This window comes from Shewanella sp. TC10 (genome assembly GCF_009663145.1).
Classification (GTDB): Bacteria; Pseudomonadota; Gammaproteobacteria; order Enterobacterales; family Shewanellaceae; genus Shewanella.
The window spans coordinates 1-47239 of record NZ_VKHR01000043.1; the positions used below are offsets into that span (position 1 = coordinate 1).

A 47239-nucleotide genomic window follows, 5' to 3' on the forward strand; every position below is an offset into this window, starting at 1 on the left:
CTTTAGTTCTTCATTAGTTTTGCCTTGCCACCCTGTATAGGGTGGCAAGGCAAAACTAATGAAGAACTAAAGTAAAACTAAACTCAGAATGTAAACCAGTGTCATGGCTGTTAAACCTTGAACTAGAGTTGCCATTGTTTGAGCTCGATAAGCTTGTTTAACACTCATGCGACTGAATTGGGTAACGACCCAGAAGAAGCTGTCATTAGCATGAGATACAGTCATGGCACCTGCACCAATAGCCATAACAGTTAATACGCGTCCCATATCACTTGCAAGACCAATATCGCCCAGTAGTGGGGCGACTAAAGCTGAAGTTGCCACAAGAGCGACTGTTGATGAGCCTTGAGCTGATTTAAGCGCTGCAGCAACGATAAACGGCATAAAGATACCCACACCTAGTGCAGATAAACTACTGCCAAGGAAAGTACCAATTTCTGTTGCTTTTAAAACCGCGCCGAATGCGCCGCCGGCACCTGTGATTAACAAAATAGGCGCTGCTACAACCAAGCCTTGGCTAATGCGGTCACTAAACTCTTTAATTTTGTCTGAGCTTTTTAATAAAGGAATGGCTAATAACAAACCAATCATAAGTGCATTAACGGGTTGACCTAAGAACATTAAGATATCAAACACAGATTCCTTACCTAATGGCGCAGAAGGGAAGTTTGCAATAGAGCCTAAACAAATTAGCAATATTGGAACAAAAATTGGCGCGAATGCTTTTGTCGGGCTAGGTAACTCACCATAGCTTTTCTTTAAGGTTTCGTAATCTTCTAATTGATTATTGAGCTCTTCTGCACCTTCACCGTCTGGTTGCTCGTTGGCAAATCGGTTTGCCCACAAGGTACCAGCAAAAGCTGCTGTTGCGGCAACGAACACACCAATGGCAATGACCAAGCCTAGCTGGTTTTCTAAACCTAAATTACCCGCAGCTGCAATAGGTCCTGGAGTGGGAGGCACAAATGTGTGGGTTGCGTATAAACCTGTCGCTAATGCAACACTCATTGAGACGCTAGAAACCTTCATACGGTTTGCCATAGACTGTTTTAGCGAGTTTAAAATCACGAAACCAGAATCACAAAAAACTGGGATAGAGACGATATAACCAATAATTGACATTGTTAACGTTGGGAAGCGCTTTCCAAGCACTTTTATCACTACGTCAGCCATGGTAATTGCTGCACCACTTTTTTCTAAAATAGTACCGATAATGGTACCTAGAACAATAACTAAACCTATGTATCCTAAAATGCCACCAAAACCACTAGTGATGGTTTTAGCTATGTCAGCACTTGGTAATCCATAGGCGAAAGCGGCTAAAAAAGAAGCCAAAATAAGGGTTAAAAAGGGATGTAATTTAAACTTTGAAGTCGCAATAACGATAAATGCAATTACGCCAATTAATATCAAGATCATGCTCATGATAACGTCTCTGGTCAGGGTATAAAGATATGTTGTTTTTGTAGGCGTATTATTGAAAACTTGTCTAACATATGCTTTGTGCAATGATACAAATTTTATAGGCTAAAGTGATTTATATGTGTGCGACTGCACAAAAAATTGTGTTTGCGTTATGACTTAGGTTAATTCGATTGTTCTAACTATGAAATGAGCTTTGTTGCATCAAGTTTGATGCATAATTTGACCTAGGTATAAATTGAGCAAATGGTGAAATTCTTGCAAATTAGTGCCAGTGATTTGTTGAATTTTGTCTAAACGATAACGGAGTGTATTGCGATGGATAAACAGCACTTCTGCACATTGCTTATGATCGCCAATATGTTGAATATAAGTCGATAAAGTCTTTTGTAGCACGCCATTTTTATCCGCTTCAACCAACTTTAAATAAGGTGCTGAAAGGGCATCACCTCGCCAATGCTGTTTAAGGCCTGTGAAAATAACCTGTAAGGCATAGTCTTCGTATAGGTACTTACTGCGCTCAGGATTTAAACTTTTACCAATTGCTAAGGTTTCTTTTGCGGTGCGATAAGATTTGGCTATTCCATCAATTCCTAAAAAGAAGTGACCTAAGGAAATGTTGAGGCTTAATTCCATATTGGCAGGAATGCGCTTTAAGAGTTTATCTATGCGGTGGCTTTCAAGTTCAGGATCCCACTGTTTACCATCAAGGTAAGCAGGTTTTAAGATGACCAATTGATTAAGCGAGGTCATAGCAATGAGGTTATTACGATCAGGATATTGTAATAAATGCACTATTTGTTTTAATGCTTGGTTATTATGGACTTGTTGCTGATTAACAGATTCTATTTCAATAATAGCGACCACACGCTCTACTGTGACATCAATTCCTAGCTGGTGCCCCCAATGGGTCAGTTGATCGACATCTTTGTCCTCTGCTCTAATAAGCTGCAGGATAAACTCTTCTTTTTGTCTATTTTGCCACTGTAATTGGTCTTGTAAGTTGGCTTGCTCGACAATCATTTCAGCGGTCATTTTTAGTAATTCACCATATTGTGCAAGTTCACTTGGTTTGCCAGTGATACCAATTACGCCAACAATTTGCCCTTGGTAGTGCAAAGGCAAATTAAGGCCTGATTTTACGCCATGTAGGCTTGGAGCGATATCTTGATTGATTTCAACATTGCGGTTTTGACTAATTGCCAGTAAAGCACCTTCATGAATTGAGCCTATTCGCTCGTTAGAGCCAGAACCTAAAATGACCCCTTGGGCATTCATCACATTGATGTTGTGCCCAATGATTTTCATGGTTCTGTCTACAATCCTATTAGCGATTGCACTGTCAATTACATACATATGTCACTCAGAATAGGCTGCGATTTAGCCCGCTACTTGATTTATTAATTGATAAAGCCAGTAAAACAATAGACCGTAACTGGTTAATAAAGTCAATACTGTTGCGAACTTAGCAAATGGCGGCACTTGCGTTTGTTTAAGCCCTATGTGGCATAAGGCAATTGAGAATAAACTTATCGGGGCGATGATGACACTGAGAGGTAAAATGATTATGGCACCTGTTAGTAAAATCAGCGCTGAAAGTCGAGAAGGGGATTTTTTATTGGTTAGTGGCATTGGAATGAGTGCCATACCAATAGATAACACCACTGCGCCGAAGTAAAGAACAAACTGAGCAAAGGATTCGTATTGACTAATAAAGCCGATTAGCGCGGCAATAGGCATTAGCAATGACACTGTGACATGTTTTTGGCTAAATGAGGCTTGCACGTATTGGCCTGAAAAATAGCAGCAGGCTTGCACAATAGTGTTAATAAATGAAAATGCTATTAAAGCAATGAGAATAAGTATGCTGTCATTAGCCATTGAGGTTGTTGAGGCATAGGCAGGCATAGCTAAAAACGAGCTAGCTAGAGCAGTTAGTATAAGGGGTGTTTTTGGCATGATATTTTGAGTCTAATAATACACTTTGCATCAAATTTTAATCGACATCGTTTAGAATAGCTTTTGTTAATTTAGCAATAACGAGTGTTTTGTCTATAAATGCGAATACGGGCACATAAAGTGACAAGTTTGATCAATGCTAGATATAAAACAGATACAAAAAAGCCTGCATAAATGCAGGCTTTTAATCTATCAGCTCAAGCTTATAACTTGTAGTTAACGCTTAACATAATCATATGTGCAGTGTAGTCATGGCTATTACTACCAAAGCTCATTACATTCCAGATATCATCTGGTGCGATATCATTTGCTGCATCATTATCTAAGTACTTTTCAATTTTATAATCTAAACGGAAAGCCATTTTTTCAGTGGCTTGGTATTGACCATATAAATTGACGTTATGTACTTTGGCAAAGTAATCACCGTAGTCACCAGTGATACCTTGGCGAACTTGAGTGTTACTGTCAGACTCTGAGTAAGTGTAATCTAAGCCTAAACGTAAGCGGCTATCCATTAAGTTGTTGTAACTTAAGTTAGCACCTACAACATCGACGGTATCTTCGATATCTGCTTGCCAAGTAGGACCTGAGAAAGTACTGCTACCTGACTGTTGTGATTCAATAACCTGGTGGTTATAAAATGCATTCAACATCACATCTTTGTTGAACATGTAGTTGAAGTTGATATCGTAACTAGTGTCTTTCGACTCAGTTAAACCAATTTCAGTGTTCTTGTAGTCATCTAATGCATAACGCACACCTAAATCAATTGTTAATGCTTCGATTGGTGTATGACTTACACGCGCTTCTACCATGCTGCGATCACGATCTGCTAAGTAGTATTTACGTAATAGGTCGTTATTCTCAGACGAGGTCCACTCAGATGCTTGGTAATCAGAACCGTCACGGTTACCGTAACTGCCTTTTACCCACATGTCCCATTTTTCAAAACTGCTGACACGGTAGCGAGCCCAAACTGTACTTTCTTCTGTGACTTCACGTTCAGAGTAACTACGCTCATCACGCTTGTAATCAACTCCACCATCAAGTTTCATACCGCGAGTAATACGGTAATCAGCTGCGATTTTTGCACGATGTGTAGTTTGGTCGTATGGCGTGTTATATGCCACTTGTCCGTTTACATCGTTGATGCTGATTTGAGTCCACTCTTCAATGTTAGTGTTGTTTTCACGGTCAGAGTAATCGTAGCTACCAGACACGCGCACACTGCGATTGATACGAGATGCAGCTTTTAGTGTCATACCAGTTAGGTCAACTTTTGCATCTACAGACTCTGTTGGTACGCTGTAACCGTAACCTGAAGTGACTAGGTCTTGATCTTGGCTCATTTGACCAAACATCAAGCGACCACTTACAGCTGTGCCATTTTCAGTATATTGACCTAGTAGCGAAACAATATGTGATTCATTATCAGGGTCCAGTGCCATATAACCGCGTGTTTGAGCTCCAAACGTTGGGTTAAACGCATTGTCATAGCCTAATTGGGCATTATCATTTTTAAAGATAGAACCGTCATAGTTTAAGCTGGTGAACCAGTTTGAACCACTAAACTTAATACCAGCATTGATAGTATCAGTTGTGTAATCAACAGGCTCTGCAATCATCATTGACTGATTAAAGAAGCTACCTGACGCAGTTTTAGTGCCGGTTTTTTCTTCACGCTGATAATTCACGTATGTTGTGAACATAGACTCAGTTTGATATTCGAAACCAAGGCCAGCACGTTCACGTTTAAGTGAAAGCTCAAAAGGGTTCAGACTACTATAAAGCTCAGTCATACCGTCAGTTGAACCAGCTGTTTGCCAATTATCAGGTAAGGTTAACTCTGAACCGCCAATACCTTGATATGGAGATACGACACTGTTTGAGTCATATGTTGCGATTGAACGGTAGTTTAGGTTCAAATTGTATTGACCTAATTTACCGACGTTCACATCTAAACGGCCGTTGTCTAAACCTAGGTCCGTCGCTTCAACTTTAGCGCGGTAACCAGACTCGCCGATATAGTTAACATCAGCGTCTAGCTTAGGTGCAAATTCGTTATCGCTACCAAATGCGTTAGCTGAGTGAATGTCATCTTCGCTGTTGTAACCAACACCAACACCAACACTTCCCGTTACGCCTGTTTCAACTGCACAACCTTTACAAACCCATTTGTCGAATTTGACTTTATCAGTATTGGCATTGCCTACACCGTAACCATCTGCTGCCATTGCAAATCCTGCATTGGCAACTAACGCTAAGGTGATAATATTCAGTTTAAATTTCATAGTCGTACATCCTTAACGCTGAAGTAATTTGCCAGAAGGGTGGTTAGAACCATGTACTTGGCTATGACAATTCAAACAACTGCGGCCACCAGTAAAGGCATTATCACCAACATTAGAACCCATACCTGTATTCCCTAAGTAAGCATTGCTTGCATGGCCATCGCTGGCATGACATTGCTGACAAAGTTGTGGAGCACGAGTTTTAAGCATTCCTTCATTCACTGAACCGTGTGGGTTATGACACGTTACACAGTTTTCAGTTACAGGAGCATGTTCCCAAAGTTTAGGACCACGTTTTTCAGCGTGACATGAATAACAAGTCTCGTTCACACTTGGTTTAACCAGGTCTGAATCAGCCATGCTTCCATGAGGATTATGACAATCACTACAAGTCATTTGGTTCCATTGCATTGGATGACTAGAGCGCTTATTCATATCTGTTTTTTGTTGTGTATGACAGCTAGTACACACTTCCATTTCAGTCTTTTTAGATAGAATAGGGTCGTTAGCTGTATGTACGCTGTGACATGAAGCACAAGCAACATCAGCATTATCGTGATGGCTAGTATTCCAAGACATACGGTCGTCATCTAAGTGACAGCCCATACAAACACTGTTTTGTTTTTCAGGTGCTAAGGTTGAATCAGGACCAAATGCGATAACAGGTTCATTACCACCGCGGTTATGTTTACCCATTGGGCCATGACATGCTTCACATTGAAGTCCAGCCATAGGGCTTTTTGATGATTCGATTGCGCCGTGAACACCTTTAAAGATATCCATGACTTTTTCAGAGCGTCTGTGACACATTAAACAAGAGTCGGCACCTTTTGGTGAGTAACTGCCTTCTTCAAATTTCTTATCAAGAACAGCTTCAACTTCGTCAGGTGTCATTTTAGCATCCCACTTCGACGCGTAAGCCGAGTGAGACATCCCAAGAGATAGCAATACAACTGCCACAAATGTTGGGATGATAGAATTTAGTTTCATTTTGATTTTCATAGTTAGGCTTCCCAATCTAGCTCATGATGTATATGTGATTTTGGTAAAGTAAGGGAGAAGCAAGCTCCTCCCTTATTTGAAATTACATGTTCACCTGAGTGTGATCGAAAATGGTAGGCTTATGACAACCCATACAGAACTCTAGTTGAGCTGATGCATTGGCATCATCGTAAGAACCATTAACTACAGCGCCTTGACCTTCAGCGTGAGCTTTGATTTCATCAAATCCATGACATGATGCACAAGTTGCTGTGATTGGTGTGGTGTATTCACCAGCTGAAGTCGCTAATGCACCTTTCTGTTTAAATGCGTCAAGGTTGAAGTCATTATGACACTGAGTACAGTCACTGATGATACCTTGCTCACCATGAACACTATGAAGTTTCATTTCAAGTGCACCTTGGTTTCCACCTGAAGCGTAAGTACCGTCTGGAGTATGACAAGTCACACAACCGTCAACACCAACAACCACTTCACCATCTGCATTTTCACGACCTAATTGCTCAGTCATGACAAAGCCAGCATGGTAGCCTTTGTGTATTTCAAAGGTTTCGCCGTGACAGTTTTCACAAGTATTAAATGCAACTGAATCAGTGTGACGCATGCTAGGCGCTTCACCAGAAAGAGTGCCAAATACTAAATCAGCTTTCATGCTAGTAGTAGCAATGTCTTCAGCACAATCAACAGCATTTGTACCGTCATTACACATTTCTAAACCAATGAAGCTAAATGCCGTATCAGTATCTTGTATACCTGCTGGTGAGTACTCACCAAATGGTAATGAAGGAATAGTGTATTCAATGTTTCCAGCAACGATTGTAACGTCAGCAGCTAGTTCACCACCGCTAACCAAATCGTAAGCAACTTTTGCTAAGCCGCTACCTGGGCTTGCGTTGTAACCCATGATAGGGAAGTTAGGGCCAACGTTAGTAATCGTTTCTATACGTTGGATTTTGCTAACTAATGTAGATGCATCAACAGCAGTACCGGCAGCATCAGTGATAGAAACTGATAAGGTTGCTGATGTATCAGAATTAACAGTTAGAGTAGAAGACATACCGTACATATCGATAAAGGCTTTCTTCTCTACGAAACCACCAGTGTGAATTTCTTCTGTCCAGCTTGCGTTATGACAAGCAATACAGTTTGAGTTATCAGATTGCTGAGAGTGACCTTCGCCAGCTTCAAAATCGATGCCTGTGTGACAACTAGTACATGTTTCCATAGTTGGAATACGTGTCCAGTTACCCCATTCTGTTAACTCTTCAGATTCAACGTGACAAGTTTGGCAGTTGTCTTGAACGATTGCGTGTGCGGTTTCAGCTGTGTAATCGTCACGACCCCAAACTTTATTAGAGTTATGAACGTTATGAACTAAGTGAGCAAAAGCAACTTCAGGTTTACCACGACCATCTGCCCATTCTTGGGTATGACATGTGATACAAGTTTCAACAGTCGTTGCTTTGTGATAAATCTTTTCACCTTCAGCGTGACAGCTTGCACATACTTCATGAGAAACGATGTTTTTAGTGTATAAAGCTTCGTAGCCTTCACCATCAAAGTCTGCAACGATTTCGCTAACAGGAACGGTAGTTACGCCGTCTAATAAAGTCGACGCTTCTGCTACAACGTTAAAACGTTGAGTTAGCTCTGTGTCGAAGGTTTCAGTATCGAAGGTTTCGAAAGTAAACTCGTAGCTACCATTCTTATTATCAACAAATGTTGAAGTCGAACCAAGCTTCTGCCAGTTTGCACTGTTACCAGCGCCAGTAGCGCCTGCAGGGATAAGTTGAGCTGCATTTTCAATTGAAAAGTCTTTTAAGCCGACTACTGCTTCATCATCTTCATTAGTCGCATAAACTTTAACTGTAGGCATGTTATCTGCGTAAGTAACAGAAAGCACTTCTAAGTTTAACTGTTCAATGGCCTCAGCAGGGGTACCACCAGGAAGTCCTGGGTTACCGTCTTTGCCGTCATCACCGTCACTGCCACAGCCTGTTAAGGCTACGCTGACCGCACTTGCTACAAGCATCAGTGCTATTTTAGAATTTTTCTTGTTCATCATTTGTCCCTGCATAATAAGACATCGCTTAAATTTGACGTGGCTTTTAATCTTGCCTAGATACATAGTCTATTGAGTCAATTTAGCTTTTTTGGGTTTTTAAATTCATCAATTACAAGGTTAATCCACAACTAGAGAAAAATCTTTATATCTAGCCTGATACTGTGAAGCAGATCGGTCTATTTCTAAAGAGGTATATTTTTTCCAAGCCAAACCTTGTTTTTATTGGCTTAAAGCAAAAAAGAGTCGCACGGTGGCGACTCTTTATTTTGCTAACTAGCCTTTATTGTCCACCCCAATCAGAGTGAGCTTCAAGAAGCTGATTATCGTTGTGACAAGTAGAACAAGTCTCTATCACATTTAACGCTTCATAATCCGCTTCAGGTATACCTAAACTATCAATGGTTCCTACAACTCCGCCATTGGATTCAATGTGCTGAATAGTTGATTCAGTTAATCCGTAAGGAGGTACGTGACAACTAACACACGCTGCGGTTTGAGGGGATACAACTAACAAGCCTAGGTCATCACTACCAAACGCTACCGGAGTAGACTCTGCGGTGATCCCTTGGATTGAGTAGCCATCATCACCATGACATGCTTGACACTCTGTCTTCTTAAAGAATAAAGAACCACTTGAATCATAAACATAATGCTTAGAGTGAACTTTAGTCGCTAAGTTAGATGACTCTCCACCAGAAGTGGCGCGAGTTCCGTTATGACAAGAAGCACAACCATCGATATCATTTGTGTAGCGATGAGTAATTTGAGTCGTATGACATTGTTGACAGTCAGCCATTTCTGCGTGTTGCATACGTGGAGATTCAGCTACTGACGTGCCATCTAGGTTAAAGTAGAAGGTATCAGACGTGACATAAGGTGCTTCTTGATTACCTGCATCTAACTCATCGACGTCACAGTACTCAATTACCCCTTTACCCGAACAAACATGTAATTGGCTGCTTAAAGCAATAGTAGAACCTGCATCAATCAATGTCGCAATTTCAAAGTCATCAGCACTAATAGTCGCAGTAATTGAACCATCTGCTTCTTCTGTGAATGTGTCATAACCTACTTTTTGATAGTTAACCAAGAAGTCATCAGTTAGTACGCCATTGATAACGATTGCACTATTAAACCCACCGTATTGATAAGGGCGTGGATCAATTTGATTAATTGCTACTAGTTCATCGCCATTTTTAACAGTGAAATTAACTGTGATTTCTGACTCATCTTCAGCAACAGTCATAGATGAAAATTCAACTTTTAACTCAGTCGCTAAGAAGTTACTGTTTAAATCATAATGGGCTTCATTAGCACCGCGAGCACGCTCACCATCTTTATGACAATCTAAACAGTTGTTACCTTGTTGATGAGAGGCTGGGACACCAGCAGCTTCAGCTGCAGGGCTTGGGCTATGACAGCTCCAACATGCAGTGGTATCAACATCAGCTTTCCAGCTGTCAGTTAAGTTGAACTCTTCATTTGGGTTATGACAAGTCAAACAATTAGATGTCATTTGCGGGTAAACGCCATCGTCAGAGAAGTTCGCCGTTGTATGGATGCTGTGAACCATACCTTTAATCGAACCATCATATTCGTAAGCTTCACCAATCGGGTTACCGTCTGCATCAGTATCTTGCTTACTGTAGCTGTTGTAATCGGTGTGACAGAAAGAACAGGCTTCTTCAGTATTGTGTTTGCTACCATGCATTGATAGCTCACCAGCTTGTCCTGCTCGGTGACATGTTTGACAATCTGAGTTTGCAAGAATTTGAAGTGGCTTTTCTACTTCAACATCAGTAGCGGGAACCCAGTAAAAGAAACTATTGTTAACCATAGTTTCTGAACTGTTATTTGTTGCTTTGATTGACATGTAAACGCCGTTAGTTGCGTCTGCCATGTAATCGTACTTGTCTAAAGTGTCGATAGCCTGATCAATTGTGATTGTGTAACTGCCGTCTTGATTATCTACGAAACAATCTTCACACTCACTTTTACTGCCATCGAAATAGTTAGAACCAGTAAAGTAACCGTCACCTTTATCTTTGTTGAAATAACTTAACCAAATTTGTCTATCGACACTTGGGTTAACAATTTCATCTTCGCCAGGTTCATCAGCAGAACCAACACGTCCAAAAGAAATAGCGGCTATATCTGTTTGTGTTAAGCCAACAACGGCTACACCATTAGCATCACCTAGTTTAAAGTTAACAGTTAAAAATTGGTTTTCATCAACGCTAGCAGTAGTAATAGTACTCGTTAACGCTGATACTGTACCTATTGGTTTACCGACGATGCCATCTTCACCATCTTCACCATCTGTTCCGTCACTGCCACAACCAGTAAGCGCTACTGCCAAAAGGCCTGCACTAAATACCGCTTTAGCAGTAGTATTGAAATTGAATTTTTTCATCATTGTTCCCTGCAAGAAATTTTTTCACTTCATTCTTCATCATAAAATCAAGTGTATGGATCATATCCAAGCTTATTTATAAGCCCTTTCATTTTATTGAGTTAGCTCTAAAATCACTGTGATTTAGATCTTACTATTCCGAAAGAGGTATTACTTAATTCTACATTTTGAAAGTTAAAATGTTGAAATTGTAAAATTTAAAAACCGCTTAAATCACTTTTGTTGCGCCTGTGTGATTATTGCGATCTACGCTTAAGCATTTGGAATATTCAATTTGAGTAAGCTTAATTAATGAAATCATTAACTAACGTACCATCCAATACATTACTTACTGCTAAAATTGCCATTACTAATAATAAGTGTTTTATGTGACTTGTGTGCTTAAAAATTGATTTTTTTGTGCTATTTGGGAGAGGTGTTAGCGGTTTTTTGTTAAAAGTGTGACAAATGTCTCAGTGGTGGTTGGTTGAGAGTCTGTTCTAATCAGCAACTTTGTTTCAAGTTTTTACAAATGGAATATTTCTGATAAAAACTAGCATTGAAACGCATTAATCCGCAGCTGCTTGAACAAATAACGAGTGAATTGAATGATCTTCACTCAAACAGACATAAAGATGGTAAAAGTGGGCTGATTTAACTTGATCATGCTAATGGCTTAGGGGATAATCCTGCCGTTCACATAAAACATGTTTTATGTGAAATCTATGGTGACCTTAGGGTCCCCCCGCAATGATAACTTGTGAACTCGGCCAGGCCTGGAAGGGAGCAACCGCAGCAAGTGACTCGTGTGCCGGGGTGTGGCTCTAGGGGAACCTCCAAATTCCTCTTGTTTTCTTTCTATATCAATTAGCTTTTTATAATAATTCTATACCAATATTATTTGCTGTTAATTATTGGCCTGCAGTCACGCAGTTTCAGCTAATTATTTTCTATAATCGGCAACGCTTCAAGTTTTGCTTTTGCTTCAGCTTCCTCCTCGGCAATTCGTCTTTTCAAATTTGCCTTTAAAAACGCACGTGATTTCTCTAATGCAACTTGAATTTCATTTTTCATGGTTTGCAGTTCGTTATAATCTTCGAAAAAGTAGGTATCAACTAAATGCCTAATATAACGAACGGGTAATTGGTTTAAGGTTACACAGCATAAATCAGCCAAATACTCTTCAGGTAGCTCTTCCATTAAGCCTTCATCCCTTAGTATTTCCATTAGTAAAACTTCATAGTAATTACGGATATCAACTTGCATATTTTACTCCAAGAGAATGACTTTATATTAGTTTGCTACCAGATTGAGTTGGCTGCAATAAAAAGTTGGCTATGAAAATGGGTTAATTCAGCTTCATTTCTGCTGTAACCACCCCTTATGACTGCTGCAATAGGGATATTAGCTTGTTTAGCTGCATTAAATATAACTTATCACGCACTAAAATATCTGCTGTTACAACATCAGTATTTACCAAAATAAATAGTCTGACCGGGTTTCAAGGTCTGAATTGAGCCTAAGTTGAAGTTTTCTTAAGTTGTTGCAATTAACCTAGGTTATAGTGAGAAAAATGACGATAGGATAATTCGGTAAGCCTTTCAATATGTTCTATACTAATGAAGCCATTAATTTGCAAGGATGCCGTTTATGTTCAAATCTATTTCAATCCGGAAAAAACTATTTGTACTTCCGTTGTTGCTTGCTGTAGCAATGATGGGTGAAGTTATCCTTGTTATAAGTTCATTAAAGCAAAATCATGATGATGCTCAAATCGTTAACATAGCTGGTCGTCAACGCATGTTGACCAAGAAATTTTCTGCTGAAGAGCTTTATCGAAGTAAGCTTCAAGACCAGCAGTTTCCTGTTTTACTTAATGCAGATAAAACCGTAAAACTATATGAAACTTCACTTAATGCTCTCATAAACGGTGGTCAAACCTATGCAGATTTGGGGTTAACAAAATCAATCACTTTACCTAAACCGCAATATCAACCGTTTACAGAACAGCTTTATCAAGTTGAGCAATTATGGAAGCAACAACTAACTGCCGCCCATAATTTAGAAGCAGAGCCTACAGGGGCGAATGCTAACGCATTCTTAGAAATCAACCATAAAACCATGGCTGCGATGAACAAAGCCGTGCTTATTTATGCTGACTACTCTGAGCTAAAACTAAATACCCTAGTTAATAACAGTATTGGTCTTGCTGTAATTATGGTGGTTTTGGCATCATTAATTGCTCTGTTAGTGATAAAAGGTATCACTCAACCGATTAATCTTCTGGTTAGTAGTAGCCGGAAAATTAGTCGTGGTGATTTAAGAGCTGCATCGGAATTAACTGAAATTATAAGCAAAAATGAAATAGGAATGTTAGCGCATCATATCGAACTCATGCGCGAATCATTGCAAGAAGCACTTCATGAAATTCAACAGGCTTCCAGTAGTATTGGCTTATCATCTACCCAGGTTTCTGAGCTCTCAGGTCAAATCAGCCAAGCCAACCGTAATGAACAACAACATTTTAGCGATATGTATGAGAACTCACAGACTCTTGAAGTGTCGACAAAGCGTTTAAGTGAGATTGCTGCCGAAACACTTTCCATGGTAACTCAATGTAACAAGCTATCGACTAATGCTTCAAAGTTAGTCGGTGAAAATATCAGCATGATGACAACTACTTCAGAAGAAACGATAAAAGCCAGTAGTTTTATACAAGACCTCAGCCATTCTGCAGAAAAAGTATATGGTATTGTGGATGCTATTCGCGCTATTTCTGAGCAAACCAATCTGCTTGCGCTAAATGCCGCTATAGAAGCTGCTAGAGCAGGAGAACAAGGTCGGGGTTTTGCTGTTGTTGCTGATGAGGTGCGCAGTCTTGCGGCAAGAACGGGTAGCTCAACCGATGAAATTGCTAAGCTCATTACTCAGCTTACAGAAGGCGTGCAGCAAGTCGTTAATAGCATGGGGGAGGTTACTAAAAAAGTAGAACAAAGTCGTGAGACTTCGAAACAAACTGAGAAAGGTATTCTTGAAGTTACTGAAAAAATTCAACTTGTGGCTCAAGCTCAGCAAAGTATTGATGAGCAAGTCGATAACCAGAACCTGCAATTAGATATATTGAAGGGGACACAGGAGGAGTTACAAACGATTATTGAAGAAAGCCACAATAAATCAGAAACATCGTCTCTTGTCGCGGAGCAATTATCGATAGTCTCAAATAATGTAACTGATTTATTGCAGCGTTTTTCTCTAGAAGCCTCACTTAAGTCCAAAACTAAACCAGCTTCTGAAAAACGAAATTTTCCTCGTCTGTTGACTGGCCTTCATTTTTCTTTAAGCCAAGGCAATCAGCAAGCTCAGGGGTTAACAAAAGACATTAGTATGGGCGGAGTAAAGCTTGTTGTGCCTGGCAGAGTCCATTTGAACAAGGAACTACCTATAGTACTCAACTTTTCTTACCTCCATAAAGGAAATAATAATAAGTTCGATATAGCAGGTCATATAATTGATGAAACAAAGGACCAAACAGGTAAAACACAATTACATCTGAGGTTTGAACAACCTAACACCGAGCAAAAGAAAGCCTTAAACGAGATCTTCGAAGAACACGGCTTGCAAAGTAACTACAATGGTAAAGGCAAAAAAGTTGCCTATATCGAGCCTCACACTAACGCTGTTCAGTATGATTAATAAGAATGTCAGGTATTTGGCAAACTAAATGGTTCGAATGTTTATGCCAAAATTTCAATGTTAAATACTTCTTAGGTTTATTTGGTGGTTTATAAATTGATTATTTTGATTGAGTAGATTAATTGCTGGCGAGATCAATGCAGTATTTGAAAATAATGAAAAGAGAAAACAAGTTTATTGAAAAGGTCGGTTAACTAAAATTTCAATATTCACTAGTAGCAATATTGAGTTATTAGTTCGCATGAGCTGAAATAATATTTTCTTTAATGGTGTTGATCCGATGAATGAATGTCATCATGTTCGGGCACGTTGTTGGCAACACTAGCTTGGGGTAGCTAGTGCACCAACAAAAGCAATTGTTGAATAACAGAAATGTTATAACTGTTTGATTGCCCAGCTCATGAATTCTTTTCTTGTTTCTTCATCTGCTTGTAACCACCAGTATTGAAGCATTTGTTCTGGATGAGTGGAAGATTGTTCGCCAGCAGGTACATCTGCAGTTGCTGGCATTTTAGCTTTTGGTGATGCAGGAGCAGTTGCTGCTACTGTGGCACTGGTTGCTACTGCAGCAACAGGCATGGCTTTTGTGTTGCTGTCAGTTGCAGAGGCTGAAAGGGCATCAATATCTTCACCCTTATTACCGCTGAATAAATTACTGATAAAGCTACTTTCTTGGTAATTTGTTTGCGTAACAGTGTAGTTTACAGAACCGTTATCTTTACGAGAGATAACCACTTGTGGATCTTTAGCAAACGTTTTAGGTTTTTTGACAAATTCGCCATCGATAGGCTTTAGAAGATATTCATGATCACCATCTACGGTGATATCAATAATAAACGGTGAAGACTTAATGAAGCTCTGACTGTCACTGAAATCATCATCTATCATGTCATGATAACGAATCGCAATTTTATGGTTTCCATTTTCTAGATCTAAATTTGTTTTATGGGTGAACATATTGGTATCGATTTCTTTACCATCAAGCGCAAGATATTCAAACGACATTGGGATAGTAAGGTTAGCCGCCATAGCTGAGCTTGATGTGACTAATGCTAATAATGCAGCACTTAGCGGAAGAGAAAATTTCATTGTTGCTCCTTAACGATTGTTATTTCGATACGGTCGTTCAAACATTTGAATGCGCTCTTCAATATAGCTAATTGCTTGACGACATTTCCCTAATCTTCGATGTAGAGAAAGGATTTCATTTTGTATCGTGATTTTGTCAGTACTGTGACAGTTTGCAAGCTTAGTTTCCATTTCTGCAATTTTTTGTTCAAAAGTTGTAGCCCAATTCAAATGTTTATTTAATTCCTGATAAATTTGATGGCTATTCTTCATGACATTGCTTGCTATCCATGCAAAACCACTGTCGGAGTGCTGCTGTTGCTGCTTTTTAGCATATCGAGCTCGACTATTTGCTCGTTTTTGCTCAGCTGTATTCACATTTAAATTGGTGGTAACCAGTGCACGCCTTAATGCTGTAAACCGATCTTGAATACGCTGGCAGCTTAATTCGATAATTTTGACATCAAGTTTGAGCGAAAGTTGCTTTTCTAATTGCTGGATATCTTTTTTTAGTTGCTGAATGCAAGGGCTAAGTTGCGCCCCTTGTTGAATAAATAGTTGCGAGTTAAACCGTTCAATGTCCTGCAACATTTTCTTTTGCTGTGCAGGCAAGTGTTGATCATGATGAAGAGCATCTTGTTCAAGGGCACTGAGTTGCTGCTTTAATTGATAGATAAGCTGATTGGTATTTCTCATAACCAAGCCGTCCATGCAAGGTGCGCAGCTATAGATAATACAGTAATAATAAATAGTGGCTTAACAAAAGGGATCCCAAATCTAATCGCTGATTTAGCGCCGATGTATGATCCTGCCATCATGCAAAAGCCTATCCACAGTCCTAATATCCAATCAACTTCACCCAATAATGCAAAAATGACCAATGCAGTGACGTTACTCACCGATGTCATGACTCGCGCTAAAGCACAACTATTAAGTAAAGGGAGCTTATGTAATCTAATACTCGATACAGTCCAGAAAGCTCCAATTCCTGGACCTGCAAAACCATCGTAACCACCAAGTAATACTCCTTGCGCCACTTGTTTTTGCTTACAAGGGGATGTCATTGGTGGCTCTTTTAAGTTCTCACCCATAGCTTTTGGGCTAAATAAGGTATAAATCGCAATACTGATGATGACTAAGGGGAGTATTTTTTCAAGCCAAGCTGCATCAATTAAGTAAACAAAGATGCTACCTAATATTGCGCCTATGAATGTTGCTATAAAGGCTGTGCGCCAAAACTTCAATCTTATGAGTTGCTGCTTATAGTATGTGTAACCAGCAGTGATAGAGCCAAAACAAGCCGCCAGCTTATTAGTGCCTAATGCTAAATGAGGTGGGATCCCCATGGTTAATAGAGCGGGAATAGACAATAGCCCACCACCACCGACAACGGCATCAATAAACCCTGCGACAAGACCGATGACGGCTAATATGATCCAATGACTTGGATCTAACAAGAATTCCAAATAAATACCTATTCAATAACTTTACGAAATGGCGGTAGGGCATCGAGTAGTGATTTGCCATAACGCTTAGTAATAAGACGTCGGTCTAAAATGGTAACTCGACCATAGTCATCTTCTTTACGAAGTAATCTACCACAACTCTGGATTAATTTGCGTGAAGCGTCAGGAATAGTTAGCTGCAGGAATGGATTACCACCTTTACTCTTGATGTATTCAGCATGTGCTTGTTCAACGGGAGAGGTTGGTACTGCAAAAGGGAGCTTAGTGACAATCAAATTAGTTAAATAGTCACCAGGTAAATCTAAACCTTCAGAAAAACTACCTGTACCAAAAATAATACTGGGTTTCCCTTCATCGCAACGTTTTTTATGTTGCTGCAATATTTGTTGCCTTGGCATAGTGCCTTGAACAAAAAGTTGCTCTTTTGGGATTTTACTAATGACTTGGTCTGTTACTTTCTCCATTTGCCAATAAGAGGCAAACAAAACCAAAGTCGCCATTTCATCTTCAACCAGTGCGATGATTTGTTCTGCTAACTCATCTGTGAAGTTGTCCTCTGTCGGTTCGTTATTCATTTGAGGTATGAATAAGGTGGCATTATTCTCGTAATCAAATGGGGATAATAATGCGAGAAAGCGACTACCGTCGTGAAGAGATAAACCGACCTGATGAGCAAAATGATTGAAATTATTTAAGGCTCTAAGTGTGGCGCTGCATAAAACGACGCCAGCGGCTTTTTGCCATAACATATGCTCAAGCATAAAACCGACTTCAATAGGCGATGCGCAAAACAAGTAATCTTGTTGTTTACCAGTAATAAGCTCTGCCCATCTAGCCATTGGTGCGCCTTTTTTGGAGTCTTCTTTTGCGAGCATCTTCCATAGTTTGCTTAAATTTTCGAGTCTTTGCAGGATAAATCCAGCCTCAGACAGGGCTGATTCAGACTGATGCTTTGGCAGTTCACCATCTTTAATGGCTTCACTGAGCACTGATTGAATTTTGTTAAACTGTTTAACTGCTAGATTTGAAGTTGTGGCTAAATTTTCTGCCATGATTAAGAGTGACTCAGGTAATTTACCATTTTCGAAACGTAACCTTGTTTCTGGGTTAGCAAATAGTTTGGGCTGAGTATCGCAAAAATGCGCCACTTGATTAAGTTGGGTCACTAAGTCGCCAATATGGTCCAGCATGGCTTGTACTGGCGCAATGATGTGGGTGGTTTTAAGCTGGTTTTGTAGTTTTGAGCATGTTTTAGATGCTTTTTCTAACCAATCACTTGCGCCTCTAAGCGTCGCCTGTGCACTAGAGAAATCTCTTGCGACAGTGGGTAAGTGATGGGCCTCATCAATGACATAAAACATGTCCTCTGGCTCAGGTAAAATGACACCGCCACCGAGCTCTAAATCGGCAAATAATAAACTATGGTTAACGATTAATACGTCCCATGTCTCGACATCTTCACGTGCTTTATGAAATGGGCAATTGTGGTGACTCGACATTTGGCGATGACAGCTGTGTTTATCGCAGCAGATCTGTTGCCATAGAAAGTCTGGTAATGGTTGTTTTAAGGTATCAATCTCGCCATTCCATTTACCTTCTTGAAAGTCTTGATGCAGCGCTTTTAATAAATCAATCTGGCTTTGATCTGGCTTAGTTTGCCACATGGCCATTTGTGAAGTGTCTTCTGGACCTATCATGGCAGCAAGTTTTGCAAGGCAAACATATCTTTGTCTGCCCTTAACTAGTCCAAATTTAAAGTCGACACCAGATTGTTGCAAAAAGAAGGGCAGATCTTTGTGAAGTAATTGCTCTTGAAGTGCCACAGTTGCCGTTGCAATACAGACCTTTTTTTTGCTAGCGAGAGCCAGAGGAATTGTACCTAGAATATAAGATAAAGACTTACCGATACCGGTTCCAGCTTCGCATACCATGATACGACGTTGCTTATCGTAATCACCTGCTAACGTTTTAGATATTTCTGCCACCATATAGTTTTGTTCTCTGCGGGAACGAAAATTTGGCATCGCAGTCGCAATATCTTTATAGATAGTGCGGATCTGAGTTTTAATATGATCCGTTAACATGTATGACCCATTAGCAATCTTTACTTACTAATTCTTTATTTGCTGGTATATGCTGTACATAATAACAGTGATTTTGATTGTTCGGTATAAATAATCGAATGTTAAAACAACTCTTGTCATTTAAAGGTCATGAATTTGCTGCGTAAGAAAATGTTTAAAAAATCATATCTAGCCTGTTTATCAATAACGGCAGCTTCAAACGCTTATCGGGTGTTACTTTATGGGCTGTGTGATTAATGACTTCAAAATCTTTACAGGACACGGATCTGCAAGCGGATAAAAACTTGCTATCAATTAAAGGCAGAGTATTAACACGCCATGCAAGGTACCTAAATGGTAAATTGTTAGTGCAATATTTTGTGAAAACAGTATCTGGGCCTTGTTTAGTTGAAGTCGAACATGCTGAAGTCATATGTTTTTGTAGACAAGAAGATGCTGCATTTATATTAAGCCATTTTACTTCTGGCATTCGTATTGAAGCCGTTAAGCTTAAGAATTTCAATCACCAGCAAGTGTCATGCATATACCTTAAGTCAACAAAGGTACAAAAGCAGTTATTGAGAATTGCCAATGATGCAGGAATTGAGATTTATGAAGCGGATATAAGAGTAGAGCAGCGCTATTTAATAGAACGCTTTATTGCATTAGATGCTGAATTTATTGCAAATGCTGCATTAATTAACGGTATAAATAAACGGCAAAATGAGTATCAACACGCTGCCTCACTGAACACTGCTGATACGCTTCCTAAATATTCTGCAATAAAAGCACGTAAAGCAGATGTGGAAGTTGCGCTTTCAATGATCTCATTGGATTTTGAGTGTAGCCCTACAGGAGAGCTGTATTCCGTCGGCTTATATGGAGCTAAGTCAGCACTTGATGATAATAGTGAGCTATATCAAAAAGTGATTATGGTTGGTCAGCCACAAGTAGATGAAGCCCTTAGCCAAGAAGATCAAGCTGAAGGTGCGAGTAAATATATTCATTGGGTAGAAAATGAAATTCAATTAATTTATGAGCTCATCACTTGGTTCAATGATTATGATCCAGACGTCATTATAGGCTGGGCAGTTGTTACTTTCGATTTGGCGTTATTATATCGACGCTGTCTGTTACATAATATTCCTTTACTTATTGGCCGTGCTGGAACTGAACTGTCATGGAAAGTTGAAGATAAATTTAGGCCCGAAACATTATCACTTCCCGGTCGGGTTGTTCTCGATGGTATCGATTGGATTAAAGCGGCTTTTTATCAATTTGAACGTTACTCACTCGAACACGTATCTCAGCATTTATTGGATGAAGGTAAAGCGATAGATCATGTTGAAAATCGAGGCCAAGAGATTTGTCATTTATTTACCCACGATAAACCCGCATTAGCTATTTATAATCTGACCGATTGCAGACTTGTTTGGGATATATTCAAGAAAACCCAACTGCTTTCTTTTGCATTAGAAAGAGCAAAGTTAACTGGATTAGAATTTGGTCGCGTTGGCGCATCTGTTGCAGCATTCAATAATTTATATCTTCCCCATTTGCATCGAAGTGGTTACGTGGCGCCTGCAAGGGCTGCAAGCAACGGATTAGAGTCTCCTGGTGGATATGTGATGGATTCAATTCCGGGCTTTTATAAAGATGTGCTGGTACTCGATTTTAAAAGTTTATACCCATCAATCATTCGGACATTTTTAATTGACCCCAAAGGCCTTGTTGAAGCAAAGCACCAAACTGAAGATGCAACAGTGCCAGGCTTTTTAGAGGCAAGATTCAGTCGCGATAATCCAATATTACCTAGCTTGATTGCCAAATTAGCTGAGCAAAGAGAGCTCGCTAAATTGCATCAAGATAAACCACTTTCTCAAGCTATTAAAATAATAATGAACTCTTTATATGGTGTATTAGGTTCAAGAGGGTGCGTGTTTCATGATGCCAAGCTCGCAAGTTCGATTACTATGCGTGGTCATCAAATAATGAAGCAAACTAAAACTTGGATAGAAGAAGAGGGATATAAAGTTATTTATGGTGATACTGATTCAACCTTTGTATGGCTAGGCGAGGATCATCAAATTCAAGATATCAATAGCCTAGGAGATGAACTAGCTACCTTAGTTACTAAGAAATGGCGAGAGACTTGTATTGAAGAATATCAAATTGACAGCTTTTTAGAATTAGAGTTTGAAAGCCATTTCAATCAATTTGTGATGCCAACGCTAAGAGGTTCTGATGCAGGTAGCAAAAAACGCTATGTTGGCTCATCTAAAGATAACGAAGGACAGCTTGAGCTAACATTTAAAGGAATGGAGCAAGTGAGAAGTGATTGGAGCCCTGTTGCAAGAAGAATCCAATATCATTTGTATTTCTTACTGTTTACTCAAGGTGATGTGAAAGCGTATTTACAACAAGAACTACAAAAGCTTGAAAATGGTGAATTAGATGATGAGTTAGTATTTCGCAAGCGTTTAAAAAGGCATGTTGAAGAATACACTGCTAAATCCTCTCCACACGTTAAAGCGGCGATTAGATTAGTGCAAATATCTGGAGATGCTAACGCTGGGAAACGGGGCAAAATGATCGAATATAGGATGACACTCAATGGCTCCCAGCCTATAGAGGCACTAAATGAAGCAATAGATTATCAATATTATGTGGAAAAGCAGATTAAACCCATTGCAGAACCCGTATTAGCCCTGTTAGGAGAGGGTTTTGACAGCCTCAATAGTCATCAAATGATGTTAATTTAGTGTTGCTTGATATTGCATTTGTGGTCATTCGTTACTATTTTTGTATGGTTTGATAGTTGATTGTACTGTTTGATGTGTTCTTTTGGTGTATTACGGCGAGAAAAGCACTCATTTCTTTGTTTCGACATATTTCAGCGTGCTAGCCTTTAATCAAAGGATAATACAAACAAAATGGACTGTTATCAGAAATAATGATGAATTTTAAATGGGAAGGTTTAGCTCGATGAAAAAAACTTTAATCGCTTCAGCACTTGCAACCGTAATGTTCGTACCAACTGCTTCAGCTATCGAAATCTATAATGATGACAAAAATTCTGTAGAAATTGGTGGCTTTATCGATGCACGTGTATTTCACGGACAAGACACAACAGAAGTTGTAAACGGTGCATCACGTATTAACTTTGGCTTTGATCGTCAAATGGGTGATGGCTGGAATGCTTTTGCTAAATTAGAGTGGGGCGTGAATCCATTTGGTGACAGTGAAATTATTTATAACAACGACCAACTTTCATATGAAAACGGTGACTTCCTTTCTAATCGTTTAGGTTATGTTGGCGTTAACCACGATACATACGGTACTTTAACTATTGGTAAGCAATGGGGTGCTTGGTACGATGTAGTTTACAACACTAACTACGGTTTTGTATGGGATGGTGATGCTTCAGGTACTTACACCTACAACAAAGGCGATGGTTCTGTAAATGGTACCGGCCGTGGTGACAAAACAGTTCAATACCGTAATGCATTCGGTGATTTCAGCTTTGCAGTTCAAGCTCAACTAAAACAAGATGAGTTTGAAGTTACTGCTGATGGTACCATTGATGGTCAACCTCCAGTATCTCCAATGATCAGTGCTCAACAGACAGTTGCCACGATCGAGTACAACAACACGTATGGCTTAGCGTTAACTTATCAAGCTACTGATAAGTTCGTAGTCACTGCTGGTGTTAATGCTGGTGAGTTCAAAGGTGAGACCATTGAGAACGAAAAAATTGAAGAAACTGATATCATCTACGGTGTAGGTCTAACTTACGGCGGTTGGGATGATGAAGGTTTATACGCTGCAGCTAACTACAGCAAACAAGAGTTCCATGACACTGATAACATCGGTCGTTTAATTTCTGAAGCTTATGGTGTAGAAACGCTTTTATCATACCGTTTCGATAACAATATTCGTGCATTCCTTTCATACAACATCTTAGATGCGGGTGATCAATATAAGGCTGAATACAACGGCGATACGTTTAAGCGCCAATTCACTGTAGCTGGTCTGCACTACATCTGGGATGCTAATACAGTTATCTACATTGAAGGTCGCATCGACAACAGTGACTTCAGTGGAAGTGAAGAAGCTGCAATGAAGTTATCTGATGATGACGGAATTGGTTTCGGTATTCGTTACGTGCTTTAACTGCAGAAGCCGTTTTTAAATTGAAAAACACCCTATTTAGGGTGTTTTTTTTTGGCTGAAAGAAATAAAAATACTCCACTTGTTAACTGAATGTTCAAAATTGCTTGGTTTTTAATAATTAAGCGGTTCAAAAAAGCACCAGTTGAAAACAAAATGTTAACAACAGGGTTTTCTAATGGTAATTAATTAAACCCTTTTTAATCAAGAGTTTAGAACTTGCTGGTAGGTGATAGTTCTATGTTTGTTCAAATATATGAACAGATCCACTACTAAAAAGGTTCTCTCTCTCATTATGTTAATGAAACTTATGTTGAATAAATGTTTTATTTGTGATTTTATTGCTCTTGAAATGTAGTAGCGGTGTAATTCGCACACATTCACCAACTTGATTTAATTGAGGTTGGAAAATAAGAAAGATATAAGTCCAGGGAGATTGACAATGCATAAGAATTTATTAGCTAAATCAGTGCGTCTAGCAATGATTAGCGGTGCGGCTGCGGCAGCATTCAGTTCACCAGTAGCTTTTGCTGCTGAAGAAGATGAAACAGTAGAACGTATTGAAGTAACCGGTTCGCGAATTAAGCGTACTGATTTAGAAGGTGCTTCTCCTGTAACAACCATTACAGCAGAAAATATGCAGGTTGAGGGTAATTTTACCGTTGCTGATGCACTTCGTAATAGTAACTTAAACTCTTTTGGTTCGTTCTCAGAACGTTCAGGTAGTTCTGCACAATCACAAGCAACTATTGATTTACGTGGTGCAGGTTCTAGCCGTACATTAGTTCTAATTGATGGTAAACGTTTCCCAGGTTCTCCTACTTTAGGTGGTGCGTCTGCTAACTTAAACGCTATTCCAATGGCAGCTGTTGAAAGAATTGAGATTCTTACTGATGGCGCTTCATCAACTTACGGTTCAGATGCGATTGCTGGTGTTGTAAACATCATCATGAAGAAGAATTATCAAGGTATCGAGTTTAATGTTGGTGGTGGTAGCCGTGATAGAGATGGCGGTTTAACAAGTAAAGAATTCTCAGTTGTCGCTGGTTATGAGATGGACAAAGGTAATATTACTTTTGCATTTGACCATCAAGACCGTGAAGGTATTTCTGATGCCGATCGTGATTACACCGCTGCAAAAATTAATGGCGATTATGATACTGCACAGGCTTATGTAGATACAGATGGTTGGTCTATTTATGGAGCTACAATCGCTTCTCCTGATTTTTCAACAACAGCAGCGTCACCTTTATGTGATGATTTAGTTGCTGAGTATGGCGATAATACTTTCCGTAAAGTTAAAGCTGATACCCATTGGGGTACCCCTGGAGCTGAATACTGTATGTTTGCATACGGTAACGTTTCTTATAACAAAGCTTCTATTGACCGTAATACAGTTTATGTTGATGCAAATTATGAAGTAGCAGAAGACGTAGAATGGTTCGGTCGTGCAATGATTACTCAAAATTCATCTTTCGGTCGTTATGCTCCTCCAGCAGCAGGCTGGAATAACATGGCTGCGGATAACCCACATAACCCATACGGTGAAGAAACTTTTGGTTACTTCCGTTGGGTGGGAATTGGCAACCGTGATGGTAATGTTGACGATTACAACCAAGATTACTTAACTGGTCTTCGAGGTTCTATCAGTGCTTGGAATGATGCTGAGTGGGAAGTTTACTACCACCACAACATCGCTGATAACAAATCTATTGGTGAGTACTACTTAAGCTATGCTGGTTTAGCGTATAACGAAGCAAATGGTATTGATTTAGGCTCTGAAGCCGGTATCAATAACATGAAAGCGACTACGCTGACACAAGGTAGAGCGATCTTTGACCAGTTTAATGGTGGTATCGGATTCGATGCTTTCGAATTACCTGGTGGTCAAGCAGCGCATTACTTCGGTATGGAATATTTCGACCAAAACTTCAGTGAAGTATATGATGCACAATCTGAAGCTGGATTAATTGGTGGTAGTGCGGGCAACTCTGCAGGTGGTGACCGTCAAGTTTGGGCTGCTTTCTATGAAGTTGCACTTCCAGTAATAGACAGTGTAGAAATTAACTTAGCCGTTCGTTACGATGATTATAGCGATTTCGGTGGTAATACTGCGCCTAAGGCTTCTGTACGTTGGCAAGCTATGGATAACATCGTTGTTCGTGCATCTTATTCAGAAGCGTTCCGTGCACCAAGTTTAGATCAATTATACGCAGCTACTACTTTCAGCGCTGAAACGGCTACGGATTACGCTTTCTGTGAGTCAAATGGAATCGCTGATTGTCCGTCTGGTCAGGTTGATACATACATTAGTGCTAACGATCAATTAGGCCCTGAAACATCTGAATACATTAACTTAGGTGTTGCATGGGATATCGTTGATGAATTCGGTATTAAAGTTGATTACTTCAACCTAAACATTGATGATGTAATTAGTCAGCGTTCAGCTACAAGTGTAATGGAAGGTATTGCTGATGGCACTCTAACTCCTACCGATACTTTCTATGTAGACCGTGCTCCAAGTACAGGCGGTACATTAGGTCGCGCACTTGAAGTAGGTACTGGTTACGCTAACAGTGATAAGTTAGAAATTGAAGGTATTGATGTTGCGTTAAACAGCTCTTTTGAAACCAGCATTGGTGAATTCAGTATCAATTGGCAAAATAGTTTCATTACTAAGTACATCGTAGAAGATGCTGCTGGTACAGAAGCTATCGATACCGCTGGTTGGGCTGGACAACCTGATTATCGCTCAAACTTCACTGCAATTTATTCTATCGGTGATAATAGCTTTAGCTGGAATGCCAATTACATCAGCTCTACTTATGAAACTAAAGATGAAGGTGAATTAGACGATTGGTTAATCCATAACGTCTCATACAGCTATGATATCGGTAGTTTTGGTATGGTTCGTCTTGCTGTTAACAACTTAACAGATGAAGATCCAGTACTGAGCTCTGATGGTAAGTATGAAGATCCAAGTCTATATAACAACTATGGTCGTGAATACCGTGCAAGTTATACTCTAAAGTTCTAAATTATTAATAAATAGTTTAGTTTAAAGGCTCCTTAGGGAGCCTTTTTTATTGAGTATTTAGGAGTGATTATGAGTGACCATTGGAGTAAATATTGGAGTCAGGGTTATTTAACTTCTTTTGGTGGAGCAATTAAAACCAATTATGAAGGAAAATTGAAAAATTATTGGGAAGGTAAATTTGGTGAGTTAAATGACAACTTTAGTGTTCTTGATATTGGAACGGGTAATGGTTCTATCCCGCTGCTACTTAATGAATTTATAGGAGAGAATTTAGCAGGTAAAGTTATTGGTATTGATATGGCAAATGTAAGTTTATTAGATAGCTCGACTCAATCTACTGTAGAACTAAAAGTCGAATCTAATATAAATTGTGAAAATTTACCATTTGAGTCGAATATGTTTGACAAATGTTTATCACAATTTGGAATTGAATATTCGGACTTAAATAAATCAATTGAAGAAGTTGGTAGAGTTTTAAAAGTTGATGGGCTAGCTCATTTTATAATGCATAATTCGAACTCTACCGTTATTGAGATAAACAAAAAAGCCTATAACATTATTAATAGCCCGTTTGTAGATGAGTTATTTTTAAACATGTCGGACTTAATTAATCATATGGGAGAAATTAAATCTCCTCTAGATATTCAGAAAGCCAAGAATGATGCTAATTGTGAGCAGTGTCGTCTCGCTGTGAATGATAGTATAAAAAGTATTATCAATATTGATGAAGACGCTGCAAAAGAAAGTGAGTTAATGATGTATATAGGTCAATTTTTTACTAAAGGAATGATGTGGCCAGTTAGTAAGAAAATTGATTTTTTATCTTTTGTTAAGAATGAAATCTCAAACCAACGCTTAAGGTTAGAAGAACTATTATCCGCTGCGATGGATCAAGATAAGATAATTTTGTTATTGCAAAAACTACCGATTAGTTTAGAGCTCGTTTCAATTAATGAAGTAAAAGAAAACCATGGTGTGATTGCGTGGGAAATGACATTTAGAAGGATAAGATAATTAATCTTTATCTAAATCGCTAATATAAAGGAGTGTTTTTAGAATGAAATGTATAGAAAATAATCTTTCAATTCAATTTAAAGGGATAACACGTCTTTCCAGTAGTTTTAGATGTCCTCAATTGTTGACACAGGTCAACATTTTGTGAAATGATGCGAGCGGGTCTATGCCTTAGCAGGTATAGAATAGGGAAGAAAAAACTAACAATCACAAGAGAAAGATAGACTTAGATGCAGCAACAAGGATTAACAATTTAATCTTGGTTGTTACACCTTAGTTAAGCTTTCTAATTCACTATAAATTGGTTGGGAACTATGTCCAAGGTAAGCAATAGAACTAAAATCGCTACTGCACTGGTTGGCGCGCTTGCATTAGCTAGCAGCAACTTCGTGATTGCAGATCCTCTAAGCGATGTACAAAAAGCAGATACTAAGATCCATACAGATGCTGCTGCGTCGCAAAATAAAGTTGATAAATATTTCGATCAAGCACAAGACATGCTTTTTGAGTATGGCTCAGTTGCCGACGAACGTGAATCTTTGAAATCATATAATGATTATGTTGCAGGCCTAGTTGCAGACCAAGAAGCAACTATGAAGCTGATTCAAGATGATATCGATGGTGTTGATGCTCTTAGACAAGGTGTTGTTCCTTTAATGTTTAAAATGGTCGATGCATTAGAGCAATTTATTGCTTTAGATCTACCATTTAATCTAGAAGCTCGTGAAACTCGTGTTCAACGCTTAAAAGATACATTAAACAGCGCTGAAGTCACTTTAGCTGAAAAATACCGTCTAATTCTTGATGCATATAACATCGAGCGTGAGTACGGCTCAAAGCTAATTGCTGAAACGGGTCAATTAGAGCTTGACGGTAAAGAAGTCTTAGTTGATTTCTTAAACTTTGGTCGCGTGAGTTTATATGCTCAAAGCCAAGACCAAAAGTCAGCTTGGATGTATAACGAAAGCACTAAAAGCTGGGATAAGTTAGAAGCTGGTTACCTTCGTAACCTAAGTAAAGCTATTAAACAGGCTCGTGGTCAAGGTGCTCCTGATCTATTCGCCTTACCAATCCCTGCTGCGGAGGCTGCGCAATAATGAAAAAGTTTATTACTACAGCAATCGTTGCTGCTAGCTTGTCTCTAACTTCTGGAATGGTTAGTGCTGCTGATGCACCAAAAACGATTGAACAATTATTACAACAAGTACAAACAGATCGTGCTAACGCAAATAAGACAAATAAAAAGCGTGAAGCAGAATTCTTAAATGAACGTGGCGATAAAGCTGAACTTTTAAAGCGTGAAAAAGCGGCATTAGCAGCTGAAACACAACGTGGTAAAGATTTAGCTCAAGCTTTCACTGATAACGAACGCAAAATTGCTCAGTTAGAAGAAGATCGTAAGATTGCTTCTGGTGACTTAGGCGAAATGTTTGGTGTTGTTAAAGGTGAAGCAGGTGATTTTGCTGGTAAGTTAGTTGGTTCTAACATTACTGCTCAATTCCCTGGCCGTGACGCATTTATCGCTGAACTTGGTGCTCGTAAAGAATTACCAAAAATTAATGAGTTAGAGCAATTTTGGGAAGCACAGCTTTTCGAAATGGTTGAATCTGGCAAAGTTGTTAACTTTGACGCTGAAGTCACTGGCTTAGACGGTAACGTTCAAGCAACTACTGTAACGCGTGTTGGTGCTTACAACTTACTTGCTGATGGTCAATATGTTGTTTACAACGCTGACTTAGGTTTGATTCAAAAACTTTCTCAACAGCCTGGTAGCGCACAAGTTTCAAGTGTTAAATCATTTACTAGTGCAACATCTGGATACGAGAAGTTATACGTAGATCCAGCTCGTGGTGTTCTATTAAGTGTATTCACTCAAAAAGCAACTATTGAAGAGCGTATCGAAGCGGGTGGACCAATTGGTTACATCATTATCGGTATTTTAGTTCTTGGTGCATTGATTTCAATTGAACGTCTAGTAACTCTTTACCTTGTTGGCTCTAAAGTTAAAGCCCAACGTAAGAATATTGAAAACCCAGGTAACAACGCTTTAGGCCGTGTACTTAAGGTTTATCATGAGAATAAAGACGTTGACGTTGAAACTCTTGAGTTGAAACTAGATGAAGCTATTCTTAAAGAAACACCTGCTCTAGAAGCACGTATTTCAATCATTAAGGTACTAGCTGCTATTGCTCCTATGATGGGTCTGTTAGGTACTGTTACAGGTATGATTGCAACCTTCCAAACAATTCAATTGTTCGGTACAGGTGACCCTCGCCTAATGGCTGGCGGTATTTCAATGGCATTGATGACGACTGTACAAGGTCTAGTTGCTGCACTACCGTTAATGTTAATGCATGCAATCGTAGTTGCTCGCAGTAAAACAGTTGTTCAAGTTCTTGAAGAGCAAAGTGCTGGTATTATTGCAGACCATGCTGAGAAGAGGGCTGACTAATGTTGCTAATCCTGATGGACGTTTGGGACTCTGTCAGGGGCTTCATGGCCACCGGAGGAGATATCCTCTGGCTGGTAGCGGCTGTACTATTCCTAATGTGGGTTTTGATGCTAGAGCGCTTTTGGTATGTCAGTTGGGTAGCACCAAAAGAGCATAAAGGTATTATAGACCAATGGAATAATCGAGAGGATTCAACCTCTTGGTATGCGCACCGTATCCGTGAAGCTTGGATGTCCCAAGCAAAACAAGATATGAATGCTCGTATGCTGATGATCAAAACCTTAGTGGCAATCTGTCCTATGATTGGTCTACTAGGTACTGTAACCGGAATGATCGCAGTGTTCGATGTGATGGCAGTTCATGGTACGAGTAACGCTCGTATGATGGCGGCTGGTATTTCAATGGCAACCATGCCAACAATGGCTGGTATGGTTGCTGCACTATCAGGTGTATTTTTTAGTACACGATTAGATGCAAAAATGAAAATCAGTCTTGAAAAGCTTAAAGATAGCTTGCCGCACCACTAGAGAGAGTATTTAAAATGGCACGTAAAAAGCATTTAAACGTAGAAGAAGAAGCACAAGTAGATATGACACCGATGCTAGATATCGTGTTTATCATGCTTATCTTCTTTATTGTGACGACTTCGTTCATTAAGCCATCAGGCCTTGATTACAAGAAACCTGAAGCTTCTACTGCGACACAACAAAAATCTGCGAACATCTTTATTGGTGTGAGTAAGACAGGCGTAATTAAGATGGAAAACCGTCAGGTTGACATCGAGCGTGTAACAGCAAACGTAGAACGTATGTTAGCTGAAGCACCAGAAGCGGCAGTTCTTATTGAAGCAGATCAAGAAGCCGAACATGGCCTTGTTGTTAAAGTAATGGACAACGTTAAGAAAGCGGGTATCGATAAGATTTCGATTTCAGCGGGGAAAGACTAATATGCTGAGAGCAATAGTATCACTCATTTTAGGTGCTGCTGTTACTTTCGCCTTGTTTATCTTCATGGCCTTCTTGGTCGGTGGCGGCGCAAAGCGCGCCGACACCTCAACTGACTCTCCTATCATTGAGATCAGTATGGAGAAGCAGGATACGAAAGTTCAGGATAAGCCAAGGGTTAAACCGAAGCCGCCAGCGCCACCTGAGCAACCACCAAAGCCGGAAACTACTCCGCCAGATACGTCATCAGATATTGATACGAATATGGCATTTAACATGAGTGGTGTTGTGGCAGGCGGTGCTAGCACAGGCTTTAAGCTCGGTAACATGATGACGCGTGATGGTGATGCAACACCGATTGTACGTATTGATCCTCAATACCCAATTGCTGCTGCACGTGATGGTAAAGAAGGTTATGTACAACTTTCATTTACTATTAACGAATTAGGCGGAATCGAAGACGTTAAAGTTATTAAAGCAGAACCAAAACGTATCTTTAACCGCGAAGCAGTTCGTGCGTTAAAAAAATGGAAATACAAGCCTAAAATCATTGATGGTAAGGCGATGAAAGTTCCTGGTATGACAGTTCAGCTTGATTTCACACTGGATAAGGGGTAATTAATGCTTAAGATAACTACTCTAGCTAGTGCGTTATTACTGACTTTTTCTTGTACTTCATTACTTGCTGTTTCTACAGCGCAAGCTGCTGAAAAGTGTCCGATTGATGACCGTCAATCAAGAGCTGTAGGTGCAAGTGCTGGTAAGAAAGTTCAAAGAGCATTTGAAAGATATACAGAAGGTCAATTAGATGAAGCAATTGAAATTTTACTTGAAGTAAATACAAGTAATGATTTTGATAAAGCTTACATCGATCGAATGATTGGTTCTTTCTATGCTGAAAAAGGCCAAATGGCAACTGCTGTTAAGTACTTAAAAACTGCTGTTGATGCCGACATTCTTGGCGGAACAGATCACGGCGCAACATTGCGCTTGTATGCTGATTTGTTATTACAAGAAAAGAAGTTCAAAGAAGCAATTCCTTACTACTACAAGTGGATGGACTTCACTTGTAAAGTTGACCCAGTAGTATACCGTCGTGTCGGTATTGCCTACAGTGAGCTTAAAGAGTGGGATAAAGTACTTGAAGTAGCTGATAAAGGTCTTTCTTTAGTTGAGAAGCCTGATAAAGGCCTTTATCAAATGAAATTGACTGCATATTTCAATCAAAAGAAATATAAAGAAGCGGTAAAAGTACTAGAAATTATGGTGCCTTTATTCCAAGACGATAAGCGTCTTTGGGTGCAGCTTGCGCAGTTCTATTTGATGACTGAAGATTATACTAAGTCACTAGCGACTTACGATCTTGCTTATAAAAATGGTTTTCTAGAGACTGATGGTAACATTACTCGTCTGGCTCAGCTTATGTCGCAAAACGGTGCTCCGTACAATGCTGCTAAGCTTTATGAAAAGCATATGAAATCAGGACTGATCAAAGAGTCTGAAAAGTCGATTAAGATTTTGGCTGGTTTCTATCATAATGCTAAGAACTTCAAAGATGCGGCTAAACTTTATGGTCAAGCTGCAGAGATGTCAGGTGATGCTGAGTTATTCCTTAAACAAGGTAAGATTTTAGCGATTGCTGAGCAACCTAAATCTGCTATCCCTGTGTTTGAAAAAGCATTATCTTTAGGTCTTGATGAACCAGGTGAAGCTGAACTTGAGCTAACACTTGCTCATTTAAGTTTGAAGCAATATAAGTCTGCGTACAAACGAGCTAATCGAGCTGCTAATCACAGCAAGACAAAGCGTAGTGCGAACAGTTATATTTCTTACATCAAAGAAAAAGCACGTATCAACAATATTACTCTTTAGTATTGTTATTAAAAAAAGCCCCTTAAGGGGCTTTTTTTTTATCTCAATTTTATCACTGATTTTTTTAACTTCTATTTGATATGCTCAGTTACAATTTATTACTTTCTGATAGCATGAAAAGGTAGTTAAATTACCAACAATAATTATAAATAAGACATTAACACTTTCGACATTATTTTTGTCGAACATAGGGATATTAATATGCAAAAAACGCTAATCGCGATGGCCGTTTCATCTCTTATGCTTCTTCAAGCATGCAGTGAACCGCAAACGTCTGTACCAACAAGTCAAAAAACTCCTGCAGAAAAAACAGAGCAAACAGAGCAAAAGACAGCTGCAGATATTTACAATGAAATGGCTGATAACTATTTCAAAGATGTACTGGCTTTAGAGCCTATTTACGCAACCTATGTAGGCGTGAATGATTATAATGACCAGTTCGGCGGCTCTTTAACTGAAGAATATCTTAAACAACGTCACGAGCTTAATTCTCGTTATTTGAAGCAAGCTAAATCACTAGATGTTGAATCACTGCCTGAAAATTTAAAGCTTAGCTTCGATATGTTCATTTATGATAGACACATGGATTTAGTAGCTGAATCATACCCAGAACATTTTATGCCGATGAATCAGTTTTACAGTACTGTAATCAGCATGATCCAATTAGGCAGTGGTGAAAGTGCTCAACCTTTTAGCACTGTTGAAGACTACCAAAATTGGCTTGGTCGCTTGAAAGGGTTTATTCAGTGGACTTCTTTAGCGCAAGCTAGAATGGATGAAGGAATTAAAAGTAAAGTTGTATTACCAAAGGTATTGGTTGAAAGAATTATTCCGCAACTTGATGCTCAACTTGTCACTTCTGCAGATGAAAGTTTATTTTACGCGCCTATCAATTCTTTCCCAGATGAATTTACTGCTGAAGAAAAAGCAGCTTTAACCAGTGAGTATGCTGCGTTGATTACTGCTGAGCTATTACCAGCTTTAACACAGCTTAGAAATTACTTTAATGATACCTATTTACCACATGCCAGAGCATCAGATGGCTGGTGGGGTTTACCTAACGGTAAAGAGTGGTATCAGTCTCTAGCAAATAGTCACACTACAACCACTATGCCAGTTGACGAAATTCATCAGATAGGTCTTTCTGAAGTTAAACGTATTTTAACTGAAATGGACTCTGTGCGTGAACAAGTTAAATTTGAAGGCGACTTAACGGCCTTTTTCGCTTCTTTAGGAAGCGAACCTCAATATTTCTTTAGCGAAAGACAGGGGCTTATTGATGGTTATATGGCTTTAAAAAATGATATCAATAAAGAGTTACCAAAGTATTTTAATATCATGCCTAAAGCAGACTATGTTGTTAAGCCAGTTGAAAGCTTCAGAGAAAAATCTGCGGCAGGGGCTTCTTATCAGTCTCCAGCAGTAGATGGATCTCGCCCTGGTGTGTTTTACATCAATACTTATAATCTTAAAGCACAGCCAAAGTGGGGCATGACAACACTATCTTTACATGAGGCTGCACCTGGTCATCATTTTCAGATTGCAATAAAGCAGGAGCTTACAGGTATTCCTGAATTTCAACGTTTCCAAGGCTATACAGCATTTGAGGAAGGCTGGGCACTCTATGCAGAATACTTGGGAATTGAAATGGGATTATTCAAAGATCCTTATCAGTATTTTGGTAAATTATCAGACGAGATGCTTCGCGCTATGCGTTTGGTGGTAGATACTGGCTTGCATGCAAAAGGTTGGAGCCGCGAACAAGCAATACAATATATGAAAGATAACTCACCTATGGCTGAATCTGACATTGTTGCTGAAGTTGAGCGTTACATGGCCATACCTGGGCAGGCTTTATCGTATAAAATTGGCCAACTGACCATTTTAAAACTAAGAGCTGATGCCGAAGCCAAACTTGGTGAAAGGTTCGACTTAAAAGCATTCCATGACCAAATTCTCACCACTGGTTCGCTACCTATGGCAGTTATGGAGAAAAAAATAGCCCGTTGGATTGAATCTGAATTGGCAAAGTAGTTAATAGCTGTTAGCTTACCTTTTGTGAACCACATATAGGGAGCTTACGCTTCCTATAATTTTTGAAGTTTTTAAATCTACAGAAGTAGGAGTACATCATGGTACAGGCAACTGCAAGACACCTTTTAGTTAGCTCAGAAGAGCAATGTGAGCAATTAAAGCAGCAAATTATTGCGGGTGCAGATTTCGCTGAAATCGCTAAAGCGAACTCATCTTGTCCTTCTGGTGCACAGGGTGGTGAACTTGGTTCTTTTGGCCCAGGTATGATGGTTCGCGAATTTGATGAAGTCGTATTTAGCGCCCCGTTAAATGAAGTGCAAGGTCCAGTTAAAACTCAATTTGGTTATCACCTTCTTGAGGTGACAAGCCGCGGTTAATTTAAATTTAATCGTTGAAGGCAGCTTAGGCTGCCTTTTTTCGTTTTAGGGACGTAGAAAATTTAAGTTGTCTGATTTACAAGGGATTCGATAATGATTGAGTTATATACAGACAGGCTGATTATCAGAAACATACAAGAAGCAGATTGGCCAAATGTGCTTGCCTTAAATACCAATCAATCAGTATTAAAGTACATAAGAGAAGTCACTTCCGTTGCTGATATTAAAGAGACTTTTAATCAAAGGCTCGCACCTTGGGATTACGCGTCGGGCAAATGGCTAACATTGATTATCGAGACTGTGGATACTAATGAGTTTGTTGGCTTAACGGGTTTTTGCCGTGAAAGTGAAGCGATGAATCGAGCTGAAGTTGGTTATCTTATTGCGCCATGTCATCAAGGTTTAGGTTATGGAACTGAGAGTCTTAAGGCTGTAATTGATTGGGGAATTATTCAGTTTAATATCCAAAAATACATAGGTTATTGCGCAGTTAAAAATCTTAGCTCAGCTAAAGTTATGCTTAAATGTGGTTTTGTACAAGAGGGCTTGTTAAGAGAAAACCATAGCATTGGCAATCTTAAAATCGATGAATATATTTTCGGGTTATTACCATCAGATATTCGTACTTAATAAACAATTCTTGAATGCTACTTTAATAACCAATTAATAGTTTAAAGTGTAAAATCACTACTTTCTCACGGTTTTTTATCACATAATTATCAATACAATTGAAAACTATTCTCGTTTCCACCTGCAAAACATGATCTAGGTAAAGGTATTGCAAGAGTGGCTAATATAAAATTAATCAATAATAAATATTTTGAACGCAAGGTGGATATCCAATGAAGCTCAGTGAACTTAATCCCGGAGACACGGCGAAGATTGCTGAAATCGGCCAACTTTCTTTACCTCAAACTGTAAAGCGTAAGTTGTTATCTATGGGGATTACTCCTCATACAGCGTTTAGAATGTTACGCCGTGCCCCTATGGGTTCTGGAGTTGAATTAGAATTACGTGGCAGTCGTTTGTGTATGCGTCGCGATTTAGCAGATATCATTGAGGTAGTAGTAACAAATGACTAAAGAATTCCACTGCGTCACAGTTGGTAATCCAAATGCAGGTAAATCTACATTATTTAATGCACTAACAGGTTCAAACCAGCAAGTTGGTAACTGGTCTGGTGTAACGGTAGAGAAGAAAACTGGCTATTTCACATTAGACAATACCAATGTGCACCTGACTGATTTGCCAGGTATTTACGATTTGTTACCTGCAGGTAATACTTGTGACTGTTCTCTTGATGAGCAAATTGCCCAACAGTACCTCGCTGAACAACGTGTTGATGGCATTATCAATTTAGTTGATGCGACTAATATAGAAAGACATCTTTATTTAACAGTACAACTTAGAGAGCTTGGCATCCCTATGGTTGTTGTACTTAATAAAATAGATGCAGCAAAAAAACTTGGCATTAATACTGATTTAGACTCCATGAGCAAAGAGCTGGGTTGCCCAGTTATTGCTGTTTGTTCTAGAGAAGAGTCAGACGTTAAGCAGGTTCAAGATCAGGTTTTAAGATTATTAAATGGTGAAATCACTGAATCACCATTAATGCTTGATTACGATGAAAGTATCGAGTCAGGTGTAAAAAAATTACAGCATCACTCACAAGGTTTAAGCCGTGGTCGTGCGCTAGCCATGTTAGGCAATGGTAATGGTTGCGGTCATTGCGATAGCACCAGCTTAAAGGATGTTGTCAATGACTGTACTCAAATTGCAGAACAATCAGGAACTGATATTGAAGTATTAGTTGCGACGACTCGTTTCGATTTTGTTCAGAAAGTATTTGATAGTTCAGTTAATGTCGCAGGTCATGAAAGTGCCAGTGACAAGCTTGATAAAGTATTACTTCATCCTGTACTCGGCATACCTGTATTCCTATTTGTTATGTACTTGATGTTTATGTTCAGTATCAATGTTGGTAGTTCATTCATCGACTTCTTTGATATTGCAGCTGGCGCTGTATTTGTTGATCAATTTGGTGCATTACTTGAGTCAATTGGCTCACCTGTTTGGTTAGTGACCATTCTTGCTGGCGGAATCGGCCAAGGCATTCAAACTGTCGCGACCTTCATTCCCGTTATTGCTGCGCTATTTTTGGCTCTGTCAGTGCTTGAAGCATCTGGATATATGTCTCGAGCGGCTTTCGTTGTCGATGGCTTGATGCGCCGTATAGGTTTACCAGGCAAAGCATTTGTTCCAATGATTGTTGGTTTTGGTTGCTCAGTACCTGCAATTATGGCAACAAGAACACTAGGCAGTGAACGAGAAAGAATCGTTACAGGCATGATGGCTCCTTTCATGTCGTGTGGTGCACGTTTACCTGTGTACGCATTGTTTGCCGCAGCTTTCTTCCCTGACTCTGGTCAGAACTTAGTATTTCTGCTCTATATTATCGGTATTTTCGCTGCGATAGGCACAGGCTTATTACTTCGTAGTACAGTATTACCTGGCAGCAGCAGCGCAGTTGTCATGGAGTTACCAAGCTATGAAATGCCTAAGCTTAAGGCTGTATTCTCTCGTACTACTAAACGTACTAAGAGTTTCATTTTAGGAGCAGGTAAAACGATTGTCATTGTGGTTACTTTACTTAACTTCATTAATGCGATTGGTACTGATGGCAGTTTTGGTCATGAAGACAGTAAAGAATCGGTATTGAGTGTATTGAGCCAAAAAGTGACACCGCTATTCTCGCCAATGGGTGTTGAGCAAGAAAACTGGCCTGCAACTGTAGGTATTATTACGGGTATTTTTGCTAAAGAAGCCGTTGTAGGGACGTTAAACAGTCTTTATTCTGACCCAAGTGATGGTGACGAAGAATTAGCGAGTTTATCTGAAAGCTTCTCTGAGGCCTTAGGCACCATTCCTGAGAACTTATTTGGTATCGCACCGGAAGATCCTTTATCACTTGATGTTGGTAATGTTGAAAGCATTGAAGAGGCGGCAGAAGAGCAGGGCGTAGACAGTTCGACCTTTAGCGCGCTTCAAGCTGGCTTCACCACTAAAGTTGCTGCTTTCTCTTATTTACTGTTTATTCTGTTGTACACACCATGTGTTGCTGCGATGGGCGCATTAGTCAATGAGTTTGGTAATAAGTGGGCACGATTTGCCGCATTATGGACTTTTGCATTGGCTTACGGTAGCGCAACAGTGGTTTATCAAGGTGCAAATATTGCTAAGCATCCTGTGCAATCTATCAGTTGGATTTCGTTCTTTACCATTGCACTAGTGGGCTATTACCTCTGGTTAAAGAAACAAGGTAAAAAGAGCCAACAAATTATTCCAGGTGTAAGAGTTATCACTGAATAACCTATTTTAATGTTCAAAATAAAACCAGCATTTTAATAAATGCTGGTTTTTTGTTTTTAGGCTACTATTTTTATCAAACAGGCATTGTAACTCGTGTAAAACTGTAGGATCATCGAAGGTCTGACAATTTTACCATCGTGCACTAAGAGGAACTCCATGAGTCAAGTGGACAACGAAGTACGTCCAAGTAACTTCATACGTAATATCATTGATGAAGACTTAAAAAGTGGCAAGCACAACAACGTGCAAACCCGTTTCCCGCCAGAGCCAAATGGTTTTTTACACATTGGCCATGCTAAGTCTATTTGTTTAAATTTTGGTATCGCGAAAGATTATCAAGGTCAATGTAATTTACGCTTTGATGATACGAACCCTGAAAAAGAAGACATAGATTATGTTCATTCTATTCAGGATGATGTTCGTTGGTTAGGTTTCGATTGGTCTGGTGAAATTCGTTACTCTTCTAATTATTTTGATCAGCTGCATCAATATGCTGTTGAATTGATCACTAAAGGATTGGCTTACGTTTGTTTCTTAAACGCAGAAGAAACGCGTGAATACCGTGGTAGCTTAAAAGAGCCAGGTAAAAACAGCCCTTACCGTGACACCTCAGTTGAAGAGAATCTAGCGCTTTTTGAAAAAATGCGTAACGGTGAGTTCAAAGAAGGTGAATGTGCGCTTCGTGCAAAAATAGACATGGCTTCACCGTTTATGTGTATGCGCGATCCAGTTATTTATCGAATTCGTTTTGCCCACCATCATCAAACAGGTGATAAATGGTGCATTTACCCAATGTACGATTTCACACATTGTATTTCTGATGCGCTTGAAAATATTACTCACTCTTTATGTACATTAGAGTTCCAAGACAATCGTCGCTTATACGATTGGGTACTTGATCATTTAGATGATTTCAATTTACCGAATCGTACAAGACAATATGAATTTTCAAGACTAAACCTTGAATATACCTTGATGTCAAAGCGCAAACTGAATGCTCTTGTTACTCGTAACTTGGTTAATGGTTGGGATGACCCTCGTATGCCTACGATTGCCGGTTTACGTCGTCGTGGTTATACACCTGCATCGATCCGTGAGTTTTGTCAGCGTATTGGAGTGACTAAGCAAGAAAACTTAATCGAAGGTGGCGTACTTGATGCGTGTATCCGTGAAGAATTAAACGAATTTGCACCTCGAGCTATGGCAGTTTTGAAGCCGATTAAAGTCGTTATAGAAAACTATCCTTCAGATACGCCTGAAATAATTAATGCGCCAATGCATCCGAATAAACCTGAAATGGGGACTCGTGAGTTAGCATTCGGTAAAGAGTTATTTATTGATGCTGAAGATTTTCGTGAGTCAGCTAATAAACACTTCAAACGTCTAGTATTAGGCAAAGAAGTTCGCTTACGTAATGCTTATGTCATTAAAGCTGAGCGCATTGACCAAGACGACGAAGGCAATGTAACTACCGTTTATTGTACTTATGACAACGAAACTTTAGGTAAGAATCCAAGTGATGGTCGTAAGGTTAAAGGTGTGATTCATTGGGTTGAGGCTTCAACAGCAAAACCTGCAGAGTTCCGTCTTTACAATCGTTTATTCACTGAGGCTTCACCAGCATCATTTGAAACAGTAGATGAAGTGCTAAATGACGAATCATTAGTGGTTCTAAACGGTGTAGTTGAAGCTGGATTAGTTAACGCTGAGGTTGAAAAAGCCTATCAGTTTGAACGTGAAGGTTACTTCTGCGCTGATAATAAAGACTCAACTAAAGAGCAATTAGTGTTTAACTTAACTGTGCCATTACGTGATTCATTCGCATAAATAACAGTTAACGAAATCATTATTAAAAAGCCAGAGTCATTAAATTACTCTGGCTTTTTTATTGGATTGGTTTTATTGATTTGACGATATTAAATGAAGTGGTGCATCGTCACTTAAATAAGCAACATCGACTTGGTCTAATTTATTAAAACGGATCATTCCTTTAATACCATCTATGTACGCTTGTCCTCGCTCAGAATACTTATCTAACGTATTTGCTAGCTCTAATCCTGTTATTGGCTGTTCATTTGCTCTTAGATCTCGCCTAAGCTCTCTTAACTTTATATAGGCAGCATTGGTGTTAATGTTAAGCATATAGCCCTCAACAGATGCTTGTGGGCTGTCAAATCTTGCTAAGCCATAATTACCTAGCTCTTTGCGTTGCTGTTTAGGGATCATGCCATTGCCACTGAAATCCCATTGACCAAAGAATGCATTTCCTTCAAGGGTAAACCTCGATGTTGCCCAGCCACTTTCTTCTGCTGCTTGTGCCAGAACAAGTGAAGGTGGCATGATATCGACTCGCTTTAATAATTGCAGACGTTGTTCATCAGTGATTGCGTCTATAGGCTCACTTATCACTCGGTACTTTTGTGCAATTGCGATTAGTTCTTTATCATTTAATTGAGCTTGTTTTACAACTTCTCTTTCTATAATTATATTTTCATTACTGATTAAAATTAACGGTGCCATCAATCTAAAGAAAACCATCTTTTTGAGCTGTACTGGTATTTCATTCGATGTTTGTTGCCACTTTTCACTCACTCGCTCAAAGGTCAGTCTAGGTACTTCTCGCACACCCGCTTGCCAACTTTCTGTGTTGTAGTTGAGAGAGTTAAATAGCTCGATAAGCCCATCTAAGGAATCAATGCTAATATCTTTTGGCTCTAAAACTGCGGATGACGGTTTTTCCACTTTTGAAACTGCAATTTGTTCATCAATTGAAGCTTGTTGTGCTAAATCAGTTTGGTTAGAAGACTTAACCCAATGATTTATTGCAAATAAGCCAACTAGCAATAGGATCACAAAGAGAAGTTTTTGATAAGTGTTTTTGGTCATATTTCATCCTAAAGGCAGTTGCAGATTTTTGTATAAAGTTAAGCGTATTGTAAGTGCGACAAAATTAGCGGTTTTATTTAATGAATTTGCTGAAAACGGGATGAAAACACATTAAAAAAGGCGCGTAAGCGCCTTTAATTATAGCCTATAAAAGCCTATTGCATCATTGGGCCAAAACCTAAGCTCCATAAAATCACGCTGCTTCCCATTAATCCGACTAATAAAACTAATCCAGCAGTGACGACTGAACTGGCATAGATGAAGCCTTTTTCTTCAGGAATATTCATAATAATAGGCACGCCTGCATACAGTAAATAAACCGAATAGGCTAAGCCTGCTAAACCCACGAGCATGATAAACCAAAGTACTGGATACAATACAGCAATACCCACCATAAATAATGGCGTTGCAGTATAGGCTGCAAGTTCTAAAGCTTGGGTAAATGTTGGAGATGCATCAAATGTTTTAGCCATCCAAAAAGATAAATATGCTAGAGCCATGACACCTGCGATAAGACCGAAATACATCCCTACTGACATAAACATTGCGCTTTGTGGGGTGAGAAATAGTGGTTCACCATTAGCTGGATGCCAACCGATATAAGCTGTTGCGATAAAACTACATACTGCTGGAATTAATGCGATAAGTAAGATGTGACTGAGGCTGCTCTTTACTGCCTCGTGATTGCGTTCAATTGTTTTCCACTCTTGTTTCGGATGAGTGTATAGCCCCATTAAGTGATTTAGTATCATTTTTATTATCCTTGTTTAGCATTCATACATAGCTCGCCAAACTTCAGACGAACTGATCATAGCCCCATATATCAATCGCCTTAATCAGCCCAACACATACTCAATTCGCTTAACCGTTAGCTCATTAAGTAATAACTTCATCCCTTTCGAAGTTTATCCATTTAAGAAGATTGAAATACAACTTTAGCAACTATTGTTACGAAGATGTATAGACTATTTATTGAACATAAGCATCGATTCGTCAAGGACTAATCGTGTTTTATCTGTAGAAAAGTCCTTAACGCAGGTAAAATACGTTTAAATCCTTATAAAAGTTTAAAATAAGATGCAGCAATTACTGGCGCCAATTTACCAATTTTTAAAGTGTGAAACCCCTGATAGCTGGATAGAAATGGCGAGTAACTCTGATAATTTATCAGTCATTCTTCGAGATCATTTATTATGCGAGCTAAAAGCTGCCCAAAGCGCCATGTTTCTTATCCGTAAATATGCGGTTGATAAAGAAAGTGCAAGTCGATTAACTGAATGGGTGAAGCCTTATGAAGAATTTGCCTATAAAAGAATCGGTGACTTAACAAGTTTAAAAGGCAAAAGTAATATCACCAAACAGGTCACGGTTAGGGATAATTGCCCCTATGGACAGGATTTAGTGGATAAAATGGTGCTGCTGATAAAAGAGGAGTTACATCACTTTTATCAAGTCATGGAGTTAATGGATAAAAAGAATGTGCCTTATGAACTTTTAGAAGCAGGGCGTTACGCCAAAGGGATGATGAAGTACGTTAAAACCTTCGAGCCAGATGCGCTGGTTGATAAACTTATTATTGGTGCATTTATTGAGGCAAGGTCTTGCGAGCGTTTTGCAAAATTAGCACCGCATCTAGACGCTGATTTAGAAAAGTTTTATATCTCTTTGTTGCGCTCTGAAGCACGTCATTACCAAGATTATTTATCACTTGCAGAGTCTATTTCGAAGAAAGATATCAGTGAGCGCGTCGCTCATTTTGCCAAAGTAGAAGCTGAATTGATTTTATCACCTGATAAAGACTTCAAATTTCACAGCGGTACACCAGCTTAACTTATCAAAGTGATTTGAATCATAAATCAGAAGAATGAAAACTAACCTAGCTAGTTGCTAGCATAAGCCGTAAGGGGAGTATTTAGCATTAATTACTTGATGCAGTTTTAGAGTTATTTTTAATTAGCTGCTCAGAATAATTATTTCTTAGCTGAGAAGGGCAGTTGCTGTAATTCAGCACTGTCTTTTTTTACAATTAAAATACTACCTTGCTCATACCAGTCACCGACGACAATGCGCTGTCTATTATTTTCTAATTGGTGAATGGCGGGACGATGAGTATGCCCATGGATCATGGTTTGGGTTTGGGTGTTATCTAATAAGGCATCAACCGCAGATTGTTCTACATCCATGATGACATAGCTTTTATCTTGATTTCCGTTTTCGCTTTTATGCCTGATATCTGCAGCGATTTTTTGCCGAGTCGATTTGGGTAAGTGACAATAAATCCATTTAACGATTGCTGAGTTTCTAAAGCGACGAAATCGTTGATAAGATTTATCTAAAGTGCATAAGCTGTCGCCATGTAGCACAACGGTTTTAACGCCATATAAATCGAGTACTTTTATTTCGGGCAGTAATTGCATCCCCGATTTAGCCGCAAACTCTTTACCTATCATAAAGTCACGATTGCCATGAATGAAATAAACAGGCATACGTTTAGATATTTTTTTGATGTGCGCAGCAATGTCGTCAGTAAAGGGTTCAGCGATATCATCACTGGTCCATACTTCAAACAAATCGCCAATAATATACATAGCTTCAACGTCAGATAAATCTGAATTGAGGTAGTCTACAAAGGCTTGGGAGATATCAGGGCGATCAGCACTTAAGTGCAAATCGCCCATAAATACAGTGTGCACTATCGCTTATTCAGCAATGCTAGCACTGTTGATAACCACAGCTTCCAGTGGTACATCTTGATGCATACCACGGTTACCCGTGCTTACAGCTTTAATTTTTTCTACGATGTCCATGCCTTCAACTACTTCAGCAAATACACAGTAACCCCAGCCTTGGCCAGTTTCTGCTTTGTGATCTAAGAAAGTATTGTCGCTAACGTTAATGAAGAATTGCGCGGTCGCCGAATGCGGATCAGAAGTACGCGCCATTGCTAATGTGCCAACTTTGTTTGATAAACCGTTGTTTGCTTCATTTTTGATAGCAGCATTAGGAGTTTTCTGAACCATATCTTCAGTAAAACCACCACCTTGAACCATGAATCCATCAATTACACGGTGAAAAACAGTGCCATCATAAAAACCGTCTTTAACGTACTTGATGAAGTTTTCAACAGTAAGAGGTGCTTTTTCAGCATTAAGAGCAATTTTAATATCGCCCATGTTTGTGTGCAAAGTGATCATATTTAAATACCTAGATAAAAATTGTTGCGCGATTCTAACTTATCTAACGTGAGGCTTAAAGTGCAGTGTTCAAAACAGTGTTGCTCATGATAGACTTTGGCTCCATTATATTGGTATTAAAATGAGTGAAAGAGAACCATCGATGTTGAAAATTTACAATAGTATGAGTCGTGAAAAGCAAGAATTTAAGCCGATTAACCCTGGCAAGATAGATATGTATGTATGTGGTATTACCATATACGATTTATGTCACATTGGTCATGGTCGTACTTTTGTTTCTTTCGATATGATTGTTCGTTATTTACGTTACCGTGGTTATGAAGTGAATTACCTTCGTAATATTACTGACGTTGATGACAAAATCATTAAACGTGCTGCTGAAAACAATGAAAGTTGTGATTCATTAACTGAGCGATTAATTGGCGAAATGCACAATGATTTTGACTCACTTAATATGATGCGTCCTGACTTTGAGCCAAGAGCAACATTACACATCGAAGAAATCATTGAGATGGTGCAAACGCTTATTGCTAAAGACCACGCTTATGTGTCTGAAAGTGGTGATGTCCTGTTTAGTGTGTCTTCTTATGCTGAGTACGGACGTTTATCAGGTCAACACCTTGAACAGCTCCAAGCTGGCGCGCGCGTTGAAGTGGAAGACACTAAACGCGATCCAATGGACTTTGTGTTGTGGAAAATGTCAAAACCAGGAGAACCAACTTGGGAATCTCCTTGGGGACCAGGCCGCCCAGGGTGGCACATTGAATGTTCAGCGATGAACAGCAAACATTTAGGCAATCACTTCGATATTCATGGCGGCGGTAGCGATTTACAGTTCCCGCATCATGAAAATGAAATTGCACAATCATGCTGCGCCCATGGCACTCAATACGTTAACTATTGGATGCACACCGGTATGGTGATGGTTGATAAAGAGAAAATGTCTAAATCTTTAGGTAACTTCTTTACGATTCGTGATGTTTTAGCTCATTACGATCCCGAAACTGTGCGTTACTTCTTGTTATCAGGTCATTATCGCAGTCAACTGAACTATTCAGAAGATAATTTAAAGCAAGCTAAATCAGCTCTTGAGCGCATTTATACTTCGCTTAAAGGCTTAGATTTGACCGTTGCTGCAGCAGCTGCTGAAGAGTTTGTTGTTAAATTTAAAACAGCAATGGATGATGATTTCAATACGCCTGAAGCCTATTCAGTTATTTTTGAAATGGTGCGTGAAATTAATCGTTTAAAATTAGTTGATATGGCACAAGCCAGTGCATTAGGTGTTAGCTTAAAGTCATTAACGGATGTTTTAGGTATTATTAATCGTGATGTTGACGCTTACTTCCAAGGTGAGGGTAGTGACGATGAAGTAGCCGAAATCGAAGCGTTAATTGTTGAGCGTAATCGTGCCCGAGCAGAAAAAGACTGGCCAGCTGCCGATGCCGCTCGTGACAGACTTAATGCGTTAAATGTTGTCTTAGAAGATGGCGAAGAAGGCACGACTTGGCGTAAGAAGTCTTAAGCTCAAGTGAGTCAAGCGATGAATTTAGTATATTGATAAGTGAATATATTAAGTCGCTACCTTAGTAAAATAAAAAGCCTGCAAATCTGCAGGCTTTTTTTGTGTCAGCGACTGTTTTAGCAAAGCGTAAATGATAGGTTTTTTATCATGTCTAACTAGACTTTATTAGTCGTGGTATTCTTCAGCTGCATACAAGGTATTCTCGAGTAGGCTTGCAATGGTCATTGGACCAACGCCACCAGGTACAGGTGTGATAAATGCGGCTTTTTCAGCTGCAATATCAAATTCTACATCACCCACAAGCTTGCCGCTTTCTAGTCGGTTAATACCTACATCAATCACGATAGCGCCAGGCTTGATCCAGTCTCCAGGTATGAAGCCAGGTTTACCTACTGCCACAACCAACAAATCTGCTTGGCGAACTTTTTGTTCTAGGTTTTTGGTAAAACGATGACATGTAGTCGTAGTGCAACCAGCCAGCAATAGCTCTAACGTCATTGGGCGACCAACAATATTTGATGCACCTACAATAGTGGCATCTAAGCCGTAAGTATCAACACCAGTAGATTTGATTAAGGTAATAATGCCTTTTGGGGTACATGAGCGCAGCACTGGGATGCGCTGTGCTAATCTACCGACATTATATGGATGGAATCCATCAACATCTTTATCAGGTCTAATACGCTCAATAACTTTAGAGTCTTCGATGTGATCAGGTAAAGGTAATTGCACCAAAATACCGTCGATTTTAGGGTCGTCATTACACTGGTCAATCAGTGCAAGCAGTTCTTCTTCAGTGGTAGTGGTTTCAAGGTCATAAGAGTATGACTCAAACCCAACTTCTTCACAGGCGCGGCGTTTGCTGCCTACGTATACCTGTGAGGCGGCATCAGCGCCAACAAGAATGACCGCTAGACCTGGTAAACGAGTACCAGGTCTAGCGG

Annotated in this window: 36 protein-coding genes and 1 other RNA gene; 20 read left to right on the forward strand and 17 right to left on the reverse strand. The window is 39.4% G+C overall.

The annotated features are described in order from the left end of the window. Positions 1-66: 66 nt before the first annotated feature. The 7 genes from FNZ24_RS14655 to FNZ24_RS14685 all read right to left on the reverse strand — a co-directional run bounded on the left by FNZ24_RS14655 (position 67) and on the right by FNZ24_RS14685 (position 11152). Positions 67-1425 carry a GntP family permease gene (locus FNZ24_RS14655; RefSeq protein ID WP_153915481.1) on the reverse strand — a complete coding sequence of 453 codons (1359 nt, stop codon included), beginning with the start codon at positions 1423-1425 and terminating at the stop codon, positions 67-69. A gap of 201 nt (positions 1426-1626) precedes the next feature. Continuing rightward, a complete protein-coding gene (locus tag FNZ24_RS14660) occupies positions 1627-2778 on the reverse strand; it encodes a sugar diacid recognition domain-containing protein (RefSeq protein WP_153915482.1) in 1152 nt (383 codons plus the stop codon). Between the two features lie 24 nt (positions 2779-2802). Next, entirely contained in the window at positions 2803-3207 is a 405-nt protein-coding gene (locus tag FNZ24_RS14665) for a hypothetical protein (RefSeq protein WP_153915483.1), read from the reverse strand. 377 nt (positions 3208-3584) lie between these two features. Further along, positions 3585-5672, reverse strand: a complete 2088-nt coding sequence (locus FNZ24_RS14670; protein WP_153915484.1) for an MtrB/PioB family decaheme-associated outer membrane protein — start codon at positions 5670-5672, stop codon at positions 3585-3587. A 12-nt stretch (positions 5673-5684) separates the two neighbouring features. Then, positions 5685-6674 carry a DmsE family decaheme c-type cytochrome gene (locus FNZ24_RS14675; protein WP_153915485.1) on the reverse strand — a complete coding sequence of 330 codons (990 nt, stop codon included), beginning with the start codon at positions 6672-6674 and terminating at the stop codon, positions 5685-5687. 82 nt (positions 6675-6756) lie between these two features. Beyond that, complete coding sequence (locus FNZ24_RS14680) at positions 6757-8739, reverse strand: OmcA/MtrC family decaheme c-type cytochrome (protein WP_153915486.1); 1983 nt, start codon at positions 8737-8739, stop codon at positions 6757-6759. 280 nt (positions 8740-9019) lie between these two features. Beyond that, a complete protein-coding gene (locus tag FNZ24_RS14685; protein ID WP_194945071.1) occupies positions 9020-11152 on the reverse strand; it encodes an OmcA/MtrC family decaheme c-type cytochrome in 2133 nt (710 codons plus the stop codon). A gap of 713 nt (positions 11153-11865) precedes the next feature. On the opposite strand from FNZ24_RS14685, the gene ffs reads away from it, so the two are divergent. Then, an RNA gene (gene ffs / locus FNZ24_RS14690) (signal recognition particle sRNA small type) lies at positions 11866-11962 on the forward strand. Between the two features lie 108 nt (positions 11963-12070). Here the strand turns inward: ffs and FNZ24_RS14695 are convergent. Then, complete coding sequence (locus FNZ24_RS14695; RefSeq protein ID WP_153915488.1) at positions 12071-12397, reverse strand: late competence development ComFB family protein; 327 nt, start codon at positions 12395-12397, stop codon at positions 12071-12073. Between the two features lie 384 nt (positions 12398-12781). Here FNZ24_RS14695 and FNZ24_RS14700 point away from each other — a divergent pair, with 384 nt between their 5' ends. Then, on the forward strand, positions 12782-14824 hold the full coding sequence (locus FNZ24_RS14700; protein ID WP_194945072.1) for a methyl-accepting chemotaxis protein: 2043 nt from the start codon (positions 12782-12784) through the stop codon (positions 14822-14824). 375 nt (positions 14825-15199) lie between these two features. Here the strand turns inward: FNZ24_RS14700 and FNZ24_RS14705 are convergent, their stop codons facing one another. Genes FNZ24_RS14705 through dinG form a run of 4 tightly spaced genes read right to left on the reverse strand, consistent with a single transcriptional unit; the run spans position 15200 to position 19442 of the window. Further along, positions 15200-15913, reverse strand: coding sequence for a DUF2057 domain-containing protein (locus FNZ24_RS14705; RefSeq protein ID WP_153915490.1), 714 nt, complete (start codon positions 15911-15913; stop codon positions 15200-15202). Between the two features lie 9 nt (positions 15914-15922). Then, entirely contained in the window at positions 15923-16588 is a 666-nt protein-coding gene (locus FNZ24_RS14710; protein WP_228768503.1) for a primosomal replication protein, read from the reverse strand. Continuing rightward, positions 16585-17358: a sulfite exporter TauE/SafE family protein gene (locus tag FNZ24_RS14715; RefSeq protein WP_153915492.1), complete on the reverse strand. Its 774-nt coding sequence runs from the start codon at positions 17356-17358 to the stop codon at positions 16585-16587. The genes FNZ24_RS14710 and FNZ24_RS14715 overlap by 4 nt, the downstream gene beginning before the upstream one ends. An 8-nt stretch (positions 17359-17366) precedes the next feature. Then, positions 17367-19442, reverse strand: coding sequence for an ATP-dependent DNA helicase DinG (dinG, locus tag FNZ24_RS14720; protein ID WP_153915493.1), 2076 nt, complete (start codon positions 19440-19442; stop codon positions 17367-17369). A 236-nt stretch (positions 19443-19678) separates the two neighbouring features. Between dinG and FNZ24_RS14725 the strand changes: the two genes are divergently transcribed. The 16 genes from FNZ24_RS14725 (at position 19679) to glnS (ending at position 40517) form a co-directional block, all read left to right on the forward strand. After that, positions 19679-22183, forward strand: a complete 2505-nt coding sequence (locus tag FNZ24_RS14725) for a DNA polymerase II (RefSeq protein WP_153915494.1) — start codon at positions 19679-19681, stop codon at positions 22181-22183. A 223-nt stretch (positions 22184-22406) separates the two neighbouring features. Continuing rightward, complete coding sequence (locus tag FNZ24_RS14730) at positions 22407-23594, forward strand: porin (protein WP_153915495.1); 1188 nt, start codon at positions 22407-22409, stop codon at positions 23592-23594. 439 nt (positions 23595-24033) lie between these two features. Continuing rightward, on the forward strand, positions 24034-26628 hold the full coding sequence (locus FNZ24_RS14735) for a TonB-dependent receptor (protein ID WP_153915496.1): 2595 nt from the start codon (positions 24034-24036) through the stop codon (positions 26626-26628). Positions 26629-26697: 69 nt separating this feature from the next. Beyond that, positions 26698-27642, forward strand: coding sequence for a class I SAM-dependent methyltransferase (locus tag FNZ24_RS14740; RefSeq protein ID WP_153915497.1), 945 nt, complete (start codon positions 26698-26700; stop codon positions 27640-27642). Between the two features lie 314 nt (positions 27643-27956). Continuing rightward, positions 27957-28739 (forward strand): DUF3450 domain-containing protein, encoded by a 783-nt coding sequence (locus FNZ24_RS14745; protein WP_153915498.1) that lies wholly within the window; start codon positions 27957-27959, stop codon positions 28737-28739. Then, complete coding sequence (locus FNZ24_RS14750) at positions 28739-30094, forward strand: MotA/TolQ/ExbB proton channel family protein (protein ID WP_153915499.1); 1356 nt, start codon at positions 28739-28741, stop codon at positions 30092-30094. The genes FNZ24_RS14745 and FNZ24_RS14750 overlap by 1 nt, the downstream gene beginning before the upstream one ends. Further along, the gene (locus FNZ24_RS14755) at positions 30094-30621 is read left to right on the forward strand and encodes a MotA/TolQ/ExbB proton channel family protein (protein WP_153915500.1); all 528 of its coding nucleotides are present in this window, start codon (positions 30094-30096) and stop codon (positions 30619-30621) included. The genes FNZ24_RS14750 and FNZ24_RS14755 overlap by 1 nt, the downstream gene beginning before the upstream one ends. Before the next feature lie 14 nt (positions 30622-30635). Continuing rightward, entirely contained in the window at positions 30636-31040 is a 405-nt protein-coding gene (locus tag FNZ24_RS14760; RefSeq protein WP_055023897.1) for an ExbD/TolR family protein, read from the forward strand. 1 nt (position 31041) lies between these two features. Further along, positions 31042-31656, forward strand: coding sequence for an energy transducer TonB (locus FNZ24_RS14765; RefSeq protein ID WP_153915501.1), 615 nt, complete (start codon positions 31042-31044; stop codon positions 31654-31656). 3 nt (positions 31657-31659) lie between these two features. Then, the gene (locus tag FNZ24_RS14770) at positions 31660-32910 is read left to right on the forward strand and encodes a tetratricopeptide repeat protein (protein WP_153915502.1); all 1251 of its coding nucleotides are present in this window, start codon (positions 31660-31662) and stop codon (positions 32908-32910) included. A gap of 201 nt (positions 32911-33111) precedes the next feature. Continuing rightward, positions 33112-34944, forward strand: coding sequence for a DUF885 domain-containing protein (locus tag FNZ24_RS14775; protein WP_153915503.1), 1833 nt, complete (start codon positions 33112-33114; stop codon positions 34942-34944). A 98-nt stretch (positions 34945-35042) separates the two neighbouring features. Next, positions 35043-35321, forward strand: a complete 279-nt coding sequence (locus tag FNZ24_RS14780) for a peptidylprolyl isomerase (protein WP_153915504.1) — start codon at positions 35043-35045, stop codon at positions 35319-35321. Positions 35322-35414: 93 nt separating this feature from the next. Then, on the forward strand, positions 35415-35951 hold the full coding sequence (locus tag FNZ24_RS14785) for a GNAT family N-acetyltransferase (RefSeq protein WP_153915505.1): 537 nt from the start codon (positions 35415-35417) through the stop codon (positions 35949-35951). A gap of 212 nt (positions 35952-36163) precedes the next feature. Beyond that, entirely contained in the window at positions 36164-36403 is a 240-nt protein-coding gene (locus tag FNZ24_RS14790; protein ID WP_153915506.1) for a FeoA family protein, read from the forward strand. Continuing rightward, positions 36396-38690, forward strand: a complete 2295-nt coding sequence (gene feoB, locus FNZ24_RS14795) for a Fe(2+) transporter permease subunit FeoB (protein ID WP_153915507.1) — start codon at positions 36396-36398, stop codon at positions 38688-38690. The genes FNZ24_RS14790 and feoB overlap by 8 nt, the downstream gene beginning before the upstream one ends. A 156-nt stretch (positions 38691-38846) precedes the next feature. After that, complete coding sequence (glnS, locus tag FNZ24_RS14800) at positions 38847-40517, forward strand: glutamine--tRNA ligase (RefSeq protein ID WP_153915508.1); 1671 nt, start codon at positions 38847-38849, stop codon at positions 40515-40517. Positions 40518-40589: 72 nt separating this feature from the next. On the opposite strand, the gene FNZ24_RS14805 is transcribed toward glnS, so the two are convergent. Together FNZ24_RS14805 and FNZ24_RS14810 are read right to left on the reverse strand one after the other, a co-directional pair. After that, positions 40590-41576 (reverse strand): glucosaminidase domain-containing protein, encoded by a 987-nt coding sequence (locus FNZ24_RS14805; RefSeq protein ID WP_153915509.1) that lies wholly within the window; start codon positions 41574-41576, stop codon positions 40590-40592. A 155-nt stretch (positions 41577-41731) separates the two neighbouring features. Further along, on the reverse strand, positions 41732-42328 hold the full coding sequence (locus FNZ24_RS14810; protein WP_153915510.1) for a Yip1 family protein: 597 nt from the start codon (positions 42326-42328) through the stop codon (positions 41732-41734). Positions 42329-42653: 325 nt separating this feature from the next. On the opposite strand from FNZ24_RS14810, the gene miaE reads away from it, so the two are divergent. After that, on the forward strand, positions 42654-43406 hold the full coding sequence (gene miaE, locus FNZ24_RS14815; protein WP_153915511.1) for a tRNA isopentenyl-2-thiomethyl-A-37 hydroxylase MiaE: 753 nt from the start codon (positions 42654-42656) through the stop codon (positions 43404-43406). Between the two features lie 140 nt (positions 43407-43546). Here miaE and FNZ24_RS14820 read toward each other — a convergent pair whose 3' ends face one another. Beyond that, the gene (locus FNZ24_RS14820; protein ID WP_153915512.1) at positions 43547-44269 is read right to left on the reverse strand and encodes a UDP-2,3-diacylglucosamine diphosphatase; all 723 of its coding nucleotides are present in this window, start codon (positions 44267-44269) and stop codon (positions 43547-43549) included. A gap of 6 nt (positions 44270-44275) precedes the next feature. Next, a complete protein-coding gene (locus FNZ24_RS14825; protein ID WP_153915513.1) occupies positions 44276-44770 on the reverse strand; it encodes a peptidylprolyl isomerase in 495 nt (164 codons plus the stop codon). Between the two features lie 142 nt (positions 44771-44912). On the opposite strand from FNZ24_RS14825, the gene cysS reads away from it, so the two are divergent. Then, positions 44913-46295, forward strand: a complete 1383-nt coding sequence (cysS, locus tag FNZ24_RS14830) for a cysteine--tRNA ligase (RefSeq protein ID WP_153915515.1) — start codon at positions 44913-44915, stop codon at positions 46293-46295. A gap of 165 nt (positions 46296-46460) precedes the next feature. On the opposite strand, the gene folD is transcribed toward cysS, so the two are convergent. Beyond that, the coding region (gene folD, locus FNZ24_RS14835) for a bifunctional methylenetetrahydrofolate dehydrogenase/methenyltetrahydrofolate cyclohydrolase FolD (RefSeq protein WP_153915514.1) at positions 46461-47239 on the reverse strand (779 nt) is incomplete at its 5' end.

Bases quoted from the DNA above. Each gene is read 5' to 3' on its own strand.
- FNZ24_RS14655 (WP_153915481.1), bottom strand. From the start codon at position 1,425: ATGAGCATGATCTTGATATTAATTGGCGTAATTGCATTTATCGTTATT.
- FNZ24_RS14660 (WP_153915482.1), bottom strand. From the start codon at position 2,778: ATGTATGTAATTGACAGTGCAATCGCTAATAGGATTGTAGACAGAACC.
- FNZ24_RS14670 (WP_153915484.1), bottom strand. From the start codon at position 5,672: ATGAAATTTAAACTGAATATTATCACCTTAGCGTTAGTTGCCAATGCA.
- FNZ24_RS14675 (WP_153915485.1), bottom strand. From the start codon at position 6,674: ATGAAAATCAAAATGAAACTAAATTCTATCATCCCAACATTTGTGGCA.
- FNZ24_RS14680 (WP_153915486.1), bottom strand. From the start codon at position 8,739: ATGATGAACAAGAAAAATTCTAAAATAGCACTGATGCTTGTAGCAAGT.
- FNZ24_RS14685 (WP_194945071.1), bottom strand. From the start codon at position 11,152: ATGAAAAAATTCAATTTCAATACTACTGCTAAAGCGGTATTTAGTGCA.
- FNZ24_RS14695 (WP_153915488.1), bottom strand. From the start codon at position 12,397: ATGCAAGTTGATATCCGTAATTACTATGAAGTTTTACTAATGGAAATA.
- FNZ24_RS14700 (WP_194945072.1), top strand. From the start codon at position 12,782: ATGTTCAAATCTATTTCAATCCGGAAAAAACTATTTGTACTTCCGTTG.
- FNZ24_RS14705 (WP_153915490.1), bottom strand. From the start codon at position 15,913: ATGAAATTTTCTCTTCCGCTAAGTGCTGCATTATTAGCATTAGTCACA.
- FNZ24_RS14710 (WP_228768503.1), bottom strand. From the start codon at position 16,588: ATGAGAAATACCAATCAGCTTATCTATCAATTAAAGCAGCAACTCAGT.
- dinG (WP_153915493.1), bottom strand. From the start codon at position 19,442: ATGTTAACGGATCATATTAAAACTCAGATCCGCACTATCTATAAAGAT.
- FNZ24_RS14725 (WP_153915494.1), top strand. From the start codon at position 19,679: ATGACTTCAAAATCTTTACAGGACACGGATCTGCAAGCGGATAAAAAC.
- FNZ24_RS14730 (WP_153915495.1), top strand. From the start codon at position 22,407: ATGAAAAAAACTTTAATCGCTTCAGCACTTGCAACCGTAATGTTCGTA.
- FNZ24_RS14735 (WP_153915496.1), top strand. From the start codon at position 24,034: ATGCATAAGAATTTATTAGCTAAATCAGTGCGTCTAGCAATGATTAGC.
- FNZ24_RS14740 (WP_153915497.1), top strand. From the start codon at position 26,698: ATGAGTGACCATTGGAGTAAATATTGGAGTCAGGGTTATTTAACTTCT.
- FNZ24_RS14745 (WP_153915498.1), top strand. From the start codon at position 27,957: ATGTCCAAGGTAAGCAATAGAACTAAAATCGCTACTGCACTGGTTGGC.
- FNZ24_RS14750 (WP_153915499.1), top strand. From the start codon at position 28,739: ATGAAAAAGTTTATTACTACAGCAATCGTTGCTGCTAGCTTGTCTCTA.
- FNZ24_RS14755 (WP_153915500.1), top strand. From the start codon at position 30,094: ATGTTGCTAATCCTGATGGACGTTTGGGACTCTGTCAGGGGCTTCATG.
- FNZ24_RS14760 (WP_055023897.1), top strand. From the start codon at position 30,636: ATGGCACGTAAAAAGCATTTAAACGTAGAAGAAGAAGCACAAGTAGAT.
- FNZ24_RS14765 (WP_153915501.1), top strand. From the start codon at position 31,042: ATGCTGAGAGCAATAGTATCACTCATTTTAGGTGCTGCTGTTACTTTC.
- FNZ24_RS14770 (WP_153915502.1), top strand. From the start codon at position 31,660: ATGCTTAAGATAACTACTCTAGCTAGTGCGTTATTACTGACTTTTTCT.
- FNZ24_RS14775 (WP_153915503.1), top strand. From the start codon at position 33,112: ATGCAAAAAACGCTAATCGCGATGGCCGTTTCATCTCTTATGCTTCTT.
- FNZ24_RS14780 (WP_153915504.1), top strand. From the start codon at position 35,043: ATGGTACAGGCAACTGCAAGACACCTTTTAGTTAGCTCAGAAGAGCAA.
- FNZ24_RS14785 (WP_153915505.1), top strand. From the start codon at position 35,415: ATGATTGAGTTATATACAGACAGGCTGATTATCAGAAACATACAAGAA.
- FNZ24_RS14790 (WP_153915506.1), top strand. From the start codon at position 36,164: ATGAAGCTCAGTGAACTTAATCCCGGAGACACGGCGAAGATTGCTGAA.
- feoB (WP_153915507.1), top strand. From the start codon at position 36,396: ATGACTAAAGAATTCCACTGCGTCACAGTTGGTAATCCAAATGCAGGT.
- glnS (WP_153915508.1), top strand. From the start codon at position 38,847: ATGAGTCAAGTGGACAACGAAGTACGTCCAAGTAACTTCATACGTAAT.
- FNZ24_RS14805 (WP_153915509.1), bottom strand. From the start codon at position 41,576: ATGACCAAAAACACTTATCAAAAACTTCTCTTTGTGATCCTATTGCTA.
- FNZ24_RS14810 (WP_153915510.1), bottom strand. From the start codon at position 42,328: ATGATACTAAATCACTTAATGGGGCTATACACTCATCCGAAACAAGAG.
- miaE (WP_153915511.1), top strand. From the start codon at position 42,654: ATGCAGCAATTACTGGCGCCAATTTACCAATTTTTAAAGTGTGAAACC.
- FNZ24_RS14825 (WP_153915513.1), bottom strand. From the start codon at position 44,770: ATGATCACTTTGCACACAAACATGGGCGATATTAAAATTGCTCTTAAT.
- cysS (WP_153915515.1), top strand. From the start codon at position 44,913: ATGTTGAAAATTTACAATAGTATGAGTCGTGAAAAGCAAGAATTTAAG.